At 63.9% G+C, this 57671-nt stretch carries 47 protein-coding genes (1 of these 47 running past the window's edge); 18 read left to right on the top strand and 29 right to left on the bottom strand.

The window, feature by feature from the left end; all coding sequences use genetic code 11:
- Together WF331_RS26040 and WF331_RS26035 are read right to left on the bottom strand one after the other, a co-directional pair.
- On the bottom strand, positions 1-678 hold the 5' portion of the coding sequence (locus WF331_RS26040) for a nitrilase-related carbon-nitrogen hydrolase (RefSeq protein ID WP_041167822.1). Its footprint begins 441 nt before the window's first position; the window shows 678 of its 1119 coding nt (coding positions 1-678); it begins with the start codon at positions 676-678; its stop codon lies off the left edge, out of view.
- A 115-nt stretch (positions 679-793) separates the two neighbouring features.
- The gene (locus tag WF331_RS26035; RefSeq protein WP_340623446.1) at positions 794-1735 is read right to left on the bottom strand and encodes an RHS repeat-associated core domain-containing protein; all 942 of its coding nucleotides are present in this window, start codon (positions 1733-1735) and stop codon (positions 794-796) included.
- Positions 1736-1969: 234 nt separating this feature from the next.
- Between WF331_RS26035 and WF331_RS26030 the strand changes: the two genes are divergently transcribed.
- The gene (locus WF331_RS26030; protein WP_340623445.1) at positions 1970-4006 is read left to right on the top strand and encodes an NADPH-dependent 2,4-dienoyl-CoA reductase; all 2037 of its coding nucleotides are present in this window, start codon (positions 1970-1972) and stop codon (positions 4004-4006) included.
- A gap of 51 nt (positions 4007-4057) precedes the next feature.
- Positions 4058-4948 carry a 1-aminocyclopropane-1-carboxylate deaminase/D-cysteine desulfhydrase gene (locus tag WF331_RS26025; protein ID WP_284361591.1) on the top strand — a complete coding sequence of 297 codons (891 nt, stop codon included), beginning with the start codon at positions 4058-4060 and terminating at the stop codon, positions 4946-4948.
- Here the strand turns inward: WF331_RS26025 and WF331_RS26020 are convergent.
- A complete protein-coding gene (locus tag WF331_RS26020) occupies positions 4939-5484 on the bottom strand; it encodes a cytochrome b (RefSeq protein WP_016500850.1) in 546 nt (181 codons plus the stop codon). The genes WF331_RS26025 and WF331_RS26020 overlap by 10 nt on opposite strands.
- Before the next feature lie 85 nt (positions 5485-5569).
- Positions 5570-6565: a DUF1853 family protein gene (locus WF331_RS26015; protein WP_284361586.1), complete on the bottom strand. Its 996-nt coding sequence runs from the start codon at positions 6563-6565 to the stop codon at positions 5570-5572.
- Positions 6566-6608: 43 nt separating this feature from the next.
- Between WF331_RS26015 and WF331_RS26010 the strand changes: the two genes are divergently transcribed.
- The 11 genes from WF331_RS26010 to WF331_RS25960 all read left to right on the top strand — a co-directional run bounded on the left by WF331_RS26010 (position 6609) and on the right by WF331_RS25960 (position 18578).
- A complete protein-coding gene (locus tag WF331_RS26010) occupies positions 6609-7499 on the top strand; it encodes an NAD(+) kinase (protein WP_008090067.1) in 891 nt (296 codons plus the stop codon).
- Positions 7496-8470 carry a metallophosphoesterase gene (locus WF331_RS26005; protein WP_169725181.1) on the top strand — a complete coding sequence of 325 codons (975 nt, stop codon included), beginning with the start codon at positions 7496-7498 and terminating at the stop codon, positions 8468-8470. The genes WF331_RS26010 and WF331_RS26005 overlap by 4 nt, the downstream gene beginning before the upstream one ends.
- Positions 8467-9354, top strand: a complete 888-nt coding sequence (locus WF331_RS26000) for a rhomboid family intramembrane serine protease (protein ID WP_049277532.1) — start codon at positions 8467-8469, stop codon at positions 9352-9354. Before WF331_RS26005 ends, WF331_RS26000 begins: the two co-directional genes overlap by 4 nt.
- Before the next feature lie 13 nt (positions 9355-9367).
- Entirely contained in the window at positions 9368-9628 is a 261-nt protein-coding gene (locus WF331_RS25995; RefSeq protein ID WP_016500845.1) for a YeaC family protein, read from the top strand.
- Positions 9625-10455 (top strand): DUF2797 domain-containing protein, encoded by an 831-nt coding sequence (locus WF331_RS25990; RefSeq protein WP_059395449.1) that lies wholly within the window; start codon positions 9625-9627, stop codon positions 10453-10455. Before WF331_RS25995 ends, WF331_RS25990 begins: the two co-directional genes overlap by 4 nt.
- 13 nt (positions 10456-10468) lie before the next feature.
- Complete coding sequence (pepN, locus tag WF331_RS25985) at positions 10469-13126, top strand: aminopeptidase N (RefSeq protein ID WP_284361578.1); 2658 nt, start codon at positions 10469-10471, stop codon at positions 13124-13126.
- A gap of 266 nt (positions 13127-13392) precedes the next feature.
- Complete coding sequence (locus tag WF331_RS25980) at positions 13393-14421, top strand: WD40/YVTN/BNR-like repeat-containing protein (protein ID WP_041167820.1); 1029 nt, start codon at positions 13393-13395, stop codon at positions 14419-14421.
- A gap of 20 nt (positions 14422-14441) precedes the next feature.
- Entirely contained in the window at positions 14442-16817 is a 2376-nt protein-coding gene (locus WF331_RS25975; protein ID WP_284361575.1) for an efflux RND transporter permease subunit, read from the top strand.
- A gap of 75 nt (positions 16818-16892) precedes the next feature.
- Positions 16893-17183 carry a DUF5629 family protein gene (locus WF331_RS25970; protein ID WP_340623444.1) on the top strand — a complete coding sequence of 97 codons (291 nt, stop codon included), beginning with the start codon at positions 16893-16895 and terminating at the stop codon, positions 17181-17183.
- Positions 17149-18279 carry a lactonase family protein gene (locus tag WF331_RS25965; protein ID WP_340623443.1) on the top strand — a complete coding sequence of 377 codons (1131 nt, stop codon included), beginning with the start codon at positions 17149-17151 and terminating at the stop codon, positions 18277-18279. Before WF331_RS25970 ends, WF331_RS25965 begins: the two co-directional genes overlap by 35 nt.
- A 122-nt stretch (positions 18280-18401) precedes the next feature.
- Positions 18402-18578, top strand: coding sequence for a hypothetical protein (locus WF331_RS25960; RefSeq protein WP_016500839.1), 177 nt, complete (start codon positions 18402-18404; stop codon positions 18576-18578).
- A gap of 35 nt (positions 18579-18613) precedes the next feature.
- Here WF331_RS25960 and WF331_RS25955 read toward each other — a convergent pair whose 3' ends face one another.
- The 9 genes from WF331_RS25955 to WF331_RS25915 form a co-directional block, all read right to left on the bottom strand.
- Positions 18614-19207, bottom strand: coding sequence for a glutathione S-transferase (locus WF331_RS25955; RefSeq protein WP_016500838.1), 594 nt, complete (start codon positions 19205-19207; stop codon positions 18614-18616).
- Complete coding sequence (locus WF331_RS25950; RefSeq protein ID WP_284361558.1) at positions 19204-22848, bottom strand: AAA family ATPase; 3645 nt, start codon at positions 22846-22848, stop codon at positions 19204-19206. Before WF331_RS25950 ends, WF331_RS25955 begins: the two co-directional genes overlap by 4 nt.
- Complete coding sequence (locus WF331_RS25945) at positions 22845-24083, bottom strand: exonuclease SbcCD subunit D C-terminal domain-containing protein (protein ID WP_016500836.1); 1239 nt, start codon at positions 24081-24083, stop codon at positions 22845-22847. The genes WF331_RS25950 and WF331_RS25945 overlap by 4 nt, the downstream gene beginning before the upstream one ends.
- 173 nt (positions 24084-24256) lie before the next feature.
- A complete protein-coding gene (locus tag WF331_RS25940; RefSeq protein WP_016500835.1) occupies positions 24257-25891 on the bottom strand; it encodes a BatD family protein in 1635 nt (544 codons plus the stop codon).
- Positions 25888-27606 carry a vWA domain-containing protein gene (locus WF331_RS25935; protein ID WP_016500834.1) on the bottom strand — a complete coding sequence of 573 codons (1719 nt, stop codon included), beginning with the start codon at positions 27604-27606 and terminating at the stop codon, positions 25888-25890. Before WF331_RS25935 ends, WF331_RS25940 begins: the two co-directional genes overlap by 4 nt.
- Positions 27603-28679 (bottom strand): vWA domain-containing protein, encoded by a 1077-nt coding sequence (locus WF331_RS25930; RefSeq protein ID WP_063425074.1) that lies wholly within the window; start codon positions 28677-28679, stop codon positions 27603-27605. The genes WF331_RS25935 and WF331_RS25930 overlap by 4 nt, the downstream gene beginning before the upstream one ends.
- The gene (locus WF331_RS25925; protein WP_016500832.1) at positions 28672-29166 is read right to left on the bottom strand and encodes a DUF4381 domain-containing protein; all 495 of its coding nucleotides are present in this window, start codon (positions 29164-29166) and stop codon (positions 28672-28674) included. The genes WF331_RS25930 and WF331_RS25925 overlap by 8 nt, the downstream gene beginning before the upstream one ends.
- Positions 29163-30107 carry a DUF58 domain-containing protein gene (locus WF331_RS25920; RefSeq protein WP_016500831.1) on the bottom strand — a complete coding sequence of 315 codons (945 nt, stop codon included), beginning with the start codon at positions 30105-30107 and terminating at the stop codon, positions 29163-29165. Before WF331_RS25920 ends, WF331_RS25925 begins: the two co-directional genes overlap by 4 nt.
- Positions 30108-30111: 4 nt before the next feature.
- Positions 30112-31071 carry an AAA family ATPase gene (locus WF331_RS25915; protein ID WP_016500830.1) on the bottom strand — a complete coding sequence of 320 codons (960 nt, stop codon included), beginning with the start codon at positions 31069-31071 and terminating at the stop codon, positions 30112-30114.
- Between the two features lie 231 nt (positions 31072-31302).
- Here WF331_RS25915 and WF331_RS25910 point away from each other — a divergent pair, with 231 nt between their 5' ends.
- Positions 31303-32571, top strand: coding sequence for a T6SS phospholipase effector Tle1-like catalytic domain-containing protein (locus WF331_RS25910; RefSeq protein WP_340623442.1), 1269 nt, complete (start codon positions 31303-31305; stop codon positions 32569-32571).
- A gap of 114 nt (positions 32572-32685) precedes the next feature.
- Here the strand turns inward: WF331_RS25910 and WF331_RS25905 are convergent, their stop codons facing one another.
- From WF331_RS25905 to mtlD, 5 genes are all read right to left on the bottom strand, one after another.
- Positions 32686-33888 (bottom strand): MFS transporter, encoded by a 1203-nt coding sequence (locus WF331_RS25905; RefSeq protein ID WP_340623441.1) that lies wholly within the window; start codon positions 33886-33888, stop codon positions 32686-32688.
- 58 nt (positions 33889-33946) lie between these two features.
- On the bottom strand, positions 33947-35161 hold the full coding sequence (locus WF331_RS25900) for a benzoate/H(+) symporter BenE family transporter (protein ID WP_284399910.1): 1215 nt from the start codon (positions 35159-35161) through the stop codon (positions 33947-33949).
- A 99-nt stretch (positions 35162-35260) separates the two neighbouring features.
- Positions 35261-36148 carry a dihydrodipicolinate synthase family protein gene (locus WF331_RS25895; RefSeq protein ID WP_284361538.1) on the bottom strand — a complete coding sequence of 296 codons (888 nt, stop codon included), beginning with the start codon at positions 36146-36148 and terminating at the stop codon, positions 35261-35263.
- Positions 36149-36192: 44 nt separating this feature from the next.
- Positions 36193-36975 (bottom strand): aldolase, encoded by a 783-nt coding sequence (locus WF331_RS25890; protein ID WP_012271240.1) that lies wholly within the window; start codon positions 36973-36975, stop codon positions 36193-36195.
- 1150 nt (positions 36976-38125) lie between these two features.
- Complete coding sequence (gene mtlD / locus WF331_RS25885) at positions 38126-40270, bottom strand: bifunctional mannitol-1-phosphate dehydrogenase/phosphatase (RefSeq protein WP_340623440.1); 2145 nt, start codon at positions 40268-40270, stop codon at positions 38126-38128.
- A gap of 385 nt (positions 40271-40655) precedes the next feature.
- Here mtlD and WF331_RS25880 point away from each other — a divergent pair, with 385 nt between their 5' ends.
- Positions 40656-40952 (top strand): DUF3144 domain-containing protein, encoded by a 297-nt coding sequence (locus tag WF331_RS25880; RefSeq protein ID WP_174370393.1) that lies wholly within the window; start codon positions 40656-40658, stop codon positions 40950-40952.
- Between the two features lie 75 nt (positions 40953-41027).
- Here WF331_RS25880 and WF331_RS25875 read toward each other — a convergent pair whose 3' ends face one another.
- Positions 41028-41276: a CsbD family protein gene (locus WF331_RS25875; protein WP_016500817.1), complete on the bottom strand. Its 249-nt coding sequence runs from the start codon at positions 41274-41276 to the stop codon at positions 41028-41030.
- Between the two features lie 133 nt (positions 41277-41409).
- Positions 41410-41865: a redox-sensitive transcriptional activator SoxR gene (gene soxR / locus WF331_RS25870; RefSeq protein WP_016500816.1), complete on the bottom strand. Its 456-nt coding sequence runs from the start codon at positions 41863-41865 to the stop codon at positions 41410-41412.
- Positions 41866-41949: 84 nt separating this feature from the next.
- Here soxR and WF331_RS25865 point away from each other — a divergent pair, with 84 nt between their 5' ends.
- The gene (locus WF331_RS25865; protein ID WP_016500815.1) at positions 41950-43047 is read left to right on the top strand and encodes an efflux RND transporter periplasmic adaptor subunit; all 1098 of its coding nucleotides are present in this window, start codon (positions 41950-41952) and stop codon (positions 43045-43047) included.
- Positions 43044-46124: a MexW/MexI family multidrug efflux RND transporter permease subunit gene (locus WF331_RS25860; RefSeq protein WP_340623439.1), complete on the top strand. Its 3081-nt coding sequence runs from the start codon at positions 43044-43046 to the stop codon at positions 46122-46124. Before WF331_RS25865 ends, WF331_RS25860 begins: the two co-directional genes overlap by 4 nt.
- Before the next feature lie 201 nt (positions 46125-46325).
- Here WF331_RS25860 and WF331_RS25855 read toward each other — a convergent pair whose 3' ends face one another.
- The 6 genes from WF331_RS25855 to WF331_RS25830 all read right to left on the bottom strand — a co-directional run bounded on the left by WF331_RS25855 (position 46326) and on the right by WF331_RS25830 (position 52987).
- Positions 46326-47063, bottom strand: a complete 738-nt coding sequence (locus tag WF331_RS25855; protein ID WP_340623438.1) for a GntR family transcriptional regulator — start codon at positions 47061-47063, stop codon at positions 46326-46328.
- Between the two features lie 146 nt (positions 47064-47209).
- Positions 47210-48724, bottom strand: a complete 1515-nt coding sequence (locus WF331_RS25850; RefSeq protein ID WP_284361516.1) for a DHA2 family efflux MFS transporter permease subunit — start codon at positions 48722-48724, stop codon at positions 47210-47212.
- Positions 48714-49853 carry an HlyD family secretion protein gene (locus tag WF331_RS25845; protein ID WP_284361513.1) on the bottom strand — a complete coding sequence of 380 codons (1140 nt, stop codon included), beginning with the start codon at positions 49851-49853 and terminating at the stop codon, positions 48714-48716. The genes WF331_RS25850 and WF331_RS25845 overlap by 11 nt, the downstream gene beginning before the upstream one ends.
- 160 nt (positions 49854-50013) lie before the next feature.
- Positions 50014-51429: an efflux transporter outer membrane subunit gene (locus WF331_RS25840; protein ID WP_284361512.1), complete on the bottom strand. Its 1416-nt coding sequence runs from the start codon at positions 51427-51429 to the stop codon at positions 50014-50016.
- A gap of 103 nt (positions 51430-51532) precedes the next feature.
- Complete coding sequence (locus tag WF331_RS25835; protein ID WP_284361509.1) at positions 51533-52243, bottom strand: AraC family transcriptional regulator; 711 nt, start codon at positions 52241-52243, stop codon at positions 51533-51535.
- 300 nt (positions 52244-52543) lie between these two features.
- Positions 52544-52987: an acetyltransferase gene (locus WF331_RS25830; protein ID WP_016500808.1), complete on the bottom strand. Its 444-nt coding sequence runs from the start codon at positions 52985-52987 to the stop codon at positions 52544-52546.
- A gap of 267 nt (positions 52988-53254) precedes the next feature.
- On the opposite strand from WF331_RS25830, the gene WF331_RS25825 reads away from it, so the two are divergent.
- On the top strand, positions 53255-54181 hold the full coding sequence (locus WF331_RS25825) for a LysR family transcriptional regulator (RefSeq protein ID WP_284361505.1): 927 nt from the start codon (positions 53255-53257) through the stop codon (positions 54179-54181).
- Here the strand turns inward: WF331_RS25825 and WF331_RS25820 are convergent.
- The 3 genes from WF331_RS25820 to WF331_RS25810 all read right to left on the bottom strand — a co-directional run.
- Complete coding sequence (locus WF331_RS25820; protein ID WP_016500806.1) at positions 54178-54606, bottom strand: NUDIX hydrolase; 429 nt, start codon at positions 54604-54606, stop codon at positions 54178-54180. The genes WF331_RS25825 and WF331_RS25820 overlap by 4 nt on opposite strands.
- A 394-nt stretch (positions 54607-55000) precedes the next feature.
- Positions 55001-56119, bottom strand: a complete 1119-nt coding sequence (locus WF331_RS25815; RefSeq protein ID WP_340623437.1) for a DUF6708 domain-containing protein — start codon at positions 56117-56119, stop codon at positions 55001-55003.
- A partial coding sequence (locus WF331_RS25810) for a T6SS effector BTH_I2691 family protein (RefSeq protein WP_340623436.1) occupies positions 56119-57671 on the bottom strand: 1553 nt, incomplete at its 5' end. The genes WF331_RS25810 and WF331_RS25815, both read right to left, overlap by 1 nt.

The raw sequence follows: 57671 nt of genomic DNA, 5'->3' as shown, positions 1-57671 counted from the left end.
GTCGGGGAACTGCTGGCGCTGTGGCTGGCCCAGCAGTGAGCCATCACCGGCAAACACCAGGCTGCTATTGAACAGCGGGCCACTGCCGGCGTGCAGCACGCCCTGTTTCACGTAAGGCGCAGGCAGCACGATGGAGCCAGCCACCAGGGTAACGCCAAACTCCTTGGCCAGCCCGCCGAACAGCTGTTGGTAGTCCGCGGCCATCTGCTCGGCCTTCATGCGCAGGTGTGCATCCGCGCGCCAATCGTCGCCGTCGGCACGCAGCATGGCCAGGCCGTAACGCAGCGGGTTGCTCAGCTCCAGCCATTGCAAGGCCTCGCGGCTTTGCGTGACCTGATACAGCTCGTTCTTTTCCCCGCGAGCCCATAGCCAGGTACCGATGTGCTCCGGCAGCACCACCACCGTGCGCTGGCTCACCAGGCCCTGGGCGCGGGCCTGCTCCAGATAGGCTGCCAGCTTGCGGTGAAGGCGTTGCAGGTTCTGGTAGTCGCCCGGGTACAGCAGCGGCTCGACGCCAAGCAGGTTGCCGTGCTCGCCCGGTACGCCATGGTTGAGTGCCAGCTCGATGCGCAGGTCGGAAAGGTAGTGGCCTTCCGGGCGCTGCTGGGTCCAGAAGCCGTAGCCGCAAAGGGCGGCAATCATCACCAGCGCCAAGGCGCTTGCCAGGAGTTTTCGCATGAGGCTTTGGTTTTTATCTAAAGCTGAGGCATGAACTTATCATACATGCTGTAGTGAAAAAAGGGCGGCGTCTGTTCTCCTGGCTTGATTTGAAAGCAGGGGTTGAAGCATATGTTTATATGCTGTGGCGACGTGAATTTCCACTGCCGCTTGTGAAGCTTCTGATATCAGCGGTTTCATCTTTCGGGTCTAGCGCTTTTTTTAATAATCTCTCGGCGGTGCTGACAATGTAAGCGTTGGTATTCTGCGCGTCTTGCACTAATGGCTTGGGAGAAAAAGTGTAAAAATCTCTGGTCGGCCTGCCCTCGTCATCAAGAGATTTTGCCGCGTGCTGTAAATACTGATTTCTAATGATTGTTCTACCCTCAGGTGTTTTTTTTAGCTCGTGGAAGTTGGTGATGAAGCGTTGGTTTTTTGTATACTCTCGGTATTGATTTTCCAGGACTGGTACGGTAGCCGTTCGATTTTTATCTGTAAAAACGTCGAATACCGCATGGTTTGCTATTTTTTTGGTGGTTACATGAAATCTAGCGTCTTCAGGGCCTTGGAAGGAAATCTTGGTCTTTGAGGTTTGTATGTAGGTAACGGATTGAATATGGGAATTGGATATTGGCGCGTGGCCGGTCGGGTCGCTATAGTTAATGGGGTCGCCTGAGCAGAACGTGTAAGGATTCAGGCCACCTTTCAGAAAGGGACTTAGGTCATCAGTTGAGTGGAATCGCATCAATCGGGAATTATAAATACGATAGCTGTGGGGTACATAGTCACCCAGCACCCTGTCAAAGTACTCACCATTGAAGCCGAGCAGTGAATAGAGTTCTGTGCAAAAACCATAAGGCGTATACGCATGGCTATGGTTTGCACTGGCCTGCGCGGTGCCGAAGGTGGAGCCTTTTATATCGGATGTAAGCAGGGTAGAGGCCGTACCTTTGACGTTGCGCTCTGCCAGCGTAATGTCACCCATGCGAAACAGGCTGCAAGGCTCGTCACCCTGCAGCCTGGTAAGGAGTTTGTCATCTTGGTAGAAGAAGAGAGAGCGCTTTGGCGACCGATTCATGTCTGGTGCTCGTAGACTGAGGGAGACGTTGATTTGTCTCCATTATGAAAACTCCGGCCAATCCTTCAACTGGCAAAAATGATAGGGCGTCGCGTTCACCAGGATCAGTAACTTGTCAGTTTCGATCATTGAGCCAATTCAAACGGCTGTTTAATGTCGCTGACAGACAAACGACGGGCCCCGCCGACCAGTGAGGTGCCCGCATACCGTGATCACGCCACCAGGGGACCTTCCATGGCCGCCGACCGCTACCCGCACCTGCTCGCTCCGCTCGACCTGGGCTTCACCACTTTGCGCAACCGCACCTTGATGGGCTCCATGCACACCGGCCTCGAAGAGCGCCCCGGCGGCTTCGAGCGCATGGCCGCGTACTTTGCCGAGCGCGCTCGCGGCGGCGTCGGCCTGATGGTCACTGGCGGCATTGCGCCCAACGATGAAGGCGGGGTGTATTCCGGCGCGGCCAAGCTCAGCACCGAGGAAGAAGCCGACAAGCACCGCATCGTCACCGAAGCCGTGCACGCCGCCGGTGGCAAGGTGTGCCTGCAAATCCTGCATGCCGGGCGCTACGCCTACAGCCCACGGCAGGTGGCACCTAGCGCAATCCAGGCGCCGATCAACCCGTTCAAGCCCAAAGAGCTTGACGAGGAGGGCATCGAGAAACAGATCGCCGACTTCGTCAATTCCGCGGCGCTGGCCCAGCGCGCCGGCTACGACGGCGTCGAGATCATGGGTTCGGAAGGCTACTTCATCAATCAGTTCCTGGCTGCCCATACCAACCACCGCACCGACCGCTGGGGCGGCAGCTACGAAAACCGCATGCGCCTGGCGGTGGAAATCGTCAGCCGGGTGCGCGGCGCGGTAGGGCCGAATTTCATCATCATCTTCCGCCTGTCGATGCTCGACCTGGTCGAGGGTGGCAGCACCTGGGACGAGATCGAGCTGCTTGCCAAGGCCATCGAGCAGGCCGGCGCGACCTTGATCAACACCGGCATCGGCTGGCACGAAGCGCGTATCCCGACCATTGCCACCAAGGTGCCGCGTGCGGCATTCAGCAAGGTCACCGCCAAGCTGCGTGGCGTGGTGAGCATTCCGTTGATCACCACCAACCGTATCAATACGCCGGAAGTGGCCGAAGCCGTATTGGCCGAAGGTGATGCCGACATGGTCTCGATGGCCAGGCCGTTCCTGGCCGACCCGGACTTCGTCAACAAGGCAGCGGCTGGCCGCGCCGACGAGATCAATACCTGCATCGGCTGCAACCAGGCCTGCCTGGACCATACTTTTGGCGGCAAGCTGACCAGCTGCCTGGTCAACCCGCGTGCGTGCCACGAAACCGAGCTCAACTACCTGCCAGTACGGGCAGTGAAGCGCATTGCCGTGGTTGGCGCCGGCCCCGCCGGTTTGGCTGCGGCCACCGTGGCAGCCGAGCGTGGCCATGCGGTGACGCTGTTTGACGCCGCCAGCGAAATCGGCGGCCAGTTCAACGTGGCCAAGCGGGTGCCGGGCAAGGAGGAGTTCTTCGAAACCCTGCGCTATTTCCGCAACAAAGTGAAAAACACGGGCGTGGACCTGCGCCTGAATACCCGTGTCGACGTACAGGCGTTGGTGAGCGGCGGCTACGACGAAATCATCCTGGCCACTGGCATCGCACCGCGTACCCCGGCCATCCCAGGTGTCGAGCATGCCAAGGTGCTCAGCTACCTGGACGTGCTGCTTGAACGCAAGCCGGTGGGCAAGGCGGTTGCGGTGATTGGTGCGGGTGGCATCGGTTTCGATGTGTCCGAGTACCTGGTGCACGAGGGCGTGGCCACCAGCCAGGACCGTGAGGCGTTCTGGAAGGAGTGGGGCATCGATACCCATCTGGAGGCGCGGGGTGGCGTGGCCGGGGTCAAGGCCGAGCCGCATGCCCCGGCGCGCCAGGTCTACCTGTTGCAGCGCAAGAAGTCCAAGGTGGGTGATGGCCTGGGCAAGACGACCGGCTGGATTCACCGCACCGGGTTGAAGAACAAGCGGGTGCAGATGCTGAACAGCGTCGAGTACCTGGGTATCGACGATGCCGGTTTGCACATTCGCGTGGCGGACGGCGAGCCGCAGGTGCTGCCGGTGGACAACGTTGTGATCTGCGCCGGGCAGGACCCGCTGCGTGAGCTGCAGGACGGCCTGGTGGCGGAGGGGCAGTCGGTGCACCTGATTGGCGGGGCCGATGTGGCGGCCGAGCTGGATGCCAAACGGGCGATCAACCAAGGTTCAAGGTTGGCGGCGGAACTCTGAGATTGCTGGGGCTGCAAAGCAGCCCCAGGATTTCGCTGGTAAACTCGCACGATGCTTTTCGACTTCCCTCAAGCGCCCCTGCAACCCCTGAGCCTGCCTTGGCTGGCTACTGCCAATGTCGAGGCCGCCATCCTGCGGCTGGACCTGATCGACCCGCTGGTCAGCGGCAACAAGTGGTTCAAGCTTCGCCATCACCTGCAGCAAGCCAGCGTCAACAAAGCCCCGGGCCTGATCAGCCTCGGCGGCAACCACTCCAACCACCTGCACGCCCTGGCCGCCGCCGGCAAGCGCTTCGGCTTCGCCACCGCCGGCCTGCTGCGGGGTCACGCTCAGGAAACACCTACGGTGCGTGACCTTCAGGCGCTGGGCATGGAGCTGCACTGGCTGGGCTACGGCGGCTACCGCGCGCGCAACGAACCCGGATTCTGGGGGCCCTGGCAGGTACGCTACCCCGGCTGGCATTGCATTCCTGAAGGCGGCGGCGGGCCGGCCGGTGCGCAGGGCTGTGCCCTGATCATGGAACAGGCACGCGCGCAGATCACGGCACTGGGCTGGACGGGCTACGATGCCTGGTGGCTGGCTGCCGGAACAGGCACTACCTTGGCCGGCCTGGTACTGGCCGAGGCGGGTGCACATGCCGTTCATGGCGCGCTGGCTGTGCCCAGGGATCATGGTGTGCCGGACGCGGTGGCAGCATTGGCCGGTGCGCACGGCTACCAGCTCCACGACGCTTGCCGTGGCGGTTTCGGCAAATTCGACGATGAGCTGCTGACCTTCGTCGCCGAGTGCGAGCTGCACAGCGGTGTACCGCTCGAAGCCCTCTACACCGGCAAGGCCCTGCTGGCCTTGCGTGATCAGGTCGAGGCCGGGCTGTTCGCGCCCGGCACCCGCCTGATCGTGGTACACACCGGTGGCCTGCAGGGCCGGCGAGGTTACTTGTAGGGCAGCATGCGCAGCAGCGTGTTGTCACGCTGCACATAGTGGTGGTACAGCCCGGCCACCGCGTGCAGGCCGATCAGCCAGTAGCCCCAGCTGCCCACGCGTTCATGCCAGCCTTTGATGAACTTGGCCTGGTCCGGGTCCGGACCGATCAGGTGCGGCAGCTCCAGGCCGAAGAACGGCACCGGTTTGTCGGCGGCGCTGAGGATCAGCCAGCCGGCGAGCGGCATGCCGATCATCAGCAGGTACAGCGCCAGGTGCATCAGGTGCGCAAGGCCGGTCTGCCAGGCCGGCGGCTTGGGCACGATGGGCGGGGTAGGGCGGCTCAGGCGCATGGCCAGGCGCAGCCAGACCAGCACGAACACGCTGAGCCCGAGCATGAAGTGCAGGTCCTTCATCAGGTTGCGTTCGGCACTGTCCTTGGGGAACAGGCCGCGCAATTCGATGAGTGCATAGACAGCGGCCAGCAGCACCAGCATCAGCCAATGCAGGGCAATGGACAGGCGCGCGTAATGGGTCGTGGGGGTGGATGAAACCATGATCGGTCCTCGTCATCAGGTCAAAATGGCGCTCTTGCTGGCGCTCAGGTACCACTGTAGTGGTTACCAGAAACAAATCTTTGCGCTAGGTCTGTGAAAAATGTGTTGCCTGCGCTGAAAATGGCCAACTGTCAGCCACCAGAAACACCCGCTCCACCTCCTGCCAGGCACCCTCGGCATCAGGCTCCAACCTCACCAGCAACTGCGCCGGCGCCTGCCGCTCCAGCACATGCAACCAGGCCGCAAACTGCTCCACCGTCCAGCCTTCGCCTGGCTCGACCCGCGCAGGTGCCAGCCAGGCATGCCGCTGCAAGGGCTGCCAATGCTCCCCCTCTGCCATGACCCAGTCCCGCCGGCGCACCCAGCGCCCGCGCAAGTGCTGCGGGTTGGCGCCCGCAGGTGGTTCGGCATGCCCAGGCCACGGATAGAACAGGTAGCCACCCAGCCACACGTGTGCCTGCACCTGCTCAACCCCCAACCGCGCCAACAGCTCGCGGCTGTGCGCGCCGTTTGACATGGGCAACTGGTGGCCCGTCAGGTGCGCAAGTTTGCTCCCCAGCCGGTCATGGCACCCAGGCCCCAGCCAGGCATGCGGGTCGTGCCCGGCGTCTTGCGGCCCCAGGTACAACTTGATCGCCAGCTCAAGGTGGTGCACACCGTCGCGGTCGCGCAGTACTACGTCCAGTTCGCCCAGGGTGTGGCCACCGTCACGGATTGCCAGGTTGGCCGCCAGCAGCTCGATGCCGGGTGCCTGGCCCAGGGCAAATTGCCACAGCCGTTCGTAGTAAAGCCCCAGCCGCCGGCTGCCGAGCTTTGCCAGCCACTCGCGCAACGGGCGATCGTCGGCATCCAGCGCCCGCAACCAGCCCTCCAGGCGCTGCGGCTGCTCCGCCCAGAGGCTGCCCGTCAGCGGGTGGCGCTGGGGGCAGGGCGGGGCGCTGAGCAGGGGCGGCGACAGCAGGGCCCATGCCAGGTCGCGCACGGCGGGGCGGCGTAGCTGCCGGGGCAGGTCGTTGAGCAGGGCGAATGGCATCATCCAGCGAGCATAGCCGGTTTGCCGCTGCCCGGTGGTTTCGCCCATAATCGGTCCATCGTCACCCGTCGCAGAGCCCCGCAGGAGCCCCATGGAGCAATTTCGCAATATCGGTATCATCGGTCGCCTTGGCAGCTCGCAGGTGCTCGACACCATTCGCCGACTGAAAAAATTCCTCCTCGAGCGCCACTTGCATGTGATTCTCGAAGACACCATTGCCGAAGTACTGCCCGGCCATGGCCTGCAAACCTCCACCCGCAAGCTGCTGGGCGAGGTCTGTGACCTGGTCATCGTGGTCGGCGGTGACGGCAGCCTGCTGGGCGCCGCCCGTGCACTGGCCCGGCACAACATTCCGGTGCTGGGCATCAACCGTGGCAATTTGGGCTTCCTCACCGACATCCGCCCTGACGAGCTGGAAGAGAAAGTTGCCGAAGTGCTCGACGGCCACTACCTGGTGGAAAACCGCTTCCTGCTGCAGGCCGAGGTGCGTCGCCACCACGAAGCGATCGGCCAGGGTGATGCGCTGAACGACGTGGTGCTGCACCCGGGCAAGTCCACGCGCATGATCGAGTTCGAAATCTACATCGATGGCCAGTTCGTCTGCAGCCAGAAGGCCGACGGGCTGATCGTCGCCACCCCCACCGGTTCCACCGCCTACGCGCTGTCGGCCGGTGGCCCGATCATGCACCCCAAGCTCGACGCCATCGTCATCGTGCCAATGTACCCGCACACCCTGTCGGGCCGGCCGATCGTGGTCGACGGCAACAGCGAGCTGAAGATCGTGGTGTCCAAGGACCTGCAGATCTACCCGCAGGTGTCCTGTGACGGCCAGAACCACTTCACCTGCGCTCCCGGCGACACCATCACGGTGAGCAAGAAACCGCAGAAGCTGCGCCTTATCCACCCGCTGGACCACAATTACTACGAGGTCTGCCGCACCAAACTGGGTTGGGGCAGCCGTCTGGGGAGCAGGGACGACTGATGCTCGATCCGGCGCGAAGTTTCGACATCATTGGTGACGTGCACGGCTGTGCTCTGACCCTTGAACGCCTGCTCGACGCCCTCGGTTACAAGCGTGTGGCCGGCGTGTGGCGCCACCCAAGGCGCTTGGCGCTGTTCCTGGGCGATATCGTCGACCGCGGGCCACGCATTCGCGAGGCGCTGCACATCGTCCATGACATGGTCGAGGCCGGCCAGGCGTTCTGCATCATGGGCAACCACGAATACAACGCCCTGGGCTGGGTCACCCCGGCGCTGCCCGGCAGCGGCAAGGCCTATGTGCGCGAGCACACGCCACGCCACGCACGGCTGATCGACGAAACCCTCACCCAGTTCGCCCACCACCCCGGCGACTGGCACGACTTCGTCAACTGGTTTTACCAGCTGCCGCTGTTCATCGACGCCGGGCGCTTCCGCCTGGTGCACGCCTGCTGGGACCCGCGGTTGATCGAGCCGCTGCGCCAGCAATACCCTGACGGGCGCATTGATGAACACTTCATCCAGGCCTCGGCGGTGAGTGGCAGTTTCGCCGACACGGTGTGCAACCGCCTGCTGCGCGGCACCGACATGCGCCTGCCGGACGGCCTGACCCTGACCGGCGGCGACGGCCTGACCCGTGCCTTCTTCCGCACCAAGTTCTGGGAAGAAGACCCGCAAACCTACGGCGACATCGTGTTCCAGCCCGATGCCCTGCCCGAAGAAGTGGCCAGTACCCCGCTCAGCCACAGCCAGAAGAACGCCTTGCTGCGTTATGCCGAAGACGAGCCCTTGCTGTTCGTTGGCCACTACTGGCGCAGCGGCCGGCCAGCGCCGATCCGCGCCAACCTGGCCTGCCTGGACTACAGCGCCGTGCTCTACGGCAAGCTGGCCGCCTACCGGCTGGATGATGAAACCCGCATCGACCCGCACAAGTTCGTCTGGGTCGACGTCGACCGCCCACAGGCCAACCAATGAACATTATCGAAGTGATGCGCCTGCCGCTGTCGGTCGACCTCAGCGGCTTCATCCACCTGCTGCAGCGCCTGCAGGTGCCGCACCGGGTGAGCGAGGACGGCGATGCCCAGGTGCTCTGGGCTCCTGACACCCTGGTTGAAGACGTGCTGCAACTCTACCAACGCTACCCCGACGGCAATGCCGACATCCAGGTGGCAGAGGAACCGGGGCAAGCGAGCATGCCCGCGAATAGCCCCACACAGCCCTCCCTGGTAGAACAGGCCAAAGCCTGCAAGGTCACCACCCTGACCCTGCTGTTGTGTTTCATCGTCGCCGGCCTCACCAGCCTGGGCGACAACTTCACCACCATCAGCTGGTTCACCTTCCTCGACTTCCGCGTCCAGGGCGACTACCTGTATTTCAGCTCGCTGGCGCAAGTTCTGGACGAAGGCCAGTGGTGGCGCCTGGTATCGCCCATGCTGCTGCACTTCGGTGTGCTGCACCTGGCCATGAACAGCCTGTGGTACTGGGAGCTGGGCAAGCGAATCGAACTGCGCCAGGGCCCCTGGATGCTGCTGGGCCTGACCCTGCTGTTCAGCCTGGTGTCCAACCTGGCCCAGCACTACACCAGCGGGCCGAGCCTGTTCGGCGGCCTGTCTGGCGTGCTGTACGGCTTGCTCGGGCATATCTGGCTGTATCAGTGGCTGGCGCCCAATCGTTACTTCAACCTGCCAAAGGGCGTGCTGGTGATGATGCTGATCTGGCTGGTGGTATGCCTGACCGGTGTGGTCGGCACGCTGGGCCTCGGCCAGATCGCCAACGCCGCCCATGTTGGCGGGTTGCTCATCGGATGCCTGACCGGGCTCTTGGGTGGGGCGCTGGCCCGGCGTAAACTGTCGGCTTGAATCAGGAGACACTATGTCCACTTTCGCGCAAATGATTGAAAACATCACACCGGAAATCTACGAGAGCCTGAAACTGGCCGTGGAAATCGGCAAATGGTCCGACGGCCGCAAGCTCACCGCCGAGCAAAAAGAGCTGTCGCTGCAAGCCGTGATCGCCTGGGAGATCCAGAACCTGCCCGAAGACCAGCGCACCGGCTACATGGGCCCGCAGGAATGCGCATCGAAGTCTGCGCCGATCGCCAACATTCTGTTCAAATCGGACTCGGTACATTGATCGAACTCGCTCGTGGCTCGTTGAGCAAAATGGCGGTAAGCCTGCAGGCACCCGTGGTGCAATACAGCTTCCGCCTGGATGACACGCAGGTGCCGGTCAACCCGCTGATCGGCCAGCGCCTGCGCCTGGAATACCTCGGCGCCATTCACTGCAACCACTGCGGCAAACGCACCAAGACCAGCTTCAGCCAGGGGTACTGCTACCCGTGCATGACCAAGCTGGCCCAGTGCGATGTGTGCATCATGGCCCCGGAAAAATGCCACTACGACGCTGGCACCTGCCGCGAGCCGTCGTGGGGCGAACAATTCTGCATGACCGACCACGTGGTCTACCTGGCCAATTCGTCAGGGATCAAGGTCGGCATCACCCGCGCCACTCAGCTGCCCACCCGCTGGCTGGACCAGGGCGCCAGCCAGGCCCTGCCGATCATGCGTGTGGCTACCCGTCAGCAGTCAGGCCTGGTCGAAGACGTGCTGCGCAGCCAGGTGCCGGACCGCACCAACTGGCGCGCGCTGCTCAAAGGCGATGCCGAGGTGCTCGACTTGCCGGCTATCCGTGATCAGATCTTCGACGCCTGCGCCGATGGCCTGCGTGAGTTGCACGGGCGCTTTGGCCTGCAGGCGATCCAGCCGCTGCCCGACGCCGAAGTGGTGCAGATGAAGTACCCGGTCGAGGCCTACCCGAAAAAGATCGTCAGCTTCAACCTCGACAAGGACCCGGTGGCCGAAGGCACGCTGCTGGGTATCAAAGGTCAGTACCTGATCTTCGACACCGGTGTGATCAATATTCGCAAGTACACGGCCTACCAGTTGGCCGTGCTCCAGTAAAAAGGACCTGCACATGCGTACCGAACAACCGCAAGTGATCTACCTGAAGGATTACCAGGCGCCCGAGTACCTGATCGACGAGACGCACCTGACCTTCGAGCTGTTCGAGGACCACACCCTGGTTCACGCGCAACTGGTCATGCGCCGCAACCCGGCACGCGGTGCCGGCCTGCCGCCGCTGGTGCTCGACGGCCAGCAGCTGGAACTGCTGCGCGCCGCGCTGGACGACCAGGAACTGCTGGCGGGCGACTACCAGCTCGCAGCCGACAGCCTGACGCTGCAGCCCAAGGCCGAGCAGTTCACCCTCGACACCAGCGTGAAGATCCACCCCGAGAGCAACACCGCGCTGGAAGGCCTGTACAAGTCGGGCAAGATGTTCTGCACCCAGTGCGAGGCCGAGGGCTTCCGCAAGATCACCTACTACCTCGACCGCCCGGACGTGATGAGCACCTTCACCACCACGGTGATTGCCGAGCAGCATCGCTACCCGGTGCTGTTGTCGAACGGCAACCCGACCGGCAGCGGGCCGGCTGAAGATGGCCGCCACTGGGCAACCTGGGAAGACCCGTTCAGGAAGCCGGCCTACCTGTTCGCGCTGGTGGCCGGTGACTTGTGGTGCGTCGAGGACAACTTCACACGTCAGTCTGGCCGCGATGTGATGCTGCGCATCTATGTCGAGCCCGAAAACCTCGACAAGTGCGACCACGCCATGGTCAGCCTGAAGAAGTCCATGCGCTGGGACGAAGAAGTCTACGGCCGCGAGTACGATCTGGACATCTTCATGATTGTTGCGGTCAACGACTTCAACATGGGCGCCATGGAAAACAAGGGCCTGAACATTTTCAATTCCAGCTGTGTGCTGGCCCGTGCCGAAACCGCCACCGATGCCGCGCACCAGCGCGTCGAAGGCGTGGTCGCCCACGAGTATTTCCACAACTGGTCGGGTAACCGTGTCACCTGCCGTGACTGGTTCCAGCTGTCGCTGAAAGAAGGCTTCACGGTGTTCCGCGATGCCGAGTTCAGCGCCGACATGAACTCGCGCACGGTCAAGCGCATCGAAGACGTCGCCTACCTGCGCACCCACCAGTTCGCCGAAGACGCCGGCCCCATGGCCCATCCCGTGCGCCCGGACAGCTTCATCGAGATCTCCAACTTCTACACCCTGACCGTGTACGAGAAGGGCGCCGAAGTGGTGCGTATGGTCCGTACCTTGCTGGGTAACGAAGGCTTCCGCAAAGGCAGCGACCTGTACTTCGAACGCCATGATGGCCAGGCGGTGACCACCGACGACTTCATCAAGGCCATGGAAGACGCCAACGGCGTCGACTTCACCCAGTTCAAGCGCTGGTACAGCCAGGCCGGTACCCCGCGCCTGGAAGTCAGCGAAGCCTATGATGCTGCTGCGCAGACCTACAGCCTGACCTTCCGCCAGAGCTGCCCGCAAACCCCGGACAAGGCCGAGAAGCTGCCGTTCGTGATCCCGGTCGAGCTGGGCCTGCTGGACGCCGAAGGCAATGACCTGCCGCTGCGCCTGGCCGGTGAAGCCGCTGCTGGCGGCACCAGCCGCGTGCTGTCGGTGACCGAGGCCGAGCAGACCTTCACCTTCGAAGGTGTCCAGGCCAAGCCGCTGCCCTCGCTGCTGCGCGGCTTCAGTGCGCCGGTGAAGCTCAGCTTCCCTTACGACCGCGACCAGCTGATGTTCCTGATGCAGCACGACAGCGACGGCTTCAACCGCTGGGAAGCGGGCCAGCAGCTGTCGGTGCAGGTACTGCAAGAACTGATCGGCCAGCATCAACGCGGCGAAGCCCTGAAACTCGACCAGCGCCTGATCACGGCCTTGGGCACCGTGCTGGGTAACGCGTCGCTGGACCCGGCCATGGTTGCCGAAATGCTTTCGCTGCCGGGCGAGGCCTACCTCACCGAAATCAGCCAGGTGGCCGACGTCGACGCCATCCACGCTGCCCGTGAGTTCGCCCGCCAGCAGATCGCCGCACAGCTGTTCGACCCCCTGTGGGCGCGCTACCAGGCCAACCGTGACGTGTCGCGCAACACTGCCTACGTGGCCTCTGCCGAGCACTTCGCGCGCCGTAGCCTGCAGAACATCGCCCTGTCGTACCTGATGCAGAGCGGCAAGCCGCAGGTGCTGGAAGCGACCCTGGAGCAGTTCGATCAGTGCGACAACATGACCGAACGCCTCACCGCCCTGGCGGTGCTGGTGAATTCGCCGTTCGAAGCCGAGCGGGCCAAAGCCCTGGAAGCCTTTGCCGAGCACTTCAAGGACAACCCGCTGGTCATGGACCAGTGGTTCAGCGTGCAGGCGGCCAGCGCGCTGCCGGGCGGGCTGGCGCGAGTCAAGGCGTTGATGCAGCACCCGGCGTTCACCCTGAAGAACCCGAACAAGGTACGTGCACTGGTGGGTGCGTTTGCCGGGCAGAATCTGGTCAACTTCCATGCGGCAGATGGCTCGGGCTACCGTTTCCTGGCGGACCTGGTGATCGAGCTGAATGCGCTGAACCCGCAGATTGCTTCGCGTCAACTGGCACCGCTGACCCGCTGGCGCAAATATGACGCTGCGCGTCAGGCGCTGATGAAGGGTGAGCTGGAGCGGATTCTGGCTTCGGGTGAGCTGTCCAGTGATGTGTATGAAGTGGTGAGCAAGAGCCTGGCTTGAGTTTTCTGTAGTCAGTGCCGGCCTCTTCGCGGGTAAACCCGCTCCCACAGGTACTTCACCGTTTTCATGGACGGTGTAGCACCTGTGGGAGCGGGTTTACCCGCGAAGCTTTTTGGGCCGACAACAAAACATAACACCCCGCCCGTTGTATCCCCGCCAACATCCCCGCTACGATCCCCTCAAGCTATTGCAGGCCTCTAGATCAGGCTTTTCGCAGTACCTGCAATGCATTGACCCACCAACAAGAACACAACAAGGGGGCAGTCATGAGGGAACCGCTACGGGCGCCAGCCAGGCGTGGTGCCTGGCCATGGGCGGCCAGCGCAGTGCTGGCACTGGCTTTGGGGGTGTGGGCCGACAGTGCCCAGGCCGCCGCCGCCGACGAATACTCCACCGAATCCGCCAAGGCCAGCCAAAGCCTGTTGATCGACGCCACCCATGCCGGCAAGCGCCTGGTGGTGGTGGGTGATCGCGGCCACATTCTGTTCTCCGACGACCAGGGCAGCACCTGGACCCAGGCCCGGGTCCCCACCCGGCAGCTGCTCACCGCCGTGTTCTTCCTCGATGACAAGCGCGGCTGGGCGGTCGGCCACGATGCGCAGATCCTCGCCAGCAACGACGGCGGGGCCACCTGGAGCAAGCAGTTCGAAGACCTCGCCCGCGAAGCGCCCTTGCTCGATGTTGCCTTCCTTGACGCCCAGCACGGCTTTGCCGTGGGTGCCTACGGCGCCTTGCTGGAAACCATAGACGGCGGTCAGCACTGGCAGGACGTGGCCGAGCGCCTGGACAACCCTGACCAGTTGCACCTGAACGGTATCGCCCGGGTGCGTGACGCCGGCCTGTTCATCGTAGGCGAGCAGGGTGGCATGTTCCGCTCCGCCGACAACGGCCAGACCTGGTCCAAAGTCCAGGGCCCTTACGAGGGCTCGCTGTTCGGCGTGATCGGCACCGCCCAGCCGAACGCCCTGCTGGCGTATGGCCTGCGAGGCAACCTGTTCCGTTCCACCGATTTTGGCGACAGCTGGCAGCCGATCGAGCTCAAGGTCGCGCGCGGCAACCTCGAATTCGGCCTGGCAAGCGCTACGCTTCTCGATGATGGCACCCTGGTGCTGGTCGGCAACGGCGGCAGCGTGCTGCGCAGTGCCGATGGCGGCCAGACCTTCAGCGTGTACAACCGTGCCGACCGCATCGCCCTGGCTGGCGTCAGCGGCCTGGCCAATGGCGGCCTGCTGCTGGTAGGGCAGGGCGGTGTACACCTGGCGGATGCCCAGGGTGCCGAGGGGGCGAGCCAATGACCAGCAGGGAGAGCATTACCATGCACCCGCACCACCAGGACAAGGCCACGCTGCTCGAACGCCTGATCTTCAACAACCGCCCCGTGGTCATCGCGCTGTGCGTGCTGGTGAGCATTTTCCTGTTCTGGCAGGCCACGCAGATTCGCCCGTCCACCAGCTTCGAGAAGATGATCCCGCTGCAGCACCCGTTCATCGAGCAGATGATGGAGCACCGCAACGACCTGGCCAACCTCGGCAACACCGTACGCATTTCGGTCGAGGCGGTGAATGGCGACATCTTCGACAAGGACTACATGGAGACCCTGCGCCAGGTCCACGACGAGGTGTTCTACATCCCCGGCGTCGACCGTGCCGGGCTGAAGTCGCTGTGGAGCCCCAGCGTGCGCTGGAGCGAGGTGACCGAAGAGGGCTTTTCCGGTGGCGAGGTAATCCCCAACACCTACAACGGCTCACAGGACAGCCTCGATACCCTGCGCGACAACGTGCTCAAGTCCGGCCAGGTTGGGCGCCTGGTGGGTAACAACTTCAAGTCCAGCATCGTCGACGTACCGCTGCTGGAGAGCTACCCCGATCCGCAGGACCCGGGTAAGCAGGTGAAGCTGGACTACCAGCAATTCTCGCACCTGCTGGAAGAGAAGATCCGCGACAAGTTCCAGGCGCAGAACCCCAATGTGAAAATCCACATTGTCGGCTTTGCCAAGAAGGTCGGTGACCTGATTGATGGCCTGGTGATGGTGGCGATGTTCTTCGGCGTCGCCCTGGCCATTACCTGGGTGCTGCTGTACTGGTTCACCTGGTGCATCCGCAGCACCATTGCCGTGCTCATCACCACCCTGGTGGCGGTGGTCTGGCAGCTTGGGCTGATGCATGCGGTGGGCTTTGGCCTGGACCCTTACTCGATGTTGGTACCGTTCCTGATCTTCGCCATCGGCATTTCCCACGGGGTGCAGAAGATCAACGGCATCGCCTTGCAGTCGAGTGACGCCGACAACGCCCTCACGGCGGCCAGGCGCACCTTCCGCCAGCTGTTCCTGCCGGGCATGATCGCCATCCTCGCCGACGCGGTGGGCTTCATCACCCTGCTGATCATCGATATCGGGGTGATCCGCGAGCTGGCCATCGGTGCGTCCATCGGCGTGGCGGTGATCGTATTCACCAACCTGATCCTGTTGCCGGTGGCTATTTCCTACGTTGGCATCAGCAAGAAGGCCATCGAGCGCAGCAAGAAGGACGCCACCCGCGAGCACCCGTTCTGGCGCCTGTTGTCGAACTTCGCCAGTGCCAAGGTGGCGCCGGTGTCTGTAACCCTGGCGCTGGTCGCCTTCGCCGGCGGCCTGTGGTACAGCCAGAACCTGAAGATCGGAGACCTCGACCAGGGCGCGCCGGAGCTGCGCCCCGACTCGCGCTACAACCAGGACAACAGCTTCATCATCAGCAACTACTCGACCAGTTCCGACGTGCTGGTGATCATGGTCAAGACCCCGCCGGAGCAGTGCTCGGTCCACTCGACCATGGCGCCGATCGACGAGCTGATGTGGACCATGCAGAACACCCCGGGTGTACAGTCGGCGATTTCCCTGGTGACCGTGTCCAAGCAGGTGATCAAGGGCATGAACGAGGGCAGCCTGAAATGGGAAACCCTGTCGCGTAACCCGGACATCCTCAACAACTCCATCGCCCGTGCAGATGGCCTTTACAACGGTGACTGCTCGCTGGCGCCGGTGCTGGTGTTCCTCAACGACCACAAGGCCGAGACCCTGGAGCGGGTTACTGCCGCGGCCAAGGCGTTTGCCGACAGCCACAACAAGGAAGGCCTGCAGTTCCTGCTGGCGGCGGGCAACGCCGGGATCGAGGCAGCGACCAACGAGGTGATCAAGTCGGCCGAGCTGACCATCCTGACCCTGGTGTACATCTGTGTGGCAGTGATGTGCCTGATCACCTTCCGCTCGTTCGCCGCCACCCTCTGCATCGTCCTGCCGCTGGTACTGACCTCGGTGCTGGGCAATGCGCTGATGGCCTACATGGGCATCGGGGTGAAGGTGGCGACCTTGCCGGTAGTGGCGCTGGGCGTGGGGATTGGCGTGGATTACGGCATCTACATCTACAGCCGGCTGGAAAGTTTCCTGCGTGCCGGGCTGCCGTTGCAGGAGGCCTATTACCAGACCCTGCGTTCGACGGGTAAAGCCGTGCTGTTCACTGGCTTGTGCCTGGCCATCGGCGTGTGCACCTGGATCTTCTCGGCAATCAAGTTCCAGGCTGATATGGGGCTGATGCTGACCTTCATGCTGCTGTGGAACATGTTTGGCGCGCTGTGGCTGCTGCCGGCGCTGGCACGGTTCCTGATAAAGCCGGAGAAGATGGTGGGCAAGGAGGGGGGCTCGATTTTCGCCCACTGAATCGCAAGGGGCCGCTTTGCGGCCCATTCGCAGCACAAGGGTTATAATGCCGCCACATCTCCCACAGGTACCCCCATGTCCCCCCTCGCCACCGCCCTGCAGTCCTGCGACATGCTCCTGATCGACGGCCTGCACGCCTTCGATTTCACCGCCGACGCATCCGGTCTCACTGTCGAATGCATGGACGGCTGCCAGCTGCGTCGCTGGTCCTTCACCCCCGAACAAGTCGCTGCGGCTATTGCCACCGGTGATGAATGGCAACTCAACGATGCCAACGGCGAGCATCGGCTAGTCTGTATGAGTGCCTTTCGCGCCCCGGATGATGACCAAGATGAACCGGACCTGGACGAGCCTGCTGACCGCTAGCCTGATGAGCCTCACGATCAATTCCCACGCCGCTACCTTGCTGGTGGGCAGCTATACCGATGGTGCCAGCCAGGGCATCTACCGGTATCAGTTCGACGACAAGGCCGGCCGTATCGACTCCACGCCCCTGCAGGTGGTGAAGAGCGTCAGCCCTTCCTGGCTGGTGCTGTCGGCCGACCAGCGTCAGCTGTTTACGGTGAATGAGACCCCGCAGGGCCATGCCAGCAGTTTCAGCATCAGCAGCAAAGGCGAAATCAAGCCGCTCAACCAAGTGGCCACCCAGGGCGACGAGCCCACCCACGCCAGCCTCAGCCGTGACCAGCGCTACCTGTTCGTGGCCAACTACGCGGTCAACCCTGACCCCGGTGGCAGCCTGGTGGTGATCCCGGTTACCAGGGACGGCACGCTCAAGCCCGTGGTGCAACAGGCCCGGCATAAGGCGAGCGGGGTCAACCCTGAGCGCCAGGCCGGTGCCCACGTGCATTCGCTGGTGCTGTCGCCGGATGGCCAGCACCTGTATGCCAGCGACCTGGGTGCCGACAAGGTGTTCATCTACCGCTACGACGGTGCCAGTGCGGACCACCCGCTGACAGCGGCGATACCTGCGTCCGTGGCCTTGCCGCCGGGCAGCGGGCCGCGTCACCTGCTGTTCGACGCCAAGGGCCGGCACGCCTACCTCACCCTGGAAATGAACGCCGAAGTGGTGATGTTCGATGTGCAGGACGGCAACCTGATTGAACGCCAGCGCTTACCCCTGACCGAGCGCCAGGAGGCCGCAGCGAAGGCAGCAGGTGGCTTGCACCTGTCGGCCGACGGGCGCTTCCTGTACGTGAGCAACCGTGGCACGGCCAATGAAATTGTGGTGTTCAGCGTAGGCAAGCAGGATGGCCAGTTGACGTTCCTGCAGCGTCGCCCGGTAGAAGGCGATCACCCTCGGGAGTTTGCCCTGGACCCGAGTGACAACTTCCTGCTGGTGGCCAACCAGAAGAGCAACCAGATCGTGGTGATACGTCGCGATCCGCGCAGTGGCAAGCTGCTGGAGACGGTGCAGACGCTGCAGCAGGATGCACCGTCGGACCTCAAGTTCATCGAGTGATATCGATCAGCGTGATAATCGGTACTGCCGCAATGAATTTTTGCGTGCGGCCTCGGCGGCGTAAGTTTGACCCAAGGCCCAAACGGGCCACCGTCAAACCACCGCCGTCGAGGTCAGCCCAGATGAACTTCAATCTCTTCCCGGTTATTGCCGCATCCGCCATTTCCGCATCGGTCGTACTGCCGGCGCATGCCCATGCCGACAGCAGCAAGGCTTCTGCCACCCACAGCTACACCGAGCAGTACCTGCGCCAGAGTGCCAATTTCCATGCGGCGTTGAGTGGCAAACAGCAGCACTGAGCCTTGTGCGGTCTCCTACGAGGGATCGCGTGAACTCATTTGGCCATGACTGACCTGAACAGCTCCGAAGCCAACCACCCCTCCAGCCAGCTCCGCACCCGCGGATAAGCCGCCTCGGCGAACCACTGCGGTTCGACCCCGGCAAACTGGCGCATCAGGGGCAGCAACGCGGCATCGGCAATGCTCGGGTGGTCGGCCAGCAGGTAGGGCCGGCCGGCCAGCAGGCCTTCGAGCTCCGCCAGCCAGGTTTCAGCCTGCTGGCGGTAATGCTCGCGGGAGTGCTCCGGGTAGCGTTCGGCATACTTGTACAGGTTCACCTGCGCCTTGAATGTGCTGTCATTGCGAGCAATCAGGGCTTCAGCTTGCTGCGCGGCCACAGGGTCAGCCTGTAGCTGCCAGCCCTGCGGGTCGTTTTGCGTCAACGCCCAGCGCATGATGTCCAGGCTTTCTTCCAGTACTCCGGCACCGGTATCCAGCACCGGCACCGTGCCCTTGGGCGACAAGGCCAGCAGTGCTGCCGGCTTGTTCTTCATCGCCACCTCACAGATTTCCACCTCGCACCCGGCATAACGCAAGGCCAGGCGCGCGCGCATGGCCCAGGGGCAGCGGCGGAACGAGTAGAGGATCACCCGCACACCTCCACGTCACTCAGGCCATTGCCTTGGCGACGCACCTGGATCTGCACCGGGATGCGCTCGTGCATTTCCTGCACGTGGGAAATCACCGCCACTTTTCGGCCCTGAGCCTGCAAGCCGTCGAGGGCGTCCATGGCCAGTTGCAGCGACTCGGGGTCGAGGCTGCCGAAGCCTTCGTCGATGAACAGCGATTCGATGCGCAGGGTGCTGGAGGCCATCGAGGCCAGGCCCAGGGCCAGGGCCAGCGAGACCAGGAAGGTTTCCCCGCCCGACAGCGAGTGCACCGAGCGCAGTTCGTCCCCCATTTCGGTGTCCAGCACCAGCAGGCCGAGGGCGCTGCCGCCGCGCTTGAGGCGGTAGCGGCGGGCCAGCTGGCGCAGCTGGGTGTTGGCGTGGTGCAGCAGCAGGTCGAGGTTGTAACCCTGGGCGATCTTGCGGAACACATCGCCCGAGGCCGAACCGATCAGTGCGTTCAAGCGGGCCCAGCGTTGCCATTGCTGATGGGCCTGTTCGATTTCTGCCGCCAACGCCTGGTGTGCCTGCTGGCGACGCTGGTCGTCGGCCTGCTGTGCGCGCAGTTCGGCGCATTGCTGCTCGTGGCCGGCCAGGCGCTCGCGCAGCTCGGTCAGGGCTTGCTCCAGGGCTTCGGCCGAGGTGTCCACGGTCATTTGTGCGGCGTGTTGTTGCAGGCGTTGTTCACGTTCCTGCAGCAATACGCGACCTTGTTCGATGGCTTTCTCGGCGTTTTGCAGGTGCTGGCGCAGTTCACTGACTTGCGCATCGTCCATGGCCAGCAGGCGATCCAGGCCTGCGTCATCCAGTTCCGGATGCTCGCTGCGCCACTGGGCGATCTGCCCTTGTAACTGCTGGCACTCGGCGTCCAGCGCCTGTTGCTGCTGGGCGTTGGCCTTGAGCTCACTGGCCAGTTGCACACCCTGGGTGCGCAGGTCTTGCAGGCGTTGTGCGGTGTCGGCGTCGAGGGCGCGGGCATGTTCCAGCGCGCAGTCCATGTGTTGTTGCCAAGCTTCGGCGCTGGCATGTTCGCCGAGCAGTTCGCCGAGCGAGGCCTGGGCTTGCTGGCGTTGCGCGTCGAGGGCGGCCAGATTCTGCTGCAATTGCTGTTGGCCTTGCACACGCGCTTGTTGCTGGTCGCGCAGCTTGTCCAACTGGGCCTGGCGGGCTTGTTGTTCTTCCTGTTCGTCCTTGCGTTGCTCCAGTTGTTGCAAGCGCTGGGCAATCTGCTGGTCCAGGGCGAGGAAAGCATTGGCCGGGTCGTCGTTAAGGGCCTTGACGGCCTCCTCAGGCAGCACGCCGGTCAGGTCGTTCAGGCTTTGCTGCAGTTGCTGTTCGTCGGTGGCCAGGGCCTGGTGCTGGTGCTCCAGGTGGCGCTGGGCCTGCTGTTGCGCTTCATGGGCGGCCTGCAACTGCTGGTTGAGGCGGGATGCATCTTTTTGCAGGGCGAGCAGGGCGCTCTGGCGCTTCTGGTCCTGACTGATTTCTTCTTCAAGACGCCGCAGCTGGCTGTCGAGCCAGGTGCTGCGGGCCTTGTCGTCCTGCGGGGCGAGGGCAGGCCACAGGCTGTGCGCCTGTACCTCGGCCACCAACGGTTGCAGCTGTTCGCCCAGTTGCTGCTGTTGTTGCTGGTAGTCCTTGAGCTGGGCGTTGATCACGCCCAGCTGGGTACGCAGCTCTACCAGCTTGCTGCCGAGGGTTTCGACCTGCTGCTGCGCGGCGTCTACTTCGGCCTGATCGTGGCGACCCAGGCTTTGCAGCAGCGCTTCGGGTTGATGGAACGGGTGCTCGGCGCTGCCGCACACGGGGCACGGTTCGCCATCGCGCAGTTGGCCGCGCAGTTCTTCGACGCTGGTATTGCGCGCCAGGCGCTGGCGTTCCAGCAGCTGGCGGGTGAGGTTCAGCGCTTGCTCGGCGGCTTCCAGCTCGGCCTTGGCGGCGGTGCCTTCGGTAATCAGTTGCTGGCGTTGCTGCATGGCCTGCTGCTGCCGTTCGCGCACGGCATGCAGCTGCTGGCGCAGCTCTTGTTCACGGCCATGCAGGCGCGACAGTTCTTCGACGGCGCGCTGCTGCTTGCGGTTATCCTGCAGCATGCCACCGAGCAGGTCGATTTGCTCGGCAAGGGCCTGCGGTTCGGCCTTGGCTTCGCGGAACAGCAGGTCGTAGGCGTCGCGCTCGGCCTGCAAGTGTGTATTGGCCTGGCTGGCCTGGGCCTGAAGGCCGGGCAGTTCTTCACGGCCTTTGGCCAGGCGCCCACCGATCAGCATTACCTGCTTCAGCTGTGGCAGGTAGGCGTGCCAGGCATTTGCCAGGCCTGCCAGGTGCTGGCTGTCGGCCAGCGCGGTGTCGATCTGGGCCAGTTGCTGCAGGCTGCGCTGCTGGTTGTCTTCAAGCTGCTGCAACTGCTGCTGGCCGTCGGCGACCTGCTGTTCAGCGTGTTGGCTGGTGCTGCGCTGCGCGGCCAGTTCCTGGTCCAGGCGCGCCAGGTTGTCCTGGGCGGCAAAGGCCTGGCGCAGGCGCGGTGCGTTTTCGCCATGCTGGGCCTGGCTGTCGGCAAGCGCCTGGCGTGCGGCGGCCAGCGCCTGTTCGAGCTCAAGGGTGCGCACCTGCAGCTCGGCTTGCTGCTGCTGTTGCTCAGCGATTTTCGCGGCCACGGGTGCCAGTTGCGCAGTCAGCGCCTGCTGGCGGTGGAACTGGTGGCGCTGGGGGGCCAGGCGCTCCAGGCGAACGAGGGCCAGGCGGGGTTCGGCCAGTTGCTGCCAGCTTTGTTCGGCGGCCTGTAGCGCGGTGCCGGCTTCGGCATGTTGGGCCTGCAGCTGGCGTTGTTCATTCAGCCAGTTGCGTTGCTGTTCCAGTTGGCGCTCGCCAGCCTGGTCGGCCTTGAACTGCTGCTGCGCCTGCTCCAGGCGCTGGTCAAGGTCGGTGCGGGCTTCGGCGGCCATCGGCAGCAGGTGGCTGGCGCGCTCCTTGAGGGCGTTGTGGGCCTCGCCGGCTTCACGGGCCTTGCTGAAGGCACGCTGGCCAAGGCGGGTGTAGATGGCGGTATTGGTGAGTTTTTCCAGCAGCTCGCTGCGCTCTTTGTCGTCCGCCTTGAGGAAAGCGCCGAACTCGCTCTGGGCCAGCATTACCGCACGGGTGAACTGCTCGAAGTTCAGGCCAAGGCGGGCCTCGACCAGTTGCTTGTATTCGTTCTTGCCACTGCCCAGCACCTGTTCGCTGTCCAGGTCGTAGAAGCTCTGGCGGCTGTGTTGCAGCTTGCCGTTGGCCTTGTCGCGGGCGCGGTTGGCTTCCCAGCGGGCGCGGTAGCGGCGGCCGTCGATGCCGACGAAGTCGACCTCGGCAAAGCCACTGCCGGTGCCACGGCGCAGCAGGTTACGCGGGTCGTAGGTGGGGATTTCGCCGTCGGCGTCGGGCACCTTGGCCTCGCGGCCGATGTCGTTCAGGCGTGGCACTGTGCCAAACAACGCCAGGCACAGGGCGTCGAGCAGGGTGCTTTTGCCGGCCCCCGTTGGCCCGGTGATCGCGAACAGGCCAGCGCTGGCCAAGGGCTCTGCGGTGAAGTCGATTTCGACCGGGCCGGCCAGCGATGCCAGGTTCTTCAGGCGAATGGCGAGAATCTTCATGGCTGCTCCTCTTCCTGCTGCACGTCCTGCAACAGCAGGGCAAAGTCGGCCAGCGCCTGCTCATCTGCGGGGTTGCCGTAAGCCTGCTCCCAGGCGCGGCTGAACAGGTCTTGCGGGGTCATCTGGGAAAGCTCGACAAAGGCCAGGTCATCGTCTTCGGCGTTATTGCGGCCGGCGTATTCGGCGCTGATGCGGATCAGCCGCACGGCCTTGCCTTCCAGTGCAGTTTCAATCTGCTGGCGCAGGTCGGGTTGCGGCTCGTCCAGTATCACCCGCACCTCCAGCCAGGGCTGGCGGTTGGGGTCTTCGAGCAGGTCGATCACGGGCAGGTCGGCCAGCTGTTGCAGCAGTTCGCCCAAGGGTGCCGGGCCAACCCGTTGCAGGGCCACCGCGCGCGGTACCGGGCGCGGTTCGACGCTGACCAGTTCGGTGCCGTCCAGCTCCACTTCCAGCACCTGGTGCGGGTAGTTGATTTCGGCGAAGGACAGCGGGATCGGCGAGCCGCTGTAGCGGATGCGTTCTTCGCGGTTGACCTTCTGCGGTTTGTGCAGGTGGCCCAGGGCGACATAGCTGATGGCCTTGTCGAACAGCTTGGCCGGCAGTGCCTCGGCGTTGCCGATGATCAGGCTGCGCTCCGAGTCTTCCGACACCGAGCCACCGGCCATGTGCGCATGGCTGATGGCGATCAGCGCCTGGTCTTTCTTGCGCTTGGCTTGCGCGGCGGTGATCAGTTGCTGGTGGACCTGGGTGATGCCTTGCAGGTAGTCGTCGCCCAGGCTCGGGCCGGTGACCTCGGCCGGGCGCAGGAAGGGCAGGGCCAGGCACCATGCGGCGACCTTGCCGCGGCCGTTGGTCAGTGGGATCAACAGGCGCTCGGCATCCAGCTGGCCTTCGTCCAGCCAGTGCACACGGCCCAGGGCATGGGTGCGCAGGCGCCGCATCAATGCGGCGGGCAGCTCGATGCGCGAGCCGGAGTCGTGGTTGCCGGCGATCATCACGATATCCAGCTTGGGCTGTTGCTCATGGGCCTGGACGATGAAGTCGTAGAGGCGCTCCTGGGCTTTGACCGGCGGGTTGACCGTGTCGAAGATGTCGCCGGCAATCAGCAGCGCATCGGGCTGGCGCAGGCGCAGCTGGCCGAGCAGCCACTCGAGGAAGCAGGCGTGTTCGAAGTCGCGTTCCTGGCCGTGCAGGCTTTGGCCCAGGTGCCAGTCGGAGGTATGAAACAGACGCATGGATGACCTGTTGGTGTCGAGTCGGACAAGCGGGGAAAGGGCGGTATGGTAACCCAAGGTTGGGGCTGAGAGGTGCCTGCCTGGAGATGTTTGGCGGCTGTGAGATCGAGCGCCGCCCGCGCGGCGCTCGATCTCACAGGCGCTGAAAACCTTGTGGCGAACACCCTGGTGGCCTACTTGGGATAGAGCGGCGGCAAGCTGCCGCTGTCACTCGTCGGCAGCAACACCTGCTCAGCCGGCGGAATGGTGCCAATCGCCCGCCACAAATCCTCACCCTGCCAATACTGCCCTGTTTCGCTGTACAGCGCCCCGTTCAGCCCATCCAGCGCATCCGACAACGGCACGAAACGCGCGGCCATCTCGGCCAGGGTTTCCGGCTGTTGCCGGGCCCATGCATCCAGCGCCTGGCGTGTGGCCTGTGGGTCGTTGGCCTGGCATGCACGCTTGAGGTCGTCCAGCAATGTGCGCGGGCTTGGCCCGTTTTGCGCCGCGCGCAGCACCGCTGGCCGCGAGCGGGCACGCCACCACAGGGCGAAGCCCAGCACGGTGGTCAGGGCGAACAGCAGTGTGGCCAGTTGCCAAGGCCACAGCAGGGTGCTGGCGCTGCTGTTGTCGCCCACCGGGGTGTCTGCGCTCAGCGCCGGGTTGTCTTGCACGTTCAATGTGCGCGCTGGCAGGCTGCTGTGTTCCAGATGGTCTTCGCGGGTGTTCCACCATGCCACTTCCAGTGCCGGCAAGGTCAGCGCACCTGCGTGGGTCGGCACCAGGGCTTCGCGCTCTTCGCGGTTGGCGGTCATGCCGCGCTCGCTGATTTCGTTGCGCAGCAGCGGCTGGTCGGGGTAGCGGCGCAGGCCGATGATTTCTGTGGCGGGCAGCGGCGGCAGTTGGGTGCTGGACAAGCCCTCGGCACGCAAGGTGATGTTGCGCGTCAGCGAGTCGCCAATCTGCACTTGCTGGCTGCCCGGGTCGGGGTTCCAGTGCTCTTCCAGGGTCAGGCTGCGGGCTGGCAGCCACGGTACGCCAGCGGGCCAGGCCGCGGGAATCGGCCGCACGTTCAGGCGCAAGGGCAGCGAACTGACCTGCACCTGGCGGCCGGCGCGGGCCGTGCCATTGGCCTGTGAGGCTTCGTCGTTGCTGGCGGCAGCAGTGGCGGTAAAGGTCAGCGGTGGAATGTCGAGGCTGCCGCTTTGCTGGGCGTACACCGCATAGCGGGTTTCGATCACGCCATGACGCACGCCGTTGATTTCCTTTTCATACGTGCGCGATTCGCCCAGTGGTTCGACCTTGGCGTTCTCCAGTTGCAGGGGGCTGAGGTTGCTGTCGTCGTACAGCGCCACCGAATGGTAGATGCGCAGGGTCAGCACGGCCTGGGCCTGGACGTAGACATCGCTGCTGTCCAGGGTCGCTTCGATGAACACTTGCGAGGCGCTGTCCTGGCGATTGGCATCGGCCTGCAGCACTTGCAGTTCGATGGCCTGGCTGTGCGACTGGCCCAGCTGCAGTTCGGGGATACGCAGGCTGCCGCTGCGCCGTGGCAGCAGGGTGATGATCCAGCGGGTGCTTGCGCGGGTTTCGCCGTCGAGGGTGTGCAGGCTGTTCAGCTGGCGCGTGCCACGCACTTCAAAGTCGCCTTCCAGGGCTTGCAGGTCGGGCTTGCCGAACTGGGTGACGTCCTGGCTTTCCAGGGTCAGCTCCAGGCTCTCGCCAGCTTCCAGGCGGGTGCGGTCAACGCTGGCTTGCAGCAGCGGCTCGGCCTGGGCCAGCACGGCCCATAGCAGGGTGAGCAGAAAGACGCCGAAGCGACTCATCGTGGGGTTTCCTGATGCAATTGCTGTTCATACCAGAATTTGCGCCGCAGCAGCTCCGCCGGGTTATCGGGGATCTCCCGCAGCCATTGTTCCAGGGCCTGGCGCTGTTCGGTGTCGAGGTTGGTCGACACCGGGCGCTGTGGCGGCTGGATGACGTCGTCGTCAGCACCCGCCTGGTTGCCGGGCGCGGCCTGGCTGTTATTGCTGCTTTCACCGGGCTGTTCGGCGTTGGCTTGTTCGTCGCTGCCGGGCGTGCCCTGGGCGGGGCTGCTGGCCGAGCTGCTGTTGCCCTCGGTTTCGCTGCCGGGGGTACCTTGGGCATCGCTGTTGGCCGGCTGCTCTTCGGCCTTGGCCTCGCGCTGTTGCAGCATTTGTTGCACCAGCGCCTGGTTGTCCAGCGCGGGCTGCAGGTCTGGCTGGCGCTCCAGGGCTTGCTCGTAGGCGTCCAGGGCGGCTTCCAGTTCACCGCTGCGGGCAAGGGCATTGCCTCGATTGTAGTGGGCGGCGGCGGTATCGCCTTGGGAAAACGCCTCGGCGGCACCGGCATAGTCGCCGGCCTGGTACAGGGCCATGCCGCGCCACTGCGGGTCCTGGAAGTGGCGTGCGGCGCTGGCCGGGCGGTTTTGCTCCAGCAGGCGCTGGCCTTGCTGGTCGGGGCGCAGCCACAGGTCGTTGAACTCGAACGCCTGGCTGGGCTGTGGCAGGACCAGCAGCAGTGGCAGGCAGAACAGCCAGCCGCGTCGGCCGGCACAGGCAGCCAGCAACAGCAACGGGATCAGCAGCCAGTAACCCTGGTCGGCCCAGCTGTCCAGTTGCAGGGTCTGGCCGTCATTGCGCGCGGTGCGGGGGTTGTCGAACAGGCCCAGGCCGCGCAGGTCGAGGTCGTCGATGCGGGCATGCCGGTAGCGCCCGCCAGTGCCGCTGATGAAGCCCTTGAGGCTGGCGCTGTCCAGCCGAGGCAGCAAGATTCCGCCCTGGTCGTCCTTGAGGTATTCGCCGCTGGCCTGGCGCACCGGGGCGCCTTCGCGGCTGCCGATACCCAGCATCAGCAAGCTCGGGCCCTGGCGGCCGAGTGCCTGGCTGATGCCTTGGCGTTCCGGGGCGCTCAGCGACGAGCCGATCAGCAGCAAGCGGCCTTGGCCCAGGCCACTCTGGGCCAGCAGGGCCAGGCCCTTTTGCACGGCCAGGTCGGCGCGCTGGCCGGGTTTTGGCATGATCGACGGGTCGATGGACTCCAGCAGGTTGCGGGTGGTGGCCAGGTCATCGGACAGCGGCACCAGGGTGTGCGCCGAGCCGGCGTACACCACCAGCGCGGTCTGGCTGTCGCGGCGGTGTTCGAGCAGGTCGAGGACCTTGCGCCGGGCCTGTTCCAGGCGGTTGGGCGGGCTGTCTTCGGCGAGCATCTGTGGGGTCAGCTCCAGCAAGATCACCAGCGGGTCGGCCGGGCGTTGGCGGCTTTCTTCCACGCGTTGCCAGCTGGGCCCGAGCAGGGCCAGGACCACCAGCGCCCAGGCCAGGCCCAGTGCTATCCACGGCAGCTTGCTGGTGCTGCCGCTGCCACCGCCCAGCAATACGCCATGGAAGGCGGGCGGCAAGATCATCTGCCAGCGCCCGGCGCGCTTGCGCCTGTGCCACAGCTTGTACAGCAGCCAGCCGAGCAGGGGCACGGCCAGCAACCACAGTGGGCGCAGCCATTGGGGCCACAGATCGATCATCGCCGCCTCCTCAGGCGCAGGCGCTTCAGGCGCTGGCGCCATTCCGGGTGCGGCTGCAGGAACCGCGGCTTGCGCAGCAGCCGTTGTAGCAGGTTGTCGGGCCATTGCACGGCCACCACCAGCAGCACGCTGAGCAGCAGGGCCAGGGCCAGGGGCCAGGCGTAGAGGGCCTGGGCCGTGCGTGCCTGGGTCGGTTGCTGGGCTACCGGCTCCAACTGATCAAGGGCGTCGCCGATGGCGTCCAGCTCGGCGCCGTCATGGGCACGGAAATAGGCACCGTGGGTGATGTCGGCGATTTCCTTGAGTGAGGCTTCATCCAGGTCCAGGCTCGGGTTGAGGCCAAGCAGGCCAGGTGTGCCACTGGCGTCGGGGTTGGCGCCGATGCCGATGGTGTAGATGCGTACCCCTTCCTGGGCGGCCAGGCGAGCAGCGGTCAGCGGGTGGATTTGCCCACCGTTGTTGGCGCCGTCGGTGATCAGCACCAGCACCCGGCTTTGGGCCGGCCGTTGGCGCAGGCGCTTGACCGCCAGGCCAATGGCGTCACCGATGGCAGTATTTTTGCCGGCGATGCCGATCTGCGCTTCGTCAAGGAAGGTGCGCACGGTGCGCCGGTCGAAGGTGAGTGGTGCCTGCAGGTACGCCTGGCTGCCGAACAGGATCAGGCCCACGCGGTCGCCTTCACGGTCTTGCAGAAAGTCGCCCATCAGTGCCTTGACCAGATCGAGCCGGCTGATGTCTTCGTTTTGCCACTGCATGTCGGGGAAGTCCATCGACCCGGACACGTCCACCGCCACCAGCAGGTCGCGGCCACTGGCAGCCACCGGTACCGGTTCGCCCAGCCACTGCGGGCGGGCGGCGGCGCATAGCAGCAACAGCCAGATGACCACGAACGGCGCTTGCTGGCGCCAGGTGGGCAGGTTGAGGCGTGCGCGGCGCCCGGCCAGGCTTTCCAGTTCGTTGAGGAAGCCGACCTTGAGCACCGGCTCGCCGCTGTCGGCGGCTGGCAACAGCAGGCGCGCCAGCCAAGGCAGCGGCAACAGGGCGAAGACCCACGGCCAGGCCAGTTCAAACATGCTTGCGGATCCAGGTTTCGACGGCCTGGCTGAGCCCGACAATGGCCTTGTCGTCGAGCTTGCACTCGGGCTTGTAGGCGCCCTCGACCAGCACCATCCAGCGGGTCAGGCCGGCGGCCGGGCAGCGGTTGTCGAGAAATGCCAGCCATTGGCGGCCGTTGAGGGTGTGGCTGTTGGCACCCGGATAATGGCTGCGGCACAGGCGCTTGAGCAGGGCATTGATCTGTTGCAGCCAAGCGCCGGCCGGGGCGCCGTCGTACGGGCGCGGCAGGCGTGCCAGCTCGGCCAGGGCTTCCACACGCACCGGGTCCAGGGGTTGTTCGGCCCGCACGATGCGGCGTTTGCCCGGGCGCCAGCGGCGCAGCCGCCACAGCCCCCAACCCAGCAATGGCAGCACGGCCAGCAGCAGCCACCAGCCGGGTGCCGGCGGCCATAGGCCGACAGGCGTCGGGTCGATCAGCGGATGCAACTGGTCGAGCGGGTTCATGACGCGCTCCGTGGCCGCTGGGCGTTCAGGTATTCGCGCAACTGCTCGATCATGTCGCTTTGGGTGCTAAGTGGCATCAGCACGACGCGCAGCTTCTGGGCCATCAGCTCCCAGCGCTCGATGCGTGCCTCGGCCTGCTTGCGATAAGCCTGGCGCAGGTTGGCGTCCAGGGTGTCGAGCTCCAGCTGCGCACCGCGCTGGGCGAAACGTAACAGGCCGGCGGCGGGCAGGGCGTGGTCGAGCGGGTCGGATACGGGCAATAGCAGCAGGTCGCAGTGACGCGAGAGCATGGCCAGGTGCTGCTCGCACTGTGCGCTCAACGAACGCTCGTCACATATGACAATGGCCAGGCTGCCCGGGCGCAGTACTTCGCGGGCCCGGCGCAAGGCCAGGCCAAGGCTGTCGGCCTGTGGCACGGCTTCGGTGTGCAGCGACTGGTTGACCTTGGCCAGGCGGTTGAGCAGTTGCAGCAGGCTCTGTTTGCTGCGCCGAGGCTTGATCTCGTGGGGGTCGTTGTCGCCGAATACCAGCCCGCCGATGCGGTCGTTGTGCCCCAGTGCGGCCCAGCCGAACAGGGCCGCGGCCTGGGCCGCCAGTACCGACTTGAACAGCAGGCCCGAACCGAAGAACAGCCGCTGGCTTTGCTCGACAAGGATGAAGATCGGCCGCTCGCGCTCTTCGTGGAACAGCTTGGTGTGCGGTTCCTGGGTGCGTGCAGTGACCCGCCAGTCGATGTTGCGCACATCGTCGCCGGCCTGATACACGCGCACCTGGTCGAAGTCCACTCCGCGTCCACGCAGCTTGGAGTGGTGCAGGCCCACCAGCGGGCTGCGTTGGCCGGGCTTGGAAAACAGCTGGATTTCGCGCACGCGGTGGCGCATGTCGATCAGTTCGGCAAGGCCTATGCGGATGCCGGGTTCGGCCAGCTGCGCGGTGGGCATGGGCTCAGGCAACGGCGACGACGTCGAGGATGCGCTGGACCACGCGGTCCTGGTCAATCCCCGCCGCCTCGGCCTCGAACGAGAGGATGATGCGGTGGCGCAGCACGTCGAACAGCACGGCCTGGATGTCTTCCGGGCTGACGAAGTCGCGCCCGGCCAGCCAGGCGTGGGCACGCGCACAGCGGTCCAGCGAGATGGAACCGCGTGGGCTGGCGCCGTAGGCGATCCAGTCGGCCAGCTCGGTGTCGAACTTGGCCGGGGTGCGGGTGGCCATCACCAGTTGCACCAGGTATTCCTCCACCGCGTCGGCCATGTACAGGCCGAGGATTTCCTTGCGTGCGGCAAAGATGGCCTGCTGGCTGACCCGGCGCTCGGGCTTGGTTTCGCCGCCCAGCGCTTCGCCACGTGCCTGCGCCAGGATACGCCGCTCCACGGCTGCGTCGGGGAAGCCGATTTTTACGTGCATCAGGAAGCGGTCGAGCTGGGCTTCGGGCAGGGGGTAGGTACCTTCCTGCTCGATCGGGTTCTGCGTGGCCATGACCAGGAACAGCGGCGACAGGTCGTAGGTGCTGCGGCCCACACTGACCTGGCGTTCGGCCATGGCTTCGAGCAGTGCCGACTGCACCTTGGCCGGGGCGCGGTTGATTTCGTCGGCCAGTACCAGGTTATGGAATATCGGCCCCTGCTGGAACACGAAGCTGCCGGTTTCCGGGCGGTAGATTTCCGTGCCGGTGATGTCGGCCGGGAGCAGGTCGGGGGTGAACTGGATGCGATGGAACTGCGCCTCGATGCCTTCGGCGAGTTCTTTGATGGCCTTGGTCTTGGCCAGGCCCGGGGCACCTTCGACCAGCATGTGGCCGTCGGCCAGCAGCACGATCAACAGCCGTTCGACCAGTTTCTCCTGGCCTAGGATCTGGGAAGAAAGAAAGGTGCGCAGCGCGGTCAGCGCTTCACGGTGTTCCATCGGCGACGGTTCCTGGTATGGGGCCGCAGGCGGGGCTGGAGGCAGCTGCCCTGGCAAGGGGTGATACTTTAATCCATCCGGGGGGGTGGCGACCAATGGCGGCTTGGAAATTTATCCAGCCCTGGGCCATGCAAGTACAGAAATGTCCTGCAAATGGCTGGCCATAGGCTGATGTTCAGCGTCGGCGCCCTGGCGCCTGCTTGTGTTTTTGACGCAAGCAGGCGCACAACGATGATCTTGAGATTTGGCGTGTTTTTCGATGGCACCGGTAATAACCAGCACAATGTGATGCCCACAGAGTCGAACGGCGGCAAGGGCGCCAGTTATACCAACGCCTTGAGCAATGTGGCCCTGTTGCACGCGCTTTATCCGGCAGAGGGGGCGAGCGGCGACGGCGCAATGGCGTTTCTCAGCCGTTATGTCGAGGGGGTGGGCACCTTGGAGGGCGCTGAGGATCATGCGTATGCCTCGGCTACCGGGCGCGGGCGCACTGGCGTCGAAGCGCGAGTCACCGAGGCATTGGAGGGTATCGCCGGCCAACTGCGGGATTGGGCGCACGCCCATCCGCTCGCAAGATTCGAGGGGGTCGAGTTCGACCTGTTCGGCTTCAGCCGCGGTGCCGCGGCGGTGCGTCACTTGGCAAATCTGCTGCACGCTGACGGGGGCCGGGTGCTGGCCGTCACTTGCGGCATCACGATCAATTTCATAGGCCTGTTCGACACCGTGGCGGCGATCGTTGCGCCGTTGCAGGGCGATTTCGACCCTGCCGACGACCGCCATGGCGGCTTGCGCCTGGGCCTGGGTGAGGGTATTGCCCGGCACGTGGTGCAATTGGTGGCCGGGGATGAGCAGCGGCACAACTTCCCATTGGTGAGCAGTGGTCACGACATCGTGTTGCCGGGTGTGCATTCGAATATTGGTGGTGGTTACCCGAACAGTACGCAAGAGCAGGTACTGCTGTGCAAACCGCAGTCACAGCGTGTGCCGCTGCGCATCCGCGCTGAACAGACCCGCGTGTACAGCACAGTCAGCGCCTTGGTGGCGTCGGCGTTTGGCGGCCTTGGCGCGCGGGTGATTACCTGGGAAGAACCGATTGCCGGTGGGCGGCCTTATGAGGCGCAAAAGCAGGTGTATGCGGCGGTGTACCGGGAGCGGGAGGTGGCGGGTCAGCTTTCACGGGTTTACCTGAGTGTCATGCGCGCGCTGGCGGTGCGTGCGGGGGTGCCGTTTGGGCCGTTGGGCGGGCAGGCTGAGCATGGGTTGCCGTTTGAATTGCTGGAGATCAGCCGCAAGTTGCATGCGTTTGCCCTGGGTGAATGTGAGCAGCCGCGGTTGACCGAGAAGGAGCAGCGGTTGTTGCGTGACAGGTATGTGCACGCCTCGGCGAACTGGAATGCGCTGAAGGGGTTGCGTAACAGTGTGCTGGATGTGCTGTTCATCAATCGGCCAGCGGCAGGCGGTCGAGTGGTGCATCCGAACCCGGTAGCTTTATCAACCTGAACCGGCCTCATCGCCGGCAAGCCGGCTCCCACACGGATCGCGCCGCACTCAAGAAGTGTGGAGTCCTGTGGGAGCTGGCTTGCCGGCGAAAGGGCTGCAAAGCAGCCCTAGGGTCTAAGCCAGCTGGCGACGCTTACTGGCTAAATACGCCTCCTGCGCCAGGGTCAGCAGCACGGTCAGCAGCATGAACACCACCGAAGCGATGAAGATGCCCTCAGGCAGGCGCTGGTCGAGCATCCAGCCGAACGCAACCGGCCCGATGGCGCCGCCGATATTGAAGCCGGTCGAGACCAGCCCGAAGGTTTTGCCCTCGGCACCACGTGGTGCTGCTGCCTTGACCAGCATGTCCCGCGATGGTGCGATGACCCCGGTCAGCAAGCCGATGGCCCCGAGCACCACCACCAATGCCCAGCCTTGCACCAGCCCCAGCGCCACCAGCGTCGTCAGCGGCGCCGCCAGGGCAAAGGCCATGGCGGCCACCAGGCCATGGCGGCGGGTGCGGTCAGCCAAGGCCCCGCCGCACAAGACGCCCACTGCACTGCACAGCAGAAAGGCCGTGAGCGCCGTATTCGCCCAGGCCAGGGTCAGGCCTTGGCCCTGGACCAGGGCGGCTACGGAGAACTTCTCGATGGCACTGGTACTCAGGTTCAGCAGGACGAACAGCACCGTCAACACGCCGATCATCGGCGTGAGCAAGCGCACGCGGCCCGGCGCAGCGGCAGCCCCGGCGCCACTTGTGCGGCCATGCCCGGGTACCTGATAGACACCGCTGCCTGGCACCGAGATCAGCAGCAGAGCGGCAACACCCATCACTGCACCCGCTGCCAAGGCTGCCTGTGTACCGAACGCGGCGGCAATGCCGAGAAACACCGCTGGCGTTACCGCCGAACCGAGGAAACCGGCGAACGTATGGATCGAAAACGAGCGCCCCAGGCGGCCTTGCTCGATGCCGTTGGCAAGCAATGCGTAATCGGCGGGGTGGTACACGCCATTGGCGAGGCCCGCCATGGCCATCGTTACCAGCAACACCGCATAGCCGGGGCTGACCGCCAGCAGCAGGAAACTGAGGCTGCCCAGCAACAACCCTGCCTTGAGCACCTTGCGCGCACCGTAGTGGTCGACGGCATAGCCCAGCGGTGCCTGCACCAGGGCAGAGACGATGTTGAACACCGCCAGGGCTACGCCAAGCTCGACGAACCCCACGCCCAGCAGGCCAGGGAGTACGGGTAGCAATGCCGGGATCAGCATGATGTGCACATGGCTGACGAAGTGCACGGCAGCAATTTGTGTAAGTAGCTTGGGGCCAGCGTGGGGCATGTCGATACCTGTCGAACGGCGTGGGCACATGGCGCAGGGTAGGGGGGGTGGCAAGCTTTTACCGGGGTGAGCGGTTGACGCGAGGCAGGCGCCCGTTCAGCACGGCATAGGCCAGCAGGCCAATGACCAGCCCCCAGAAGGCTCCGCCAATGCCGAACAGGCTGATGTTGGCCGCCGCCGCCAGGAAGGTGATCAGTGCGGCTTCGCGCGAGCGGGCATCGGCCATTGCACTGGCCAGGCTGCCTCCGATGGTGCCCAGCAGGGCGAGGCCGGCCAGGGTGGTGATGAAGGTACCCGGCAGGGCCATGAATACACTCGCCAAGGTGACCCCGAACACCCCCACGAGGATGTAGCAGGCACCGGCAGCAATCCCCGCAACCCAGCGCTTGCCCGGGTCTTCATGGGCTTCCTTGCCGGTGCAGATGGCCGCGGTGATGGCGGCGATGTTGAAAGCGTGTGAACCGAATGGCGCCATCAGCAACGAGCCCAGGCCGGTGACCGCGACAATCGGGTTGGCGCTGGTCTTGAAGCCGTCGTTGCGCAGCACCAGCATGCCGGGCATGTACTGGCCGGTGAGGGTGATCAGGAACAATGGCAGGGCCACGCTGAGGGCAGCGTTGAGGGAGAAGGTAGGCGCCGTGAACACCGGTGCGGCGAACTCCAGGCGCAGCGTCGCCAGGCCTGCTTGCCCCTGCAGCAGCAGGTAGCCCAGCCCCAGTATCAGAATGCCCACCACGGCGTAGCGGGCGGTGAAGCGTTTGAAGGCCACGTAGGCCACAATCAGCAGCCCTGCCAGGGCCGGGTCGACCGACAGGCCGGCAAAGGCGCCGATGCCGAACTGCAGCAGGATACCCGCCAGCAGTCCTGCCGCAACGCCTCCGGGGATGACCCGCACCAGGCGCTCGAAGCACCCGGTCAGCCCGAGCACCACGAAGCCGGCGGCCGACAACAAGTAGGCACCGATGGCTTCGCTGTAAGGCACGGTGGCCAGGGCCGTGACCAAAAATGCGGCTGCCGGCGTGGACCAGGCGGTGATCACCGGTTCGCGGCTGTACCAGGACAGCACCAGGCCGCTGAGGCCGACACCGATCGAGACGGCCCAGACCCAGGATGAAGTCAGTTCCGGGCTCAGCCCGGCAACCTTGGCGGCCTGGAACACCAGGATGAAGGTGCCGCCATAGTTGACGATGACTGAAACGAGCCCCGCCACCACGGGGTGGAGGATGTCTGTCAGCCGCAATGGCGTTGAAGGTGTGTGTGCAGGCGCGTCCATGGTTGCCTCTGGTCAAAAGTCAGGTACAGGCACAGCACCAGGCTGTTCCTGCAAAAAAACGCTGCCCGGCAGCGTTATGCCGCCGGGCGGGTTTCACGGTTAATTGGCCAGTTCGGCCAGCAGGCCTTTCAGGTAAGTGCTGCCCTGGGCATCCAGCGGCTGCAGGGGCAGGCGTGGGGCGCCGACATCCTGGCCGAGCATTTTCAGGCCGGCCTTGATGGTGGTGGGCAGGCCGCGGCGGGTGATGTACTCCAGCAGCTCGTACTGGCGGTAGAACAGCGCGCGGGCTTTGGCCAGGTCGCCTTGCTGCACGGCATCCCACAGCGCCAGGTTCAGTGCCGGGATCAGGTTGGGTGCGGCGGTGCACCAGCCTGTGGCGCCGGCCACCAGCGCTTCCAGGGTCAGCGGGTTGCAGCCGTTGTAGAACGCCACCTGGCCAGCGGTGGCCTTGTACAGGCGGTGCATGCGCTGAATGTCACCGGTGCTTTCCTTGACCATGGTCACATTGGGCACCTCGCCGAGGATGCGCAGGATCAGTTCAACCGACAGGTCAGTGCCGCTGGTGCCTGGGTTGTTGTAGAGCATGATCGGGATGTCGATGGCCGCGCCGACAGCCTTGTAGTGGGCGATCACTTCGGCTTCGGTAAGCTTCCAGTAGGAAATGGGCAGCACCATCACTGCCGTGGCGCCGCAGGCCTGCGCCAGGCGCGCGCGCTGCACGGTACGGGCGGTGGTCAGGTCGGAAACGCTGACCACGCTGGGCACGCGGCCGGCAATGCGTGCCTGGCTGAAGCGCACCACGGTTTCCCATTCGCTGTCGGACAGGTAGGCCCCTTCGCCGGTGCTGCCCAGCGGTGCGATGGCGTGCACGCCGTCTGCGATCAGGCTGTCGATGGATGTACCCAGGGCATCCAGGTCGAGCGTGCCGTCAGCCGTGAAGGGAGTGATGGTGTAACCGATAACGCCGCGAATTACAGGTGTAGACATGACCAGGCACCTCTGCCGTTGTTGAGGAAAGAGTACAGCTTCGATCAGCCCAGGCAGTCGCCGTGGGCACGCAAGGCCCGGCGTGCGTAGTAGCTGAACGCGGCGCCGTGACGTTTGGGGGTGGAGATCCAGTCGTGGGCTTCTTTGCCCAGTGCTTCGGGGATGGGGCGGATGTCACCGGCGCCCATGGCCAGCAATTGCATCTTTGCTGCGCGCTCGAACAGCAGGGCAAGTACGCAGGCTTCTTCGATCGAGCCACCGGCAATCAACAGGCCGTGGTGCGAAAGCAGGATCGCACGCTTGTCACCGATCGCCTTCGCGATGATTTCACCTTCCTCGTTGCCCACCGGCACCCCTGGCCATTCCTTGAGGAATGCGCAATCGTCAAATAGCGGGCACAGGTCCATGTGCGAGATGGCCAGCGGCACCTCCAGCATCGACAGGGCAGCGCTGTGCAGCGGGTGGGTGTGGATGATGCAGTTCACGTCGGGGCGGGCCCGGTACAGCCAGCTGTGGAAACGGTTGGCCGGGTTGGCCATGCCGCGGCCTTGCAGCACGGTGAGGTCTTCGTCCACCACCAGCAGGTTTGAGGCGGCGATTTCATCGAAGCCCAGGCCCAGTTGCTGGGTGTAGTAGGTGCCAGGCTCCTGCGCACGTGCGGTGATCTGCCCGGCAAGGCCAGAGTCGTGGCCGCCGTCGAACAGGATGCGGCAGGTAAGGGCAAGTTTTTGCCGGGCCGTGTAGGTGTTGTCGGCCAGGGCCGTCAGCATCTGCTGCTGGGCGAGTTTGACCAACTGGTCCTTGGGGGTATGCATGGTGGTCGTCATGGGCGGTACCTGCGTGGAAAAGGGCGGGTACTGGCTGATCGTCGTAGTGGCGCTGCCAGGACACATGGCGATCTTAATGACACATTGTGTCATTTGCAAGCGTTGTGTCATTCCCAGGGTGAAGGCCCGCAGGCATGCGTGGTACGTTCCGATAGCAGATCCTTCGAGGGGAGTAGCGCAGGCTTCAGGCAGTACCTGTGGGGACAACTGTCTTGCCCAGCAGTTGAAATCGGCGCGATCACTGTGGGAGCGGGCTTGCCCCGCGAACACCGGCGGAGCCGGTGCCATCCACCGCACTGGATTCTTCGCGGGCATGCCCGCTCCCACAGGTAATCGCGCAGGCTTCAGGCATATGCAGTACCCCTGGAGGCAGCTGTCTTGCACAACACCTGAAGGCTGGCGCGATCCCTGTGGGAGCGGCTTTAGCCGCGAACACCGGCGGAGCCGGTGCCATCCACCGCACTGGATTCTTCGCGGGCATGCCCGCTCCCACAGGTAATCGCGCAGGCTTCAGGCATATGCAGTACCCCTGGAGGCAGCTGTCTTGCACAACACCTGAAGGCTGGCGCGATCCCTGTGGGAGCGGCTTTAGCCGCGAACACCGGCGGAGCCGGTGCCATCCACCGCACTGGATTCTTCGCGGGCATGCCCGCTCCCACAGGTAATCGCGCAGGCTTCAGGCGTATGCAGTACCTGTGGGCACGACTGTCTTGCACAACACCTGAAAGCTGGCGCGTTCACTGTGGGAGCGGCTTTAGCCGCGAACACCGGCGGAGCCGGTGCCATTCACCGTGTTGGATTCTTCGCGGGTAAACCCGCTCCCACAGGTAACCGCTCAGGCTTCAGGCGTATGCAGTACCTGTGGGCACGACTGTCTTGCACAACACCTGAAAGCTGGCGCGTTCACTGTGGGAGCGGCTTTAGCCGCGAACACCGGCGGAGCCGGTGCCATTCACCGTGTTGGATTCTTCGCGGGTAAACCCGCTCCCACAGGTAACCGCGCAGGCTTCAGGCATATGCCGTACCTGTGGGGGCAACTTTCTTGCACAACACCTGAAAGCTAGCGCGGTCATTGTGGGAGCGGGCACGCCCGCGAACACCGGCGGAGCCGGTGCCATTCACCGCGCTGGCTTCAGGCTAATGCAGTACCTCATGCGCCTATGCAAAGGTCGCCCAGCCTGCTTGCCACATCCCTTGGCGGGTACTGCCGGAAAGCATCTGAAATGGCAGTGATCAGCTGCGTGTCCCTGATCGGGTCCAGCCCTGGAAAACGCTTGCCATTACAGTCACCGTCATGGGTAAGCACGGCCTCGACGCTGGCGTTGTTATCCCGATAAACCTGTCTGATCGCCTGGGCTTCCTGGTCTTTGCTGTCTACGCAGCGCAGGGCATGGTGAATGGCCAGTGCCGCGCCAAACGCCAGCGACGGGGTTTCAATACCATGCTTGCGTGCAAGGTCGATGCTGCTGAGGATGCGTTCGTTGCGCTGAAGCTTGCGCAACGGGTCGCGCCCCACCCGGGCACAAGGGTCTTTGAACGAGGTTGCACAGCGCTCCAGGAAGGTATCGGCAAAACGGCTGACCACTTCTGCCATCTGCGGGTACTCCGCCACCAGTGCTGGCCCGACTTCCTGGCGAATCAGGCGTTCGGCCAGTTCGCTGACACGCGCATCGCCCATACCCTGGCCCACCGAGTCATGGCCCAACAGGCTCGCGTACCAGGCAACGATGGCATGCGGGCCGTTCCACAGGCGGTTCTTGATGACCTGGATCTGGGTGATGTCAGGTACCGTCTTCACCTGGCGCAGGCGTTCGAGCAGCTCGCTGCCGTGCTCTACATACAGCGGCATGTCGGGTTCGCTGTTGAACAGGATCAGGTGCAGCTGGCTCATCGCGCTGCTGGGCTGGGCAAAGGGCCTGAAGCGCCCGATCAGTCGTTCGTATTCAGGCACTGGCGTGGATGCCTTGGTGGCGACTGCCGGCTCGTCTTCCAGGCTGTTCTGGAACATCTGCGACTTGATGCGCAGTTGCCGCACCAGTGCGTCGTTGCTGAGCTTGGAGACGATGCGGCTGACGACTGTTTCGGCGAAATGGGTCTTTTCCAGCACTTGCTCGCTAATTGCCGGCGGGCACAGCAATGCCAGCTCTGCCTGCACATGGCGGCGCACGAACGCGGCGCCGCCCACCTTGTTCAGCACGATCAGCAGCGTCAGCTCACGGCCACGTCGTTCGAAACGTTGCAGCAGCCCCTTGGCAATCACCTTCGCCTGGTTGCGGATGGCCTGCTCGGGCAGGCTCAGGCCGATAATTTCGGCCGTGGTGTACATGCCGATGACTGCGTCGCCTTCGTCCATGTCGATCATGCGCACATTGTCGATGGTCTGGTCGAATGATGTAGCACCGTAGCGCACGCTGTAGCGGCCGAAGGCATTGACGCTTTCGCGCAGCATGCGCGAGCGGGTCGCGGCGATGATTTCACGAGGCCGGGTGTAGCCATCCCAATGGGAAAACACCTGTGTCAGGTAACCACCGCCGATGGCGCCGAAGCCGTGAATGCCTACGCTGAACTGGTTCAACGAAGCCGGGAACGGCTCGCTCAATGCCGGCATGCCCAAGTCAGGTACGCACTCGCTAAGGTCGGCGAGAAACTCATGCATGCTGCGGTAGGCTTTGAGCGCGCCAGCCTTGATCTCGGCAGCGGGCGGCTTGATGTCTTCGATCAGGATCGCCTGGCCTTCGGCACGTATGGCTGACAGCATGCCGTTCTCCGAATCCTCGACCATGAAGCATTGGCCCGGCTCGCAATTGAGCGCGCGAGCGGCTTTCAGGAAAATCTCGGGGTGGGGTTTGCCCTGGCTGACTTCATCGCCACAGACAGTGATGTCGAAATACTTCAGCACATTGGCATTGATCAGGTATTCCTCGGCAATGGCACGGCGGCTGGAGGTGGCCACTGCCATGGTCAAGCCCGACTTGCGCAGGCGCTCCAGCACTTCCAGCAAGCCGGCCTTGATGGGTACGCCGTGATTGCGCACGTACTCCAGCTCAAGTTCATCCGCGCGCTTGCGGATCTCGGCGTACGGGAAGTCTTCACCGTTATGCGCCTTGGCCAGGGCTTCGGCCTTGGTCGCGCTCAGGCCCAGCGAGCCGATCAATGTGTCCTCGCTCAGCGCTTTGCCGAAGATTTCCAGCGAGGCTTGCTTCAGTGTCTTGAAGCGCAAGCGTTCGGTGTCGAAGAGGGTGCCATCCATATCGAAGATGGCGCTGAGAATCTGTTTACCTTGAAAGAAAAGCATTGGGTGTTGCCCCTTGTTGTTGCGTCAGACATCCCGCCTGTCACAGGCGAATACGGTGTGAGAGCTGCAGCGTGGGCAGTCAGGTCGGAGGCACACGGTCGACAGGGGGGCGCTCAGGGGTAACGCAGAAGTAAGGCGGGGCGGAGCGGGGAGTGCAGAGGAGGTTTGCAACCTTTGAGGCGAGGCGGGCGGCTGGTTTGGCCTTGAGGTCACGCCCACTGGCTGCAGTCGGTTTTGCAGGCAGTGGGCGCAAATAGCGATGGATACGTGTGATTCCAAGCATAAGGTGCTTTGCTTCCTTTTCGTCATGGGTGATCCTTTTTCAGCCTTGCACGTATGCGCGCCGCCATGCAAGGCTTGGGCTTCCGTTACAAGGTGAACCGCAATGACCCAAGCTACCGATCAGGCCTTTTATGACCGCGCCGATGCGCACATCGACCTGGCCAACCAGCAGATTGAAAAATTCGAAGACCTGGGCAAGGTGAGTGCCTCGCTGACCTTCGGCGCCACGCGTTTCAGCGCCTGGATGAGCGCCCGCAGCTTCAAGAGCGGCGCGGAACTGGCGGCAGCCCGGGAGGAGATTCTGAAGTACTTCTGCGAGCAGTACCGGATGATGCTCGAAGACAACCTGGATGAGCACATCGAGCATTTTGACCGCCTGGTACTGGGCAAGGACACCTGACCTCGCCTGCCTGCTACATGAGCTGCCGCGGGCCGGATGGCGTACCCGGCCCTGGCCCTGCTTGCGCAGCCCTGTTCAGCGGCGCAGCAGGCGAGAGACCACCAGCGTGACGGCGGCGGTGATGGCCAGCGCGGCGAACGGTTTTTCCTTCACGAACGAAGACACCGTATCCAGCGTGTCACCATAGGTCTTGGTCAGCTGGCCTGCTGCCTGACGCCCATCGCCTTCGGCTTCCAGCGCAGGATCCTCGATCAGTCGGCCTACAGCGCTCTGCGCCTTGCCTGCCAGGTTCTCTGCTACACCTTCGATCTGTTCACGTTTCATGATGGCTTTGTTCCTTCCTGTGATCGGCTTTGGGTTAACAGCACAGGGTTAGGGCGGTGAAGGGCCGCAATGGTTCCAAGCGTCTGCGTGTCACCTGCAGATCACGCATCGCACATGGCTTGGGAGCGCGAGGCTAACGCGCTTTCTTCTCGAGGATCCGCGCCCCGGTACCTTCCTTGCCCAGCACATCCTCGGGGTTGCGCAGCGGGCAGTCTTCCAGCGACAGGCAACCGCAACCAATGCAGTTGTCCAGGCTGTCGCGCAGCGCCTCCAGCGTGCGGATTCGGGCGTTCAGGTCTTCGCGCCAGGCGGTGGACATCTCGCCCCATTGCGCCGCCGTAAGCTTGCTGTTTGGCGCATAGCGGCTGAACGCCTGCTTGATTTCCTCCAGCGGAATACCCGTGCGCTGCGCCACCTTGATGATCGCCAGTGTACGCAGCACCAGCGAGGGATAGCGCCGCTGGTTGCCTGCCGTGCGGACGCTGGCGATCAGCCCCTTGGTCTCGTAGAAGTGCAGCGCAGACACCGCCACGCCGCTGCGCTTGGCCACTTCCCCCACTGTGAGCATCCGCGTGTTGTCCGCTGCCATGTCTGTTGACCTCAAGTTAAGTTGAGCTCTTATAGTCCTGCCCGATCTTCCCCGCAACCGCTTTCCCTGTGATCGGAGCTGTGCATGAACAAACGGACGTTACTGGCCTGGGCTGGCGCTGTAGCCGGTGTGCTGGCTGCTTGCTATGCGTTAGTGGGTAGCGGTTCGGCGCCACCCGCTGCGGCGGCGTGGCCGGCGACCAAGGTGGCGCTTGCCACGGCCGAGCAGGTGCCGTTGGCGCGACAGAACTTTGCTTCAGGGGAACTGGAAGCGGTCAACCAGGTACAGGTGGCGGCCGAGACGGCGGGGCGCGTTACCCGCATCGCCTTCGAGTCGGGGCAGGCGGTCACTGCCGGGCAGTTGCTGGTGCAGCTCAACGACGCGCCGGAGCAGGCCCAGCGGGTGCAGTTGCGGGCCAGGCTGCGTAACGCCGAAGTGGTGCTGCAGCGCAGCCGCAAGCTGCGGGCGATGAATGCCGTGTCGCAAGAGCTGCTGGACAACGCCGCCACCGCCGTGGACGTGGCCAGCGGGGAGCTGCAGCATGTCGAAGCGCTGATCGCGCAGAAGGCCATTCGCGCACCGTTTACCGGCAAGCTGGGCATTCGGCGGGTGCATCAGGGCCAATACCTGGGCGCCGGCGAGGCCATCGTCAGCCTGGCCGACATCAGCCAGTTGCATGTGAATTTTGCCTTGGGCGAGCAGGCAGCCCCCGAAGTGCACGTCGGGCAAGTGCTGGCACTGACGCTGGACGCAGTACGCGGGCAAGGCTTCAAGGCCCGGGTGGTGGCGGTCGATCCGGTGGTCAGCAAGGCGCGCCTGGTGCAGGTGCAGGCCGCCTTGCCGAACCCCGACGGGCAGTTGCAGCCGGGCATGTACGCTGGCGTGCGCCTGGATGCTGTGCAGCCGTCGACTGTATTGGCTGTGCCAGAAACCGCGATCACCTACGCCGCCTATGGCCAGACAGTATTCGTTGCCACTCAGGACTCGGCGCATGGTACCCGGGTCAGCAGGGTGCGGGTCACCACTGGTGAGCGCTGGGAGGGGCGGGTGGAGGTTACCTCCGGCCTGGCGCCCGGTGACCGGGTGGTGGTGTCTGGCCAGTTGAAGCTCAGCGACGGCATGTCGGTCGAGCCGGTGGCGCAGGACAGCTTGCAGGCAAACCTCGGAGGGGGGCAGCCATGAAGTTTACCGACCTCTTCGTGCGCCGCCCGGTGCTGGCGCTGGTGGTCAGCAGCCTGATCATCCTGATGGGGCTGTTTGCCATGGGCAAGTTGCCGATCCGTCAGTACCCGTTGCTGGCAAGCTCCACCATTACCATCAGCACCGAGTACCCCGGCGCTTCGGCCGAGCTGATGCAGGGCTTTGTGACCCAGCCGATCACCCAGGCGGTGTCGTCGGTGGAGGGCATCGACTACCTGTCCTCGTCGTCGCAGCAGGGGCACAGCCTGATCACCTTGCGCATGGTGCTCAACCGCGACTCGACCCAGGCGCTGGCCGAGACCATGGCCAAGGTCAATCAGGTGCGCTACCGCCTGCCGGAAAAGGCTTACGACCCGGTGGTGGAGCTGTCGGCAGGCGACTCCACCGCCGTGGCTTATGTGGGTTTTGCCAGTGACAGCCTGTCGATCCCGGAGCTGAGCGATTACCTGTCGCGGGTGGTGGAGCCGCAGTTCTCAGGCATCGACGGCGTGGCCAAGGTGCAGTCGTTCGGTGGGCAGCGGCTGGCCATGCGCCTGTGGCTGGACAGCGAACAGATGGCCGGGCGCGGGGTGACGGCAGCGGACGTGGCGCAGGCGGTGCGGGCCAACAACTACCAGGCGACGCCGGGCCAGGTGCGTGGGCAGTACGTGCTGGCCGATATCCAGGTGGACACCGACCTGACCCGGGTCGAGGACTTCCGCGAGCTGATCATCCGCAACGATGGCACCGACCTGGTGCGCCTGCGCGATGTCGGCACTGTCGAGCTGAGCGCGGCTGCCACCCAGACCAGCGCTACCATGGACGGCAAGCCTGCCGTGCACCTGGGGCTGTTTCCCACGCCGGCCGGCAACCCGCTGGTGATCGTCGAAGGCATTCGCCAGCTGCTGCCGCAAATCCAGCAGACCCTGCCGCCCGGGGTGAAGGTGGCGCTGGCCTATGAGACTGCGCGCTTCATCGATGCTTCGATCCATGAGGTGCTGCGCACCCTGGTGGAGGCGATGCTGATCGTGGTGCTGGTGATCTGGCTGTGCCTGGGTTCGCTGCGCAGTGTGCTGATCGCAGTGGTGGCCATCCCGCTGTCGATGCTCGGTGCCGCAGGCCTGATGCTGATGTTCGGCTTCAGCCTCAATCTGCTGACCTTGCTGGCGATGGTGCTGGCCATCGGCCTGGTGGTGGACGATGCCATCGTGGTGGTGGAGAACGTGCACCGGCATATCGAAGAGGGCAAGTCGCCGGTTGCTGCGGCATTGGCCGGGGCGCGTGAAATCGCCGGGCCGGTCATTGCCATGACCCTTACCCTGGCGGCGGTGTATGCGCCGATCGGGCTGATGGGCGGGCTGACCGGCACGCTGTTCCGCGAATTTGCCCTGACCTTGGCGGGGGCGGTGATCGTGTCCGGCATCGTGGCGCTGACCCTGTCGCCGGTGATGAGCTCGTTGCTGTTGCAACCCGGGCAACAGCATGGCGCGATGGCCAACATGGCTGATCGGTTGTTTGCTGCGTTGACCGCGGCCTATGGACGAGTGCTGGCCTACTCCCTGGCGCATCGCTGGATCAGCGCGGGTGTGGCGCTGCTGGTGTGCCTGAGCCTGCCCTGGCTTTACCTGCTGCCCCAACGCGAGCTGGCGCCGCCCGAGGACCAGGCGGCGGTGCTGACCGCCATCAAGTCGCCGCAGCATGCCAGCCTCGAATATGCGGAACGCTTTGCGCTGAAGCTTGACCAGGTGATGAAGTCCATCGCCGAAACCACCGACACCTGGATCATCAACGGCACCGACGGCCCGGCCGCCAGTTTCGGGGGTATCAACCTCAGCGCCTGGCAGGCGCGCGAGCGTTCCGCCGCACAAGTGCAGGCGCAGTTGCAGCAGGCCGTGGCGGATATCGAAGGCAGCAGCATCTTCGCCTTTCAGGTCGCTTCGCTGCCGGGCTCCAGTGGCGGCCTGCCGGTGCAGATGGTGCTGCGCAGCGCCCAGGATTACCCCGAGCTGTACCAGACCATGGAAGTGCTCAAGCAACGCGCCCGCGACAGCGGCCTGTTTGCCGTGGTGGACAGCGACCTCGACTACAACAACCCGGTGGTCAAGGTGCGCGTCGACCGGGCCAAGGCGGCCAGCCTGGGCATCAGCATGCAGGCCATTGGCGAGTCGCTGGGTGTGCTGGTGGGCGAGCAATACCTCAACCGCTTTGCGTTGTTCGGGCGCTCCTATGATGTGATCCCGCAGAGTATCCAGGACCAGCGCCTGACGCCTGCGGCGATGAACCGCCAGTATGTGCGCGCCAAAGATGGCAGCCTGGTGCCGCTGGGCACGGTGGTGCACCTAAAGATCGAAGTGGCGCCCAACCGCCTGCTGCAGTTCGATCAGCAGAACGCCAGTACCCTGCAGGCCATCCCGGCGCCGGGGGTGTCGATGGGCAACGCCGTGGCCTTTCTCGAACAGCTCACCGCCGAACTGCCGCCGGGCTTCAGCCACGACTGGCAATCGGAATCTCGGCAGTATGTGCAGGAGGGCTTTGCCTTGATGTGGGCGTTTCTTGCTGCCCTGGTGGTGATCTACCTGGTGCTGGCGGCGCAGTACGAAAGCCTGGTTGACCCACTGATCATCCTGGTGACTGTGCCGCTGTCGATCTGCGGTGCGCTGCTGCCGCTGGCGCTGGGCTGGGCCACGCTGAACATTTACACGCAGATTGGCCTGGTGACCCTGATCGGCCTGATCAGCAAGCACGGCATCCTGATGGTGGAGTTCGCCAACGAGATCCAGGTGCGCGACAACCTCGACCGTGCTGCCGCCATTGTCCGTGCCGCGCAGATACGTTTGCGGCCGGTGCTGATGACCACTGCGGCGATGACCTTTGGTGTGCTGCCGCTGCTGTTCGCCAGCGGCGCCGGGGCCAACAGCCGCTTCGGGCTGGGGGTGGTGATCGTGTGCGGGATGCTGGTGGGCACCTTGTTTACCTTGTTCGTGCTACCGACCATCTATGCCTGGCTGGCGCGCGATCACCGGGTGACCACGGTGCGGGGGCAGCAGTTGCTGGAGGCCGGTCGGGTGTTGGGCATGTGAAGAGAGGGAACAGGAATATCGGGGCTGCTTCGCAGCCCATCGCCGGCAAGCCAGCTCCCACAGGGGTTGTGCCGGGCTTGAAGGCTGTGCAGTCCTGTGTGAGCTGGCCCCCACAGCGACCGCGCTATTCTTGAGACGAATGCTGTACCTGTGGGAGCTGGCTTGCCGGCGATGGGCCGCATAGCGGCCCCGGTTGCACGATCAGGACGGTGAGCGATCCCGGCGCATCTGGGTCACCAGGGTGAAGCGGTCATCCGGGTGCACGGTTTCGGAAACCGCCATCAAATCACCGTTTTCCTCGCGGTACTGGCGGATGATTTTCAACCCCGGTGAGCCCGCCTCGGCCTTCAGCGCTTTGGCCATCTCTGTCGTCAGCAGCACTGCCCGCACCTGCTGGTCGACCACCGCGATCGCCCGGCCATAGTGCTGCTCGATCAACCCGGCAATCAGCTGGTCGGGGTGCTCGCGGGCCCGTTCGATGACCTCGGCATAGTCGCGCTGTGCGTACACATCGGTCCAGCACAGCGGCGCGGCATTGTGCAGGCGGTCGACGCGGATGCTCGACACGCAGAAGTAATGCTCGCCCGGTACCAGCCCCAGCCGCGCCGCTTCGCTCAGTTCGGCGACGAAATGGCGCACGTTCTGGATTTCCCGCTGCTGGGTTTCGGCCAGGTGGGCCAGGTCGGCCACGCTGGCCAGCGACTGCGAGTAGCCGCCGCGCGGGCTGCTGGCCTCCACCCGGGTGCCCACGCGCTTGCGCCGTGACACCAGCCCCTGGTTGAGCAGCTGGTCGATCGCGGCGCGCACCGTGTGCCGGCTCACATTGTAAAGGTCGCACAGCTCGAACTCGGTCGGCAGCAGGCTGCCCACCGGGTAGCGGCCGTTGGCGATGCCTTCCATCAAGTCCTTTGCCACGGTGGAGTAGCGCGTCGGGTTCATGCCTCTGGTCTGTCTCGCACATTTCATCGGTAGGCAGTGTAACAGCGGCAGGGACATGTTCGGCACCGCCGAAATGCGTGCGGTGCCGGGCCTTGCGCCGGGTGCGGCGCTCTAAGCGCATGCTCCTGCAGGGAGATGTGTCGGCATCACAGTTGGTGTTTTGACCGTAACAGCAATGCCGCTACTGCACACCCGACCAACGCCAGGCACGCCAGGTAGAACGCATCACTGTAAGCCATCAGGTAAGCCTCCCGCCGAATCGTCCCGGCCAGCCCCTCCAGCATCTGCTGCTGGTGCGGCAACCAGCTCTGTACCGTCTGGTTGATGCGCTCTTGCACGCCAGGCTCGAACACTGTCACCTGCTCGTGAATACGCTCACTGTGAAAGCGCTCACGGGTGGCAACCAGTTGCGTCAACCCGGCCGTGCCGATGGCTCCCCCCAGGTTGCGCAGCATGGAGAACACCGCCGAGGCCGAGCCGGCTTCACGCTTGTCCAGCCCGGCCACCGCCAGCACCGACAACGCCACCATGATGAATGGCTGGCCAATTCCGCGCACCACCGTGGACGGGATGATCACGTTGTCGGCACTGTCGGCGCTCAGGCTCGCCCCCAGCCAGCAGCCCAGGGCCATGATCAGAAAGCCGCTGGCGACCATGAACTTGGCGCTGGTCCAGCCCATCAGCCGGGGCATCAACGGCGCCAGCAGTAGTTGCACCACGCCATAGGCGATCAGCGCCACGCCGACATCGTGCGCGCTGAAACCCTGCAGCTGCGACAGGTAGTTGGGCACCAGGAATACCAGGCCGAACGTGGCGGCGCCAAAGATGAACATGGCCACGCTGGCGACGCCGAAGTTGTAGCGCCCGAGCAAGCGCAGGTTGATGAACGCGCGCTGGCCGAACAGCTGGGTCACCACGAACACCACCAGGGCAATGGCGGCGACTACACTCATGGCGACGATGAATGGCGAGCCGAACCAGTCCAGCCGGCCGCCTTCTTCCAGCACGATCTGCAAGCCACCCAGGCCGATCACCATGGCGGCGATACCCAGCCAGTCACCTTTGCGTAGCAGCTCAAGCTTCATGGGCTTGACCTCGATCGACCAGGCGATGGCGAACAGCAGCGCAATGCCGGGGAACAGTTGCAGATAAAAGATCCAGCGCCACGAATAGGCATCGGTCAGCCAGCCACCAATCGAGGGCCCGGCCGCCTGCGCCACGCTGTTGGCCAGGCTGAAAAGCGCCATGCCCATGGCCATCTTGCTGGCCGGCAGTTCGGTGATGATCAGCTGGAACGACAGGGGAATCAGCACCGCGCCCGCAGCACCCTGGATCACCCGGATGGCAATCATCGCCTCCAGGTTGGGCGCCCAGGAACAGGCCACCGAAGCTATCAGGAATATGAGTGAGCCGGTCCACATCACCCGCCGCAGCGAGAACACCTCCACCAGCCAGGCCGTCAGCGGAATCATCACGATTTCCGCCACCAGGTAGGCGGTGGAAATCCATGAACCTTCCTCGAAGCTGGCACCCAGCGAGCCGCGGATTTCCGGCAGCGCGGCGCTGGTGACATGCACGTTCATGCCGGCCATGAAACAGCCGAACAAGCCGCCGAGCACCGCCACCCAGGCGCGCAGCGAGACGGGTTGTTCAGTGCGCATCGGCCACCTCTGCGGGGCGGGTGTCGACCGTGCTCACCACCGACATGCCGGGCAGTACCTGCGGGCCATCCAGCGGTGTGTCCAGCAGAATGCGAACCGGGAAGCGCTGGACAATCTTGGTGAAGTTGCCGGTGGCATTGTCCGACGGCAGCAATGCGAAGACATTGCCAGAAGCCGGCGAGAAGCTGGCCACATGGCCGTGCAGTGGCTGGCTGGCGAAGCTATCGACGCGGATTTCTACCGGCTGCCCCGAGCGCATGTTGGCCAACTGGGTTTCCTTGAAGTTGGCCACCACATAGGCCTGCTGCAGGGGCACCACGGCCAGCAGCGGCTGGCCCGGCACCACGTACTGGCCGGCGCGTACGCGGCGTTGGCCGACCACGCCCGTGATCGGTGCGCGGATCACGGTGTCCTGTTCGTCCTGCTCGGCCAACTGTTGGCGGGCCTGCGCGCGGGTCAACGCTGCCGCGCGCTGTTGCAGTTCGGCGTCAGCCTGCGCTGACCGGGCCTTGGCCATGGCCAGTTGTGTCCGTTGTTGGCGCAGCGCGGCCTGGGCACCTTGCAGCGCGGCTTGCGCTTGGGTGGCAAGGGCGCTGGCGGTTTCCAGGCGCTGCACGGTCGCGGCGTCGTCTCGCACAAGGCCACGGTAGCGTTGCATGTCCAAGTCACTGCGCCGCTGTTCGGCAATGGCACTGCGCATGGCAGCTTCAGCCTGCAGGATGGCTTGTTGTTGCAGGTTGATACGCTCGCTGGCCACCTGCTGGCGGGCCTGGGCGGCCACCAGTGTCGCCTGCGCCTCGGCCACACCTGCCCGGGCCTGGTCAAGGCGGGCGAGGTAGTCGCGGCTTTGCAGGCGTACCAGTACATCGCCGGCTTTCACGGGCTGGTCGTCAGCCACTGCTACCTCGGCCACGTAACCGGCCACGCGTGGGCTCAGGGCCACCCAGTCGGCGCGGACGTAGGCGTCGTCGGTGGTCTCCAGGTAGCGGCCGGTGGTGAGCCAGTAGCTGGTGAAGGCCAGCAGGGCGATTGCTGTCAGGCTACCGCTGGCGGTGCAGGCCAGGCGGCGACGGGCTTTGGCCCGCTGTTCACTTTCGAGGGGTGCGGTTCGTTCTACGGCAACATTCATGTCCGGTTTCCATGCTTGATTTTTGGGGCTGCTGTGCAGCCCTTCGCGGGCACGCCCGCTCCCACAGGGATGCCGTTTTCTTCGGGCGCTGCGCAGTTCCTGTGGGAGCGGGCGTGCCCGCGAAGGGCCGCTAAGCGGCCGCATTTGTTACTACCTCGAGCTACCACCGTCCGCCCAAGGCGCGAAACAGATTGACCTGTGCCTGTGCCAGCCGACCTCGGGCTTCTACGTGGCTGCCCCGCAGGCGAATCAGTTCCCGCTCGCTGTCCAGCAACGCCAACCCGTCCACGGTGCCGGCGCGATAGTTGCCCTGGGCCAAGGCATAACCGCGCTGGCTGTGCGTCAGGGCGGAATGCAGCGCCTGCAACCGCTGCCGCTCACCGTCATAGCGGGCAAGGGCCTGGCGTACGTCCTTGAGCGCGCTCAGCGCCATGCCGCGGTAATGGGCAACCTGCGCCTGCTGCAAGGCCTCGGCTTTGTCGACCCTTGCGCGGTTGGCTTTGATATTGGGGAATTCCCAACGGATCAGCGGGCCAATGCCAAACATCACCGCGCGGCTGTCACCAAGGTTGGCAAGGTCATGGTCCGAGGACGTCAGCGAAGCGCCGAAGATGACCTTCGGATACAGGTCGGCCCGGACGATGTCGGTTTCCAGGCTGGCCGCCTGCAGCTCCCGTTCGGCCTGGCGCACATCCGGCCGGCGTTCGAGCAAGTGCCAGCCATCGCCGGCCGGTAGTGGCGCCGACAGCGTGGGGATGGTTGTGCAAGTTGCGGTGTCGGCCAGCGAGGCCTGGCCACTGAGCATGCCAAGTTCGTAAAGCGCCATCTGCCGCCGGGCTACAAGCATCGGCAGTTGTGCACGCACCTGTTCCCGCAAGCCCAGCAGGCGCTCGCTGTCGAGGGCAGTGGCCACGCCGGCCTGGCGCTGGCGTTCGCTCAGTTGCACGCTGTGGTCGAGTGTTTGCAGGGACTGCTTAGCCTCGTCCAGGCGCGCCGCGTAGACGCACTGGTCGATGTAGGCGCGGCTGGTCTGGGCGACCACTTGCAGGCGCACCAGGTCCAGCGCCGCAGCGCTGGCTTCGGCCTGGGCCCGGGCGCGCTCGATGGCAGCACGCACCTGGCCCCAGACATCCACCTGATAGGCCAACTCGATACCTGGGTTGAATTGCCATTGAGCCGGCGCTTGGCTGTCGGTCGCCTCGGCCAAGGTCTGGTCATCGGCGGTCTTGCCATAGGTGGCGGCAAAGCCCATCGAGGTTGACGGCCAGCGCCTGGCATCGAACTCGCCGATCCCGGCCAGCATGGCCTGCACATTGGCCTCGGCCTGTGCCAGGTCCTGATTGTGCGCCAGCGCTTGCTGTACCCAGTGGTTAAGTTGCGGGTCCTGGAACAGCGCCCACCATTGTCCGGGCAACGGTTGCCGGCTGACACCGGCTGGCACACTCGCCAGCGGGTTGGCCAGCAGCGCTGCAGGTGGCTCGGCAGGTGCGGGTTGCCGGGTGCACGCCGCCAGCACGCCGAGCATGGCGAGTACGGCAAACCGGGCAGGGAAGGGAAATGAAGGCAGTAAGGGCATCACACATGTCGCTCAAGGGTGGTGATGCGAGGTTAACGAGGGGATAGCGCACGCCGCTGCCGCAAGCGGGACAACCCTGCGCGCAAGTGGGACAACCTGGGGCTCAGTACCCGCGCGCGGTACTGTTTTGCCAATCGCTCGGCGCGTAGCCGAGGATGCGCTTGAACATGGCGGCAAAGGCGCTGGCGCTCTGGTAGCCGTGCTCCAGCGCCACGTTCAGGATCGGCTGGCCATCGGCCAGGCACTGCTGGCTGAGCATCACCCGGGCACGGGCGCGCCATTCACCATACGACATGCCCACCTCGCGCTGGAACAGCCGTGCCACGCTGCGGGCGCTCATGTTCAGTTGCGCGCCGCATTGCTCCAGGGTCAGGTCCTGGGCCGGGTCCTGCAGGAAGCGCTCGCACCAAGTGCGCAGCCGCGCCTGGTGCGGCAACGGCACAAAGGCATCGATACGCCTGGCAGTGGCCAACTCAAGCTGGATCAGTGCCCGCACGTGCTCGCCGTCACGCGGGTCGAGCATGCGTGACGCGGCCAGGATCAGTTCGTGCAGCAGGCCGGACACAACGATGACCTGGCAGCGGTCGATGCGCGCATCGAGCAGCAGGGTGCGCATGCTGACCACGCCTTCCATGCGGATGGCATGGCTGACCCCGGCGGGCATCCACAACGCATGCCCGCCGGGGATCACCCAGCTACCGCCTTCGCTGCTGACCCGCATCACACCACTGGCGGCGTAGATCAGCTGGTCTTCGGCGTGGCAGTGGCTGGCCACTTCTTCGCCGTGTCCGTAGTCCATTTCCAATGCTTGCATGCGGGGTATCCTCGGTATTGGATCCGATTATACGGCGGCTTATTGGTGCTGGATTGCGAAGATTGGTGGTTCGGCGCAATTATTCAGCGCCTGTGCAATCGAGCGCCGCCCGCGCGGCGCTCGATTGCACAGGCGCTGAACATGTCGCGGCAAGCACCTGGTGGCCCTGACCCGATCCCTTGGCAGCTCCGGCGACCGGGCATGAGAACCCGACAGTCAAGCTAGCAGCACCTTCATGGTGGCCGTACGTTTGCGACACACGGCTCGATGGACCGGTCTATCGCGGTATGTGCCTTATGGTCACGCCTTGGTGGGCAAGCTCATATGCAGCAAGGGGAACGGCCGGCCTTCGCCATCCAGCGGCGAGCGGCCGGTCTGGACGAAGCCGTAGTGCTCGTAGAACCCTGTTGCCTGGGGGTTCTGCTCGTTGACATCGACACTCATCGCGTTACGCGACTGGCGGCCAAAATCCAGCAGCGCCCGGCCAATACCTTGGCCATGTCGCTCGGGGTCGACGAAGAGCATTTCCACGTGGTTTTCATTGAAACCGATGAAGCCCAGCGGCTGGTCATCGGTGTCTACTGCAACCCACAGCTCGACGGCCGGGAAGTACACGTCGCGCAGCTGTGGCAACAGCGCGTCGATGTCGGACGGTTGCAGAAAGTGGTGGGTGGCGCGTACGGCGCGCAGCCAGATGTCGAGCAGCTGCGGGGAGTCTGCAGCAATGCCTTGGCGAATGATCATGAGGTCATCCTGAATGTATAGATGGCAGATGGGCGCGCCCAAAGGTGGCGGCCATGCAGGTGTCGGCACCATGAATGACCGCTTCGCGATTTAACGCCTGGGCGGTGCACGGCGGGGGAAGCCGGAAGAGAAGTTGGCGGAAGGTTACCCGGATTGCGCAGTGTGGGGCAATGCAGCCTGAGTCAGATTTTCCGGTGTTGACTCGACCGCAACCCGTATCGATGCTGGAATTGAGTCCGCACGTCATGGCCATGGCCGGGAGCCCCAATGAACCGCAACGAACTGCGCAAAGCTGATATCAACCTGATGGTGGTGTTCGAGGCCCTGATGCAGGAGCGCAACCTCACCCGTGCTGCGGAAAAGCTGTTCGTCGCGCAGCCCACGGTCAGCGCCGCGCTGGCCAGGTTGCGGGCTATGTTCAATGACCCGTTGCTGATCCGCGTGGGCAACCGCATGGAACCGTCGGCCAGGGCCGAGGAGGTCATCAAGTACCTCACCCCGGCGCTGGATGCGATGTCCACCGCCCTCAGCATGACCCATGATTTTGAGCCGCTGACCAGCAAGATGACCTTCCGCATCGGCTTGTCCGATGATGTCGAGTCGGGGCTGTTGCCGCCGTTGCTGCGGGCGCTGCGGGTGGAGGCGCCGAATGTGGTGGTGGTCGTGCAGCATGTGGATTACTGGCGCATTCCAGACTTGCTGGCAGCAGGTGATGTGACGGTCGGCATCAGCCAGACCAAGGGGCTGCCGGCCAACGCCAAGCGCAAGGTGCTGCGCACGATGCAGGGCAGGGTGGTGCGGGCCGACAAATCAGCCACCCCACTGACGCTGGATGAGTTCTGCGCCCGCCCGCACGTTCAGGTATCGCCCACCGCCAATACGCAAGGTGTGGTCGATGACTGGCTGAAGGATATCGGCCGCGAACGCAAGGTGGTGTTGTCGGTGCCGCAGTTCAGCTCGTTGCCGGCGATTCTGGCCGGGACCGACCTGCTGGCCTGCTGCCCGGACTATGCCGCGCAAGGTATGGAGCGTTGGGGCAACCTGCAGGCCGAGACGCTGCCGTTCGAGACGGCTGCGCTGGAGCTGGCCATGGTCTGGTTGAGCACCACCGACAGCGACCCGGCCGAACGCTGGCTGCGCAGCCGCCTGCAGCAATACATGAGCGGCGAGCGTGAAGTGGCGATCGGGCTTTAGTCGCGATCACTGTGCGAGTGCTCCAGAGCCTTTCTCAAATGCAGCAACGCTCGCTGAAAGACTGGATGGCAATCGTTATAGGGCAGATCGTCGAACGCGGCCCAGAAGAATGTGAACAGGTGGCCATGGTCATCCTGTGTCTGGTGGGACCAGTGCTCAGGCAGGGCATCTTCCACCTGGCACAGGTGAAACGACCACACTTGCCCAAGATGGTTAGCATCCCAGCAGCCCAGGTCTTGTTTGACCGTGGCTTTGGCGATGCCGGACTCCTCGGCCAGTTCGCGCAAGGCAGCCGTGGCAGGGGTTTCACCTTTTTCAATGGTGCCTTTAACCAACTGGACGCCGGCCTGAGGGTGGCGAAACAGCAGTATCTGCGCAGGCAGCGAGGATGAAAGGACTACGGGGCAAGCCTTGTTGGGGCGCATGGAGGTTTCCATTTCAGTCAATGCGGTGCGCAGTCGCCCAAGAATGCGCTGCGCAACAGGGTGATGGCTTCGTCCACTGAGTACCCTTGTATCGCCGGTGGTTCAGGGCGCTCACAAAACTCACGCCAGACGTATAGCGTCAACTCGGCGCCGTCGGTTTGCGGTTGCACGCTATTGGTCCAGCCGAATGCCTGCAGCGCCCGGTAACGTTCGTCTGCCCAGAACAGCGCTCCGACCCAAGGGTAAACAGGGATGAAATGGGAGTGGATGGCATACCCCGCGTCATGGCCATACCGGCTTATGTACAAACGCGCCGGTTGCAGCTCACGCCTTCCTGTGGCGAAGCGGGCAGGTTACAGCAGGGCTGGTAACCTGTCGCGATGGCATGAGGCTTTTATGGATAGGCGCTGCGCTTGCGCGTTTTTTTCGTCGGGCGCTTGCCAGGCTTGAGTTGCCAGCGGTCGGCATTGGCGAGCAAGCGCTCCTGAATTGCGCGGGGGTAGTCGCTGAGGGTGGTCACGGGTGGTACGGGCTTGCCGGGCAAGCCGGCCTCGCGGATTACTTTCGGCCAGCGCGGTCGCCAACACAGCAGCAGGCTGAGCCAGTGGCCGGTGCCAACGATGACGAAAGCGGGCCACACGAACAGCAGGATAACTTTGAACAACCAGCTGCTTTTGCGGAAGAAACGCCCAAGCCCCTCGAACTGGGCGCTGAATGCCTGGATGGGAGATGGTAGTTGTGTGCTCAGGCGGGGGCGGGGGACGGCTTGTGGGCCTTCTTCCATGTAGCGGCGGATGAATTCCCACTCATCACGCAGTTCGCTGCCGCCTTGGCCTTGCTTGCCGAGTAGGGCCATTTCCATATGGGGAAGGCCGGTGCGGCTGGGGTGCCAGACAAGACCGAGTCGCATGCCCACGCTGAGTGGGTCATCTTCTGGGTCGATGGCTGTACTTCCGGTTGTTTTCCATGGGAAAGTGACGATGCCGCCGCAGTAGCCGGGGCGGTGGAGGTGGACCTGTTGAGTTTTTCGATTGAATCGAATGAGCAGATGGCGGCTGGTAAGCATTTCCAGTCGCGAGATTTTTACGCCGTACTTCAGGTAAAAATACAATGCTGCTCCTGAGGCTGAAGACAAGAGAGCAGTAAGTAAGGCTGCTATAAAGGAGAATGAATAAGGGTGGGTGATATCAAGCCAGATGGAACCGACAGCTATGCCGGTTCCGAAAATTATTCCAGGCAGCACTCCGCTGATCGTGACTAGCGTAATAAGGCCGCGCTTCTCTTCTGAACCGCCACAGCGCATTTCCATGTGGGTTTCATTGAATGTATAAACAGGGCCGCGTAGGAGGGGTGTTTCACTTACCTGGCAAAAGTGAATCTCTTCATTCAGGTCGCCTTCATAAAAATCTTTATTTGCGCGCTTCTCTGCAGGGGTCATCCCTGCTTCGTACGTTCTACGTGCAGCTGCTGACTGGGTTGCCATCTGCCAGAATCCCCATTCGATAAGATACATTATAAAACCTCGCCGATAGCAAGATGTAGGGCGCTCAGCTCTTCTTGCTCTTCATAGGGCTTAATATTTTTATGAGTCCGGAAGCTGCTGCGTTTGCACCACTTCTCTAACGCGTCATCTTCCAAAATATAGATTATGAGTGTCAGGATGAGTCCGATCCAGAATGCGCCTAAGACTAAACGTGCAAGTAGTAAGCGAGCAGCTTGTGTTCCCAGTTTGTTGGCGAGCGCGCCCATGGATGTTGTCATCATTCTCACAAATTTTGTTTTGGCATTCTGAGATAAATGGTCAAAAAGAGGTTTTGCGATTGCAATGGCTGTTCCTGCTTCCGCCAACGAGATTGTAATAGTTGCCAATGCCCGCGATGCGTATGCGAGTGCTAGCGTTCTGGGTTTTTTTGTACTTTGTTCGGTAAAATTTTGCTTGCGGTATATTAACTGCTGAGCCGCATCGGCGAAGTCCCACCAGGCGAGTACGAAACCCCCTGCCCCAGCTAAACTGGCTCCCCATAGTTTCAAACGGCCTAAAGTGGCCGCTGCTCCTCTTCCAGTCACACTGTTTGCGCCGTAACGCGTCACCACCTGATCCACATAGCTGGCTCCAATTTCAAAGCCCGCCGCAGCCGTAGTCATCGCGGCGGCCATGAGCTCGGTCTTGATGCGCGCATCACTGTCAGGCAGCTCGCGAGCCTTGAAGGCCATTAGCATGCCTTCCAGCAGGCAGACCAGACCGGCGGCACGCACTTTATAGAAGTCGCTCTTCTGACCGTCAGCCTGCATCAAGCCTTCAGCCCAGGCATGATCCAGATAGCGCGCAAGCTGGCCACCGCTGCGTTGTGGGTCAATGGGTTGCCCGCTGCGCGCAGCGTCGCTCAGACGAATGTCGACCGCCGTCTCATGCACCGACGCAAACAACGTCACGCGCAGACCGTGGTGCAGCGCTCGGTCTGCACTGTTGGGGGCGCCGGTTCGGAGTATCTGTCGCCCTAGCGCCACATACCACGCATGCAGGCCGATGCTGGCGGTGTTGTTGCTCTTCTGCAATTCCTCGTACAGCGAGTTGATACGCCCGAACGCATTCGCAGCGATGTGTGCCTGCCGGGCGAGCGATTCACGCAGTTCGAACGACGACTCTGCGGGTGGTTCGGCCTTGGCGGCTTCCAGCAGCGCCGCAAGCTCCTCTCGGAGATCATCCTGGTTGTAGCTGATACCGCGTATTGCCAGGTTGCCCCGGTCGGCCACGTCGCTACGCCACCAGTGGTCCAGCACCTTGGTGCCCCATTCACTCAACTCCATGCCGATCACGCACTGGCCGGTCTGCTCGGCAAAGGCCAGGCCGTTGATGAGGTCGGCGTTGTCGTAGTGGTCCAGCGCTTGCAGCAACCGTTCGCTGACTACCCAACGGGCATGGTCCTTGGCGCGGTCTTCTGCCGCTTGCTGGGCTTGTTGCATGGCCTGTTCGAAGGCTTCGAGCTGATCGTGCATGGCCTGACGGTCGACCAGGTGGCCGTATTTCTGGTCGAACTTCTTGCTGAACTCGCCAGCCTCCTGAC

The organism is Pseudomonas sp. YNh (assembly GCF_037993085.1).
GTDB lineage: Bacteria > Pseudomonadota > Gammaproteobacteria > Pseudomonadales > Pseudomonadaceae > Aquipseudomonas > Aquipseudomonas putida.
This window is presented reverse-complemented; position numbering and strand designations above follow the sequence as displayed.

What these genes read in the sequence shown, in the direction of transcription:
- WF331_RS25970 (WP_340623444.1), top strand. Translation starts at nt 16,893, where the DNA reads ATGTCCCCCCTCGCCACCGCCCTGCAGTCCTGCGACATGCTCCTGATC.
- WF331_RS25875 (WP_016500817.1), bottom strand. Translation starts at nt 41,276, where the DNA reads ATGAAACGTGAACAGATCGAAGGTGTAGCAGAGAACCTGGCAGGCAAG.
- WF331_RS25865 (WP_016500815.1), top strand. Translation starts at nt 41,950, where the DNA reads ATGAACAAACGGACGTTACTGGCCTGGGCTGGCGCTGTAGCCGGTGTG.
- pepN (WP_284361578.1), top strand. Translation starts at nt 10,469, where the DNA reads ATGCGTACCGAACAACCGCAAGTGATCTACCTGAAGGATTACCAGGCG.
- WF331_RS25850 (WP_284361516.1), bottom strand. Translation starts at nt 48,724, where the DNA reads ATGCGCACTGAACAACCCGTCTCGCTGCGCGCCTGGGTGGCGGTGCTC.
- WF331_RS25995 (WP_016500845.1), top strand. Translation starts at nt 9,368, where the DNA reads ATGTCCACTTTCGCGCAAATGATTGAAAACATCACACCGGAAATCTAC.
- WF331_RS25915 (WP_016500830.1), bottom strand. Translation starts at nt 31,071, where the DNA reads ATGGAACACCGTGAAGCGCTGACCGCGCTGCGCACCTTTCTTTCTTCC.
- WF331_RS25920 (WP_016500831.1), bottom strand. Translation starts at nt 30,107, where the DNA reads ATGCCCACCGCGCAGCTGGCCGAACCCGGCATCCGCATAGGCCTTGCC.
- mtlD (WP_340623440.1), bottom strand. Translation starts at nt 40,270, where the DNA reads ATGCTTTTCTTTCAAGGTAAACAGATTCTCAGCGCCATCTTCGATATG.
- WF331_RS25890 (WP_012271240.1), bottom strand. Translation starts at nt 36,975, where the DNA reads ATGACGACCACCATGCATACCCCCAAGGACCAGTTGGTCAAACTCGCC.
- soxR (WP_016500816.1), bottom strand. Translation starts at nt 41,865, where the DNA reads ATGGCAGCGGACAACACGCGGATGCTCACAGTGGGGGAAGTGGCCAAG.
- WF331_RS25830 (WP_016500808.1), bottom strand. Translation starts at nt 52,987, where the DNA reads ATGATCATTCGCCAAGGCATTGCTGCAGACTCCCCGCAGCTGCTCGAC.
- WF331_RS26035 (WP_340623446.1), bottom strand. Translation starts at nt 1,735, where the DNA reads ATGAATCGGTCGCCAAAGCGCTCTCTCTTCTTCTACCAAGATGACAAA.
- WF331_RS25840 (WP_284361512.1), bottom strand. Translation starts at nt 51,429, where the DNA reads ATGCCCTTACTGCCTTCATTTCCCTTCCCTGCCCGGTTTGCCGTACTC.
- WF331_RS25925 (WP_016500832.1), bottom strand. Translation starts at nt 29,166, where the DNA reads ATGAACCCGCTCGACCAGTTGCATCCGCTGATCGACCCGACGCCTGTC.
- WF331_RS25845 (WP_284361513.1), bottom strand. Translation starts at nt 49,853, where the DNA reads ATGAATGTTGCCGTAGAACGAACCGCACCCCTCGAAAGTGAACAGCGG.
- WF331_RS25960 (WP_016500839.1), top strand. Translation starts at nt 18,402, where the DNA reads ATGAACTTCAATCTCTTCCCGGTTATTGCCGCATCCGCCATTTCCGCA.
- WF331_RS25980 (WP_041167820.1), top strand. Translation starts at nt 13,393, where the DNA reads ATGAGGGAACCGCTACGGGCGCCAGCCAGGCGTGGTGCCTGGCCATGG.
- WF331_RS26020 (WP_016500850.1), bottom strand. Translation starts at nt 5,484, where the DNA reads ATGGTTTCATCCACCCCCACGACCCATTACGCGCGCCTGTCCATTGCC.
- WF331_RS25950 (WP_284361558.1), bottom strand. Translation starts at nt 22,848, where the DNA reads ATGAAGATTCTCGCCATTCGCCTGAAGAACCTGGCATCGCTGGCCGGC.
- WF331_RS25910 (WP_340623442.1), top strand. Translation starts at nt 31,303, where the DNA reads ATGATCTTGAGATTTGGCGTGTTTTTCGATGGCACCGGTAATAACCAG.
- WF331_RS25945 (WP_016500836.1), bottom strand. Translation starts at nt 24,083, where the DNA reads ATGCGTCTGTTTCATACCTCCGACTGGCACCTGGGCCAAAGCCTGCAC.
- WF331_RS25940 (WP_016500835.1), bottom strand. Translation starts at nt 25,891, where the DNA reads ATGAGTCGCTTCGGCGTCTTTCTGCTCACCCTGCTATGGGCCGTGCTG.
- WF331_RS25825 (WP_284361505.1), top strand. Translation starts at nt 53,255, where the DNA reads ATGAACCGCAACGAACTGCGCAAAGCTGATATCAACCTGATGGTGGTG.
- WF331_RS26025 (WP_284361591.1), top strand. Translation starts at nt 4,058, where the DNA reads ATGCTTTTCGACTTCCCTCAAGCGCCCCTGCAACCCCTGAGCCTGCCT.
- WF331_RS25860 (WP_340623439.1), top strand. Translation starts at nt 43,044, where the DNA reads ATGAAGTTTACCGACCTCTTCGTGCGCCGCCCGGTGCTGGCGCTGGTG.
- WF331_RS25975 (WP_284361575.1), top strand. Translation starts at nt 14,442, where the DNA reads ATGCACCCGCACCACCAGGACAAGGCCACGCTGCTCGAACGCCTGATC.
- WF331_RS25930 (WP_063425074.1), bottom strand. Translation starts at nt 28,679, where the DNA reads ATGTTTGAACTGGCCTGGCCGTGGGTCTTCGCCCTGTTGCCGCTGCCT.
- WF331_RS26030 (WP_340623445.1), top strand. Translation starts at nt 1,970, where the DNA reads ATGGCCGCCGACCGCTACCCGCACCTGCTCGCTCCGCTCGACCTGGGC.
- WF331_RS26000 (WP_049277532.1), top strand. Translation starts at nt 8,467, where the DNA reads ATGAACATTATCGAAGTGATGCGCCTGCCGCTGTCGGTCGACCTCAGC.
- WF331_RS25815 (WP_340623437.1), bottom strand. Translation starts at nt 56,119, where the DNA reads ATGTATCTTATCGAATGGGGATTCTGGCAGATGGCAACCCAGTCAGCA.
- WF331_RS25965 (WP_340623443.1), top strand. Translation starts at nt 17,149, where the DNA reads ATGAACCGGACCTGGACGAGCCTGCTGACCGCTAGCCTGATGAGCCTC.
- WF331_RS26010 (WP_008090067.1), top strand. Translation starts at nt 6,609, where the DNA reads ATGGAGCAATTTCGCAATATCGGTATCATCGGTCGCCTTGGCAGCTCG.
- WF331_RS26015 (WP_284361586.1), bottom strand. Translation starts at nt 6,565, where the DNA reads ATGGGCGAAACCACCGGGCAGCGGCAAACCGGCTATGCTCGCTGGATG.
- WF331_RS25820 (WP_016500806.1), bottom strand. Translation starts at nt 54,606, where the DNA reads ATGCGCCCCAACAAGGCTTGCCCCGTAGTCCTTTCATCCTCGCTGCCT.
- WF331_RS25895 (WP_284361538.1), bottom strand. Translation starts at nt 36,148, where the DNA reads ATGTCTACACCTGTAATTCGCGGCGTTATCGGTTACACCATCACTCCC.
- WF331_RS25835 (WP_284361509.1), bottom strand. Translation starts at nt 52,243, where the DNA reads ATGCAAGCATTGGAAATGGACTACGGACACGGCGAAGAAGTGGCCAGC.
- WF331_RS25905 (WP_340623441.1), bottom strand. Translation starts at nt 33,888, where the DNA reads ATGCCCCACGCTGGCCCCAAGCTACTTACACAAATTGCTGCCGTGCAC.
- WF331_RS25935 (WP_016500834.1), bottom strand. Translation starts at nt 27,606, where the DNA reads ATGATCGATCTGTGGCCCCAATGGCTGCGCCCACTGTGGTTGCTGGCC.
- WF331_RS25880 (WP_174370393.1), top strand. Translation starts at nt 40,656, where the DNA reads ATGACCCAAGCTACCGATCAGGCCTTTTATGACCGCGCCGATGCGCAC.
- WF331_RS25855 (WP_340623438.1), bottom strand. Translation starts at nt 47,063, where the DNA reads ATGAACCCGACGCGCTACTCCACCGTGGCAAAGGACTTGATGGAAGGC.
- WF331_RS25900 (WP_284399910.1), bottom strand. Translation starts at nt 35,161, where the DNA reads ATGGACGCGCCTGCACACACACCTTCAACGCCATTGCGGCTGACAGAC.